Source organism: Dietzia sp. B32, from assembly GCF_024732245.1.
Classification (GTDB): Bacteria; Actinomycetota; Actinomycetes; order Mycobacteriales; family Mycobacteriaceae; genus Dietzia.
In genome coordinates, this window is sequence record NZ_CP093845.1 from 3,408,087 (window position 1) to 3,465,757 (window position 57,671).

At 71.4% G+C, this 57,671-nt stretch carries 51 protein-coding genes and 1 riboswitch (1 of these 52 only partly in view); of the genes, 36 read left to right on the plus strand and 15 right to left on the minus strand.

The window, feature by feature from the left end; all coding sequences use genetic code 11:
- Positions 1 to 252: 252 nt before the first annotated feature.
- Positions 253 to 825: a DUF6512 family protein gene (locus L8M95_RS16075; RefSeq protein WP_260487083.1), complete on the plus strand. Its 573-nt coding sequence runs from the start codon at positions 253 to 255 to the stop codon at positions 823 to 825.
- Between the two features lie 82 nt (positions 826 to 907).
- Here L8M95_RS16075 and L8M95_RS16080 read toward each other — a convergent pair whose 3' ends face one another.
- Positions 908 to 2,065, minus strand: a complete 1,158-nt coding sequence (locus tag L8M95_RS16080) for an acyl-CoA dehydrogenase family protein (RefSeq protein WP_260487084.1) — start codon at positions 2,063 to 2,065, stop codon at positions 908 to 910.
- A gap of 149 nt (positions 2,066 to 2,214) precedes the next feature.
- Complete coding sequence (locus L8M95_RS16085; protein WP_260487085.1) at positions 2,215 to 2,739, minus strand: DUF3253 domain-containing protein; 525 nt, start codon at positions 2,737 to 2,739, stop codon at positions 2,215 to 2,217.
- A 134-nt stretch (positions 2,740 to 2,873) separates the two neighbouring features.
- On the opposite strand from L8M95_RS16085, the gene L8M95_RS16090 reads away from it, so the two are divergent.
- A complete protein-coding gene (locus tag L8M95_RS16090; protein WP_260487086.1) occupies positions 2,874 to 4,442 on the plus strand; it encodes an FAD-binding protein in 1,569 nt (522 codons plus the stop codon).
- Between the two features lie 43 nt (positions 4,443 to 4,485).
- Here the strand turns inward: L8M95_RS16090 and L8M95_RS16095 are convergent, their stop codons facing one another.
- The 5 genes from L8M95_RS16095 to L8M95_RS16115 all read right to left on the minus strand — a co-directional run bounded on the left by L8M95_RS16095 (position 4,486) and on the right by L8M95_RS16115 (position 11,386).
- Complete coding sequence (locus tag L8M95_RS16095; RefSeq protein WP_260487087.1) at positions 4,486 to 6,918, minus strand: AAA family ATPase; 2,433 nt, start codon at positions 6,916 to 6,918, stop codon at positions 4,486 to 4,488.
- Between the two features lie 110 nt (positions 6,919 to 7,028).
- A complete protein-coding gene (locus L8M95_RS16100; RefSeq protein ID WP_260487088.1) occupies positions 7,029 to 8,651 on the minus strand; it encodes a cytochrome bc complex cytochrome b subunit in 1,623 nt (540 codons plus the stop codon).
- Positions 8,648 to 9,838, minus strand: coding sequence for a ubiquinol-cytochrome c reductase iron-sulfur subunit (locus tag L8M95_RS16105; protein ID WP_260487089.1), 1,191 nt, complete (start codon positions 9,836 to 9,838; stop codon positions 8,648 to 8,650). Before L8M95_RS16105 ends, L8M95_RS16100 begins: the two co-directional genes overlap by 4 nt.
- Entirely contained in the window at positions 9,835 to 10,719 is an 885-nt protein-coding gene (locus tag L8M95_RS16110) for a c-type cytochrome (protein WP_260487090.1), read from the minus strand. The genes L8M95_RS16105 and L8M95_RS16110 overlap by 4 nt, the downstream gene beginning before the upstream one ends.
- Before the next feature lie 55 nt (positions 10,720 to 10,774).
- A complete protein-coding gene (locus tag L8M95_RS16115; protein ID WP_120285797.1) occupies positions 10,775 to 11,386 on the minus strand; it encodes a heme-copper oxidase subunit III in 612 nt (203 codons plus the stop codon).
- A 290-nt stretch (positions 11,387 to 11,676) separates the two neighbouring features.
- Between L8M95_RS16115 and trpD the strand changes: the two genes are divergently transcribed.
- A complete protein-coding gene (gene trpD / locus L8M95_RS16120) occupies positions 11,677 to 12,735 on the plus strand; it encodes an anthranilate phosphoribosyltransferase (protein ID WP_260487091.1) in 1,059 nt (352 codons plus the stop codon).
- Here trpD and L8M95_RS16125 read toward each other — a convergent pair.
- Complete coding sequence (locus L8M95_RS16125) at positions 12,722 to 14,353, minus strand: DEDD exonuclease domain-containing protein (protein ID WP_260487092.1); 1,632 nt, start codon at positions 14,351 to 14,353, stop codon at positions 12,722 to 12,724. The two genes, trpD and L8M95_RS16125, sit on opposite strands and share 14 nt — an antisense overlap.
- A gap of 155 nt (positions 14,354 to 14,508) precedes the next feature.
- On the opposite strand from L8M95_RS16125, the gene L8M95_RS16130 reads away from it, so the two are divergent.
- From L8M95_RS16130 to L8M95_RS16145, 4 genes are all read left to right on the plus strand, one after another.
- The gene (locus L8M95_RS16130) at positions 14,509 to 14,727 is read left to right on the plus strand and encodes a hypothetical protein (RefSeq protein ID WP_260487093.1); all 219 of its coding nucleotides are present in this window, start codon (positions 14,509 to 14,511) and stop codon (positions 14,725 to 14,727) included.
- Between the two features lie 79 nt (positions 14,728 to 14,806).
- A riboswitch (cyclic di-AMP (ydaO/yuaA leader) is annotated at positions 14,807 to 14,956 on the plus strand.
- 12 nt (positions 14,957 to 14,968) lie between these two features.
- Positions 14,969 to 15,574 carry a C40 family peptidase gene (locus L8M95_RS16135; protein ID WP_260487094.1) on the plus strand — a complete coding sequence of 202 codons (606 nt, stop codon included), beginning with the start codon at positions 14,969 to 14,971 and terminating at the stop codon, positions 15,572 to 15,574.
- Positions 15,575 to 15,747: 173 nt separating this feature from the next.
- Positions 15,748 to 16,893, plus strand: a complete 1,146-nt coding sequence (locus L8M95_RS16140; RefSeq protein ID WP_260487095.1) for an NlpC/P60 family protein — start codon at positions 15,748 to 15,750, stop codon at positions 16,891 to 16,893.
- Positions 16,894 to 16,988: 95 nt separating this feature from the next.
- A complete protein-coding gene (locus L8M95_RS16145; protein ID WP_260487096.1) occupies positions 16,989 to 18,122 on the plus strand; it encodes a glycosyltransferase family 4 protein in 1,134 nt (377 codons plus the stop codon).
- Positions 18,123 to 18,156: 34 nt separating this feature from the next.
- Here the strand turns inward: L8M95_RS16145 and L8M95_RS16150 are convergent, their stop codons facing one another.
- The gene (locus tag L8M95_RS16150; RefSeq protein WP_260487097.1) at positions 18,157 to 19,956 is read right to left on the minus strand and encodes a long-chain fatty acid--CoA ligase; all 1,800 of its coding nucleotides are present in this window, start codon (positions 19,954 to 19,956) and stop codon (positions 18,157 to 18,159) included.
- A 139-nt stretch (positions 19,957 to 20,095) separates the two neighbouring features.
- Between L8M95_RS16150 and L8M95_RS16155 the strand changes: the two genes are divergently transcribed.
- From L8M95_RS16155 to L8M95_RS16175, 5 genes are read left to right on the plus strand one after another with little or no spacing between them, the layout of a single operon-like run.
- On the plus strand, positions 20,096 to 20,557 hold the full coding sequence (locus L8M95_RS16155; protein ID WP_260487098.1) for an SRPBCC family protein: 462 nt from the start codon (positions 20,096 to 20,098) through the stop codon (positions 20,555 to 20,557).
- On the plus strand, positions 20,554 to 21,441 hold the full coding sequence (locus tag L8M95_RS16160) for a hypothetical protein (protein ID WP_260487099.1): 888 nt from the start codon (positions 20,554 to 20,556) through the stop codon (positions 21,439 to 21,441). The genes L8M95_RS16155 and L8M95_RS16160 overlap by 4 nt, the downstream gene beginning before the upstream one ends.
- A 44-nt stretch (positions 21,442 to 21,485) precedes the next feature.
- Entirely contained in the window at positions 21,486 to 22,226 is a 741-nt protein-coding gene (locus L8M95_RS16165) for a 1-acyl-sn-glycerol-3-phosphate acyltransferase (RefSeq protein ID WP_260487100.1), read from the plus strand.
- Between the two features lie 6 nt (positions 22,227 to 22,232).
- Positions 22,233 to 22,730 (plus strand): polyadenylate-specific 3'-exoribonuclease AS, encoded by a 498-nt coding sequence (locus tag L8M95_RS16170; protein ID WP_260487101.1) that lies wholly within the window; start codon positions 22,233 to 22,235, stop codon positions 22,728 to 22,730.
- 36 nt (positions 22,731 to 22,766) lie between these two features.
- Complete coding sequence (locus L8M95_RS16175) at positions 22,767 to 24,173, plus strand: class II 3-deoxy-7-phosphoheptulonate synthase (protein ID WP_260487102.1); 1,407 nt, start codon at positions 22,767 to 22,769, stop codon at positions 24,171 to 24,173.
- Between the two features lie 4 nt (positions 24,174 to 24,177).
- Here L8M95_RS16175 and pknB read toward each other — a convergent pair whose 3' ends face one another.
- Positions 24,178 to 26,409 (minus strand): Stk1 family PASTA domain-containing Ser/Thr kinase, encoded by a 2,232-nt coding sequence (gene pknB, locus L8M95_RS16180; RefSeq protein ID WP_396119068.1) that lies wholly within the window; start codon positions 26,407 to 26,409, stop codon positions 24,178 to 24,180.
- Between the two features lie 134 nt (positions 26,410 to 26,543).
- Here pknB and L8M95_RS16185 point away from each other — a divergent pair, with 134 nt between their 5' ends.
- Complete coding sequence (locus tag L8M95_RS16185; RefSeq protein WP_260487104.1) at positions 26,544 to 26,909, plus strand: Rv2175c family DNA-binding protein; 366 nt, start codon at positions 26,544 to 26,546, stop codon at positions 26,907 to 26,909.
- On the opposite strand, the gene mptB is transcribed toward L8M95_RS16185, so the two are convergent.
- Both mptB and L8M95_RS16195 read right to left on the minus strand, forming a co-directional pair.
- Positions 26,878 to 28,485, minus strand: a complete 1,608-nt coding sequence (mptB, locus tag L8M95_RS16190; RefSeq protein ID WP_260487105.1) for a polyprenol phosphomannose-dependent alpha 1,6 mannosyltransferase MptB — start codon at positions 28,483 to 28,485, stop codon at positions 26,878 to 26,880. The two genes, L8M95_RS16185 and mptB, sit on opposite strands and share 32 nt — an antisense overlap.
- A gap of 3 nt (positions 28,486 to 28,488) precedes the next feature.
- Entirely contained in the window at positions 28,489 to 29,568 is a 1,080-nt protein-coding gene (locus tag L8M95_RS16195) for a polyprenyl synthetase family protein (protein WP_260487106.1), read from the minus strand.
- A 95-nt stretch (positions 29,569 to 29,663) separates the two neighbouring features.
- Here L8M95_RS16195 and metF point away from each other — a divergent pair, with 95 nt between their 5' ends.
- Positions 29,664 to 30,641, plus strand: a complete 978-nt coding sequence (gene metF / locus L8M95_RS16200; protein WP_260487107.1) for a methylenetetrahydrofolate reductase [NAD(P)H] — start codon at positions 29,664 to 29,666, stop codon at positions 30,639 to 30,641.
- A 49-nt stretch (positions 30,642 to 30,690) separates the two neighbouring features.
- Here metF and L8M95_RS16205 read toward each other — a convergent pair whose 3' ends face one another.
- The 3 genes from L8M95_RS16205 to L8M95_RS16215 are packed head-to-tail and all read right to left on the minus strand — an operon-like array spanning position 30,691 to position 33,586.
- Positions 30,691 to 31,419, minus strand: coding sequence for a DUF3153 domain-containing protein (locus L8M95_RS16205; RefSeq protein WP_260487108.1), 729 nt, complete (start codon positions 31,417 to 31,419; stop codon positions 30,691 to 30,693).
- Complete coding sequence (locus L8M95_RS16210; protein WP_260487109.1) at positions 31,416 to 33,002, minus strand: NAD(P)/FAD-dependent oxidoreductase; 1,587 nt, start codon at positions 33,000 to 33,002, stop codon at positions 31,416 to 31,418. The genes L8M95_RS16205 and L8M95_RS16210 overlap by 4 nt, the downstream gene beginning before the upstream one ends.
- Positions 32,999 to 33,586 (minus strand): N-acetyltransferase, encoded by a 588-nt coding sequence (locus L8M95_RS16215; protein ID WP_260487110.1) that lies wholly within the window; start codon positions 33,584 to 33,586, stop codon positions 32,999 to 33,001. The genes L8M95_RS16210 and L8M95_RS16215 overlap by 4 nt, the downstream gene beginning before the upstream one ends.
- Positions 33,587 to 33,678: 92 nt before the next feature.
- Between L8M95_RS16215 and L8M95_RS16220 the strand changes: the two genes are divergently transcribed.
- The 22 genes from L8M95_RS16220 to ileS all read left to right on the plus strand — a co-directional run.
- On the plus strand, positions 33,679 to 34,083 hold the full coding sequence (locus L8M95_RS16220) for an SAV_6107 family HEPN domain-containing protein (RefSeq protein ID WP_260487111.1): 405 nt from the start codon (positions 33,679 to 33,681) through the stop codon (positions 34,081 to 34,083).
- Positions 34,084 to 34,259: 176 nt separating this feature from the next.
- Positions 34,260 to 34,676, plus strand: coding sequence for a DUF3040 domain-containing protein (locus L8M95_RS16225; RefSeq protein ID WP_260487112.1), 417 nt, complete (start codon positions 34,260 to 34,262; stop codon positions 34,674 to 34,676).
- A 456-nt stretch (positions 34,677 to 35,132) separates the two neighbouring features.
- The gene (mraZ, locus tag L8M95_RS16230; protein WP_260487113.1) at positions 35,133 to 35,609 is read left to right on the plus strand and encodes a division/cell wall cluster transcriptional repressor MraZ; all 477 of its coding nucleotides are present in this window, start codon (positions 35,133 to 35,135) and stop codon (positions 35,607 to 35,609) included.
- 170 nt (positions 35,610 to 35,779) lie between these two features.
- Complete coding sequence (gene rsmH / locus L8M95_RS16235; protein WP_260487114.1) at positions 35,780 to 36,802, plus strand: 16S rRNA (cytosine(1402)-N(4))-methyltransferase RsmH; 1,023 nt, start codon at positions 35,780 to 35,782, stop codon at positions 36,800 to 36,802.
- Positions 36,799 to 37,599: a hypothetical protein gene (locus L8M95_RS16240; protein WP_260487115.1), complete on the plus strand. Its 801-nt coding sequence runs from the start codon at positions 36,799 to 36,801 to the stop codon at positions 37,597 to 37,599. Before rsmH ends, L8M95_RS16240 begins: the two co-directional genes overlap by 4 nt.
- Before the next feature lie 30 nt (positions 37,600 to 37,629).
- Positions 37,630 to 39,528 (plus strand): penicillin-binding protein 2, encoded by a 1,899-nt coding sequence (locus L8M95_RS16245; RefSeq protein ID WP_260487116.1) that lies wholly within the window; start codon positions 37,630 to 37,632, stop codon positions 39,526 to 39,528.
- Between the two features lie 75 nt (positions 39,529 to 39,603).
- The gene (locus tag L8M95_RS16250) at positions 39,604 to 41,163 is read left to right on the plus strand and encodes a UDP-N-acetylmuramoyl-L-alanyl-D-glutamate--2,6-diaminopimelate ligase (protein ID WP_260487117.1); all 1,560 of its coding nucleotides are present in this window, start codon (positions 39,604 to 39,606) and stop codon (positions 41,161 to 41,163) included.
- A complete protein-coding gene (murF, locus tag L8M95_RS16255; RefSeq protein WP_260487118.1) occupies positions 41,160 to 42,662 on the plus strand; it encodes a UDP-N-acetylmuramoyl-tripeptide--D-alanyl-D-alanine ligase in 1,503 nt (500 codons plus the stop codon). Before L8M95_RS16250 ends, murF begins: the two co-directional genes overlap by 4 nt.
- Entirely contained in the window at positions 42,662 to 43,756 is a 1,095-nt protein-coding gene (mraY, locus tag L8M95_RS16260; RefSeq protein ID WP_260487119.1) for a phospho-N-acetylmuramoyl-pentapeptide-transferase, read from the plus strand. Before murF ends, mraY begins: the two co-directional genes overlap by 1 nt.
- A 5-nt stretch (positions 43,757 to 43,761) precedes the next feature.
- Positions 43,762 to 45,318: a UDP-N-acetylmuramoyl-L-alanine--D-glutamate ligase gene (gene murD / locus L8M95_RS16265; protein ID WP_260487120.1), complete on the plus strand. Its 1,557-nt coding sequence runs from the start codon at positions 43,762 to 43,764 to the stop codon at positions 45,316 to 45,318.
- Between the two features lie 4 nt (positions 45,319 to 45,322).
- A complete protein-coding gene (ftsW, locus tag L8M95_RS17550) occupies positions 45,323 to 46,978 on the plus strand; it encodes a putative lipid II flippase FtsW (RefSeq protein WP_312027424.1) in 1,656 nt (551 codons plus the stop codon).
- Complete coding sequence (gene murG / locus L8M95_RS16275) at positions 46,975 to 48,117, plus strand: undecaprenyldiphospho-muramoylpentapeptide beta-N-acetylglucosaminyltransferase (protein WP_260487121.1); 1,143 nt, start codon at positions 46,975 to 46,977, stop codon at positions 48,115 to 48,117. Before ftsW ends, murG begins: the two co-directional genes overlap by 4 nt.
- A gap of 83 nt (positions 48,118 to 48,200) precedes the next feature.
- Positions 48,201 to 49,667, plus strand: a complete 1,467-nt coding sequence (murC, locus tag L8M95_RS16280; protein ID WP_260489289.1) for a UDP-N-acetylmuramate--L-alanine ligase — start codon at positions 48,201 to 48,203, stop codon at positions 49,665 to 49,667.
- Positions 49,668 to 49,680: 13 nt separating this feature from the next.
- Positions 49,681 to 50,595 carry a cell division protein FtsQ/DivIB gene (locus L8M95_RS16285; protein ID WP_260487122.1) on the plus strand — a complete coding sequence of 305 codons (915 nt, stop codon included), beginning with the start codon at positions 49,681 to 49,683 and terminating at the stop codon, positions 50,593 to 50,595.
- A gap of 229 nt (positions 50,596 to 50,824) precedes the next feature.
- Positions 50,825 to 52,036: a cell division protein FtsZ gene (gene ftsZ, locus L8M95_RS16290; protein ID WP_260487123.1), complete on the plus strand. Its 1,212-nt coding sequence runs from the start codon at positions 50,825 to 50,827 to the stop codon at positions 52,034 to 52,036.
- Positions 52,037 to 52,047: 11 nt separating this feature from the next.
- Positions 52,048 to 52,770, plus strand: coding sequence for a peptidoglycan editing factor PgeF (pgeF, locus tag L8M95_RS16295; protein ID WP_260487124.1), 723 nt, complete (start codon positions 52,048 to 52,050; stop codon positions 52,768 to 52,770).
- A 57-nt stretch (positions 52,771 to 52,827) separates the two neighbouring features.
- The gene (locus tag L8M95_RS16300) at positions 52,828 to 53,556 is read left to right on the plus strand and encodes a YggS family pyridoxal phosphate-dependent enzyme (RefSeq protein WP_260487125.1); all 729 of its coding nucleotides are present in this window, start codon (positions 52,828 to 52,830) and stop codon (positions 53,554 to 53,556) included.
- 77 nt (positions 53,557 to 53,633) lie between these two features.
- On the plus strand, positions 53,634 to 54,329 hold the full coding sequence (locus L8M95_RS16305; protein ID WP_260487126.1) for a cell division protein SepF: 696 nt from the start codon (positions 53,634 to 53,636) through the stop codon (positions 54,327 to 54,329).
- 72 nt (positions 54,330 to 54,401) lie between these two features.
- Positions 54,402 to 54,701, plus strand: a complete 300-nt coding sequence (locus L8M95_RS16310; RefSeq protein WP_260487127.1) for a YggT family protein — start codon at positions 54,402 to 54,404, stop codon at positions 54,699 to 54,701.
- Positions 54,702 to 54,833: 132 nt separating this feature from the next.
- Positions 54,834 to 55,817: a DivIVA domain-containing protein gene (locus L8M95_RS16315; protein WP_260487128.1), complete on the plus strand. Its 984-nt coding sequence runs from the start codon at positions 54,834 to 54,836 to the stop codon at positions 55,815 to 55,817.
- Between the two features lie 194 nt (positions 55,818 to 56,011).
- The gene (locus L8M95_RS16320; protein WP_260487129.1) at positions 56,012 to 56,224 is read left to right on the plus strand and encodes a hypothetical protein; all 213 of its coding nucleotides are present in this window, start codon (positions 56,012 to 56,014) and stop codon (positions 56,222 to 56,224) included.
- A gap of 282 nt (positions 56,225 to 56,506) precedes the next feature.
- On the plus strand, positions 56,507 to 57,671 hold the start of the coding sequence (ileS, locus tag L8M95_RS16325) for an isoleucine--tRNA ligase (RefSeq protein WP_260487130.1). The gene runs 2,045 nt beyond the window's last position; the window shows 1,165 of its 3,210 coding nt (coding positions 1-1,165); its start codon is at positions 56,507 to 56,509; its stop codon lies beyond the right edge, outside the window.

The window sequence follows — 57,671 nt, forward strand, 5'->3', positions numbered from 1 at the left end:
GCGGTGACGGAGGGGCTGGCAGCCACGGCGCCGGGATTATCGGAGCCGGGATCATCGACGCCGGGATCATCGCCGCGGTCGGCGGCACTGCCGTCGTCGGTAGTTACCTCCCGCATGTGAACCCCCTTCGGCGAGCCGGGCCGCCTGCTATCGCTCGTGTGTTCGATGGGAAAACACTAGCAACCGGATACGACAAACGGCCCTGAGCAGGGAAAACCTGCCACCGACGCCGATCGGTGGGAGGATGGGAGCGTGTTGGACACGGATACCGTCGTCTCGGTGAGTTGGTGGGCGGTCATCCCGCTGATCGCCGTCGGCTCGGTGCTCCACTTCGCCTACGACTGGAGCGGGCACAACCGGGTCGTGGCCGTGTTCGCCGCGGTCAACGAAAGCTACTGGGAGCACATCAAGATCGCCGCTTGGCCGACCATGGTGCTGTACGCGGCCCTCTTCGTGCTCGGGGGCGCCTCGCAGCCTTCCTTCGTGCCCGCAGCCACTGTCGCTCTCTATTCGATCCCGGTGACGATGATCGGGGTGGTCTTCGCCTACAAGGCGGTCGCAGGTCGCAATGTGCTGTGGGTGGACATCGCCGTGTTCGGCCTGTGCATCGCGCTCGCGCAGGCGATCTTCGTGAGTCTGCTCAACGGTCTGGAGGCGGACGTCCTCGTCGTCGTCCTCTCGGTCTTCTACCTGGTCGGCATCATCGCCGCCTACCTGGTCTTCACCCTGAGGCCCCCCGCCGAACCCGACGTCTTCATCGACCCCATCACCAACAGATACGGGGTCGAGGGGCACGCCGACTACGAGGCCGCGCCCGGGGACTGACGGGCAGGCGGAGCCCGTCGGACGCCTCGGGCCCCGTCTGCGGGAAGCAGACGGGGCCCTGGGGCGATCGAGGGCGTGGGTTCTACAGACCCATGTCCTTGGCGATGATCGACTTCATGACCTCGTTGGTACCGCCGTAGATGCGGTTCACGCGGTTGTCCGAGTAGAGCCGCGCGATCGGGTACTCGTTCATGAAACCGTAGCCGCCGTGCAGCTGGAGGCAGCGGTCGATGACCTCGCCCGCCACCTCGGTGCAGAACAGCTTGGCGGAGGCCGCCTCGGCGGCGGTCAGCTCGCCGTCGTCCAATGCCTCCAGGGCGCGGTCCGCGACGGCCTGGGCCGCGTCGACCTTGGCCTGGCAGGCGGCCAGCTCGAACTTGGTGTTCTGGAACGAGGAGACCTGCTTGCCGAACACGGTCCGCTGCTGGGTGTACTCCTTGGCGAAGCGCACGGCGGCCGCGGCCTGGGCGTACGCGCCGTAGGCGATGCCCCAGCGCTCGGACGGGAGGTTCTGCCCGAGGTAGTAGAAGCCGCGGTTCTCCTCGCCGAGGAGGTCCTCTACCGGCACCTTGACGTCGGTGAAGGACAGCTCCGCGGTGTCGGAGGTCTTGAGGCCGACCTTGTCGAGCTTGCGACCCACCGAGTAACCCTCGAGCTTGGTGTCGACCGCCAGCAGCGAGATGCCGAAGCGACGATCGTCCTCGCGCGGGGGAGCGGTGCGGCAGGCCACGATCACGCGGTCGGCGTGGACGCCACCCGTGATGAAGGTCTTGGCGCCGTTGAGGACGTAGTGCGTGCCGTCCTCGGAGAGCTTGGCTGTGCTCTTCATGCCGGCCAGGTCCGACCCGGTGCCGGGCTCGGTCATCGCGAGCGCCCACATCTCCTCGCCGGAGACGAACTTGGGCAGGTAACGCTGCTTCTGCTCGTCCGTGGCCAGCGCCTTGATGTACGGGAGCCCGAGCAGCACGTGGACACCCGAGCCGCCGAAGTTCACGCCGGCACGGGCGGTCTCCTCGGACTGGATGGCCTCGAACTTGTGGGAGTTGATCCCCGCGCCGCCGTACTCCTCGTCGACGTTGATGCCGAACAGGCCCAGGTCGGCCAGCTTGTAGTAGAACTCGCGCGGGACGATGCCTTCCTCGAACCACTCCTGGAAGTGAGGGGTCACCTCGGACTCGATGAAGTCGCGGAGGGTCTGGCGGAAGGCCTCGTGGTCTTCGTTGAACACAGTGCGGCGCAAGTGCGTGCCTTTCCGTTGGACGGTCGGCTCCGATGGATGGGCCACCGTGGAGGGGAGCGGAGCGTCAGATGGGTGTTTTCCTACTGGTGAGTAGCGTACAAGAATCCCGCATCTCCCACCCGTCCACCGACCGATCCGAGGGCGAGGAATCACCCCGTTGGCGGCGTGAACTCCAGACCGTCGTCGGCGATCAGCCTGATCGGCCCGGCCACCTCGCGACCGGAGACCCGACGGCCGCGCTGGGTCACTGCCACCACGCCCTCCTCACGGAGCTCGAAAGCGACCTCCCGCGCGGTGGACATGAGGTCGCGCCAGTGATCTCCACCGGCAACGCGGGCGGCGTCCGAGGGGCAGATCGAGCCCTCGCCACGCGAACGCAGGAGTGTCCTGATCGTCGCGGCCAGGCGGTCGCGTTTCCCGTCCTCGGTGGGCTCCCACCACGGGTCGCCGCGCTCGCCGAGTGCGACCTTGGCGTCGTGCACCATCACCCGCGCGGCGTTCCCCTCGGTCTTGACCAGCCGCCGGCCGGTCATGAGCGCGCTGACGAGCTCGGCGCGGAGCTTCTCCGGGATCGACGGGTCCGTGGCCCGCCATCGCCGGCCCCTGACCACGATGTAGCGTCCGTCCTCCGTGCGTTCCACGGTGCCGCCGGTGTCCTCGTCACGATCGGTCACGTCCACGATCCTGCCCCGCGCGCCCCCCGCTGCCCACCGGTCCGGAACGGCCGTGCCATGCGGAGGGCCGGTGTTAAGGTCACCGAAGGAACTGGAACGTGTTCCACCGTGACCGAGAGAAGACGAGGGCTGCCGTGACGGCGCAGGACAACACATTCGACGCGGAATTCGACGTGGTGGTCGTGGGGTCGGGGGTGGCCGCTCTCTTCGGCGCCGCGACCGCCGCTTCTCGCGGGCTGTCGACCTGCCTCATCGAGAAGACCGACCGCTTCGGCGGCACCTCCGCATACTCCGGCGGAGCAGTGTGGCTTCCCGGCAACCCGGTCCTGGCCCACGACGGGGTCGAGGACTCTGTCGAGCGTGGCCGCACCTACTTCCGCGCCGTGGTGGGCGATCGCACGGCCGCCGACGTCCAGGACGCGTTCCTCAACACCGGGCCGCGGGTCGTCGAGTTCCTCCGGGACGAGCTGGGCATCCCCACCCGGTTCCAGGCCTTCCCCGACTACTTCGACGCCCCCGGACGCCAGGAGCTGGGGCGCAGCATCTACCCCAAGCCCATCAAGGGCGAGGAGGTCGGAGCCCGGGCGGCCGACATCCGGCCGCCGGTGCCCGCCGACCAGTTCGGCGCGGATGAGGACACCACCAAGCTCGAGGGCGGGAGGGCCTGGGTGGCCCGGCTCGTGCTCTCACTGGATGCCATGGACACCGCCGAGACCCGGCTGAACACGGCCGCCGAGGAACTGGTCCGCGACGGCGACGGACGAGTCGTCGGGGTGGTCGTGCAGGGCGAGTCCGGCCGTCAGATCCTGGGCGCCCGCCGCGGTGTGCTGGTCGCCGCCGGCGGCTTCGAACGGTCGGCCGACCTGCGTCAGCGCTGGCAGAACATGCCCACCGCCGACTGGTCCTCGTCGCACCCCGCCACCGGATCAGGCGACGCGGTCCGCATGTTCGAGCAGGTCGGCGCCCGTCTGGATCTGCTCGACCAGTCCTGGTGGTGCCCGGCCACGCTGTTCCCCAACGGGCACGCCGCGTTCACCCTGGGCTTCCGCTCCGGGATCATCGTCGACGGCACCGGACGCCGTTTCGCCAACGAACTGCTGCCGTACGACCAGATGGGGCGGAAGATGCACGCCCGTATGGCCGACGGTGCCGGTGACGACTTCTGGTTGGTGTTCGACGACGCCGAGGCCGGCGGCTACCCGGCGATCTGCATCCCGGCCCCCGAGCCCGACGCGTTGCGGGAGGCAGGCCTGTGGCACACCGCGGGATCCGTCGAGGAGCTGGCCGGGGCCACCGGGCTCGATCCCGCGTCGCTGCGCGAGAGCATCGACCGCTTCAACGGCTTCGCCGAGCAGGGCCGCGACGCGGACTTCGCCCGTGGCGAGGATCCGTACGGGCGGTTCTTCCTCGGTGCCTCGACGCCCGAGCAGTGCCTGCGGCCGGTGGGCGGGGAGCGGTTCCACGCCGTCCGTCTCGTGCTGGGTGACCTCGGCACGAAGGGGGGCGCGGTGATCGACGCGAACGGCGCCGCTCTCGACGCCGACGGGAGCCCCATCCCCGGCCTCTACGCCGCGGGTAACTCGTCGGCGTCCGTGTCCGGGGAGGCCTACCCGGGACCGGGTGTGCCGCTCGGGTCCGGGATGACGATGGCGTACCGCGCGGTCGCCGACATGGCCGGACAGGCGTTGCCGATCGCTCCCTGAGCGACGCCGGGTCACCCGCCCGCCTGGCCACCGGCCCGCCCGGTCACCGGCTCGACCAGTCGAGGAAGTCGACGGCCGCGATGACCGGCGTGCCCCACTTGTGGGCCGCCCGCGCCTTGGACGACTGGCTCCCCGGCTCCGCGACGACCAGGGCGTCGCAGCGGCTCTTCGTCACCGAATCCACGGGCACGAGACCGTGACGGAGCGCCAGCGTCTCCATCTCCTCCCGTGACACGGGAGCCCCGTCGCGGCCCAGGGCGCTGCCGGAGAAACACACCCGGGTCCCGGGCTGCAGCACGTCCGCCGCGCCGGCCGCCGGCGGGGCCTCGAGTCCCCGGGTCAGATCCGCGCCCACCACCCCGGAGGCCAGCCGCAGTCGGTCGAGTACATCGGCGGTCATCGGAACGCGCTGTGCGGCGCGTCTGATCTGCTCGGCGACGAGCGCGCGCGCCCCGGCGAGGACATCGCGGTCCCCGGGGGTGACGACCACCTCGTCGTCGCCCCCGGGACCCGGGCGCCCCCCACGGCGCGGACGTCCCAACAAGGCAGCACCCACTTCGGCGCTCACACCCAGCAGCGCCGACAACTGGGGGAGCACCTCGGAGGTCGGGGGACGGACGTCGGTGTCCCGGCTGAGGAGGTAGCTCACCGCGGCCTCGGCGACGAGATCGGCATCGAAGGTACCGGCCGCCGTGTCGTCGAGGTGCACGCGGTCGTGGGCCTCGAGCGCGACCCAGGCCCGGGCGAGGGCGGAACCGGCGCGGCTCCGGGCCCGTTCGCCCGGGGTGAGGACCTCGGTCGGGATGTCCACCCCGAGGGGCATCGCCACCGCGCCGCCCAGCCGCGCGAACTCCGCTTCGAGGAGGCCGAGCGTGACGTCGAGGTCCACACCGACCGGGGTGTGACCGTCCACGAGCGGGGCGAGCACGGACCACGCCTCGAGGAGTGTGGGGGCGAGCAGGACGTCGGAGACGGTGATCCCGTACTCCGTCCGCGCCCGGGCCAGGTCGCGCTGCGGGTTGACCAGGGTGGTCACCGCGGTGCCGTCCGGGAAGGCGACCGCGAGCTCCACCGGCCGGGGCAGCGGCCGCGGCCCGTCCTCGCCCACGGTCACCACCGCGACGGCGCAGTACCGGCGGGTGGTGGGACCACCGAGTGGCGATCGGAGGAACCGGATGATCCGCCGGTCGGTCTTGAGGTCCGCCGGGAGCACCGGGCGCGTGAGCACGAGGCCCTCGAGAGATCGGCAACGGCTCAGCGCCACGTAGAGCTGGCCCGCCACGAACGTGCCACCGCCGAGGTCGACCACGACCCTGTCCAGCGTCTGACCCTGGCTCTTGTGGATGGTCACGGCCCAGGCGAGGGTGAACGGGAACTGGGTGAAGGACCCGACCACCTCGTGCCGCATCCCTCCGCCGGAGGTATCCGGACGGGTGACGTCCCAGGTGTGGAGCGCGACGTCGGCGACCTCGCCGCCGGTGAATCCGACGACGACGACGGGCCCGCGTTCGCCGCGGTCCCCCCGTCGCCCGAGGGTCACGTCGAGCACCCGTCCGATGGAACCGTTGACCCAGCGGTCGGCGGGGTCGTTGGTGAGCATCATGATCTGGGCGCCGATCTTGAAGCCCAGCACCTCCCGGGTGGGCAGTTCGAACCCCGTGAGGTCGCCACTGAGCGTCGCCTCCATCGCCAGTTCGGAACCGGGCAGGCGTTCGAGGCGCCGCTGGTTGTGGCTCGCGGCCCTGCGGTTGGTGGTGGTGAGCGTCAGCCAGAACTCGTCGTCCGGCGGCTCGAAGCCGGGGTCGGTACGCGAGTTGAGCCGCTCGCGCGCCGGGCCGACGAGTGCGCCCTCGCGGATCGAGTTGAGGATCGCGGTGAGTTCCGGATCGCCGGACTGCCGGAACACATGCGTGAGATCGACGGTGGGGAAGTGCTCGGGGTGGAAGCGCTCGGCGGAGAAGAAGTACGGCGTCGCGTACGTCGCCTCGAAGGAGGGATTCTCGGTCGCGGTGACGACGGGAGGCAGCTGGAAGAGGTCCCCGACGAGGACGAGTCGGACACCCCCGAACGGCAGCGTGGGGTCGGGGCCGAACCGCTCGAGGGCGATCGCGATCATGTCGAAGACGTCGGCGCGGAGCGTCGACACCTCGTCGAGGACGAGGGTGTGCGCACCGGAGAGGGCCTGCGCGAACCTCCCCGGACGGTAGGAGTTGCTCCGCACATGGTCCACCGTGTGGTCGGGGTGGAAGCCGAACAGCCGGTGGATGGTGTAGCCGCCGACGTTGAGGGCGGCGATCCCGGTGGGCGCCGCGACGAGGGCGGGCTGATCGGTCTCGGCGAGGAACCGGCGGATGAGGGTCGACTTCCCGGTGCCGGCCCTACCGGTCAGGAAGAGGTCGTGCCCCGAGTGCAGGAGGTCGAGGGCGCGGTCGAACTCTGCTGTGGGCACGAGTCCGCGTTCGGCGTGCACGCTCATGCGGTCCTCCTCATGTGCGCCTCTCGCAGGTCACGGCGGCCGGGGTGCCGACGACCGCGGGCCGGATCTCCAGGTGGAGATCCGGCCCGCGGTCGGGTGCTGCCGGTGAATCAGTGATCGTCGTGGCGACGGCCCCGGTTCTCCTCCTGCAGCGTGGTGAGCATGGAGTGCTCGCGGTGGTGCTTGTCGTGCTCGGCGTCCTCGAGCAGGCGGGCCTCCTCGATCGGGTCGGCCTTGAGCGCACCCCGCGGGGGACGGCCGGCCACGCCGAGCTGGTTCATCTTGGTCGGCACCTTGGAGCCGGCGTAGGCGAGCGGTACGGCGTGGCCGTGCTCGTCCATCGCGCCGAGCGGCTGGTGGACCTCGATGAACTCGCCCTGCGGCATCCGCATGATGATGCCGGTCTCGATACCGTGCTCCAGCACCTCGCGGTCCGCGCGCTGGAGACCCAGGCACAGGCGGTAGGTGAAGAAGTACACCAGCGGCGGCAGGATGATCAGACCGATGCGGCCAGCCCACGTCGTCGCGTTGAGCGAGATGGAGAAGTGATACGCGATGAGGTCGTTGGCGCCCATCAGCACGAGGATCACGTAGAACGTGATCGCCATCATTCCGGCAGCGGTGCGGACCGGCACGTCGCGCGGACGCTGCAGCAGGTTGTGATGACCCTTGTCGCCGGTGAGCTTCGACTCGATCGCCGGGTACGCGAACATCAGCGCCACCATTGCTCCGAGCATGACCGCCACCCAGGTGGTCGCGGTCACGGTGTACGGGCCGAGGTAGAGCTCCCAGGCCGGCATCACACGGGCGCCGCCCTCCGTCCACAGCATGTACCAGTCAGGCTGCGAGCCCGCCGAGATGTGTGACGGGTTGTAGGGCCCGAGGTTCCATATCGCGTTGATGGTGAACAGGCCGGAGAAGAGCATGAGCATGCCGATGGTGATGGCACCGAAGGCGATCGACTTGACGGCGAAGACCGGCAGGATCCGGACGCCGACGACGTTGTTCTCCGTGCGGCCGGGCCCGGGGAACTGCGTGTGCTTCTGGTACCAGACCAGCGCCAGGTGAGCGGCGATCAGCGCGAGGATGATCGCGGGGATGATCAGCACGTGCAGCACGTAGAAGCGGGGGATCATCAGCTCGCCGGGGAAGTCCCCGCCGAAGATCATCCAGTGCATCCAGGTGCCGATGACGGGCAGGCCGACGATGATGCTCGAGGTGATCCGGAGGCCGGTGCCCGAGAGGACGTCGTCCGGCAGGCCGTAACCGAGGAAGCCCTCGACGATGCCCAGGAGGAGCAGCACGCAGCCGATGACCCAGTTGGCCTCACGCGGACGACGGAACGCGCCGGTGAAGAAGATGCGGATCATGTGCACGACCATCGAGGCGACGAACAGCAGTGCCGCCCAGTGGTGGATCTGGCGCACGAAGAGACCGCCGCGGACCTCGAACGAGATGTTCAACGCCGTCTCGTAGGCACGGGAGATCTCGATGCCGTTGAGCGGGGCGTACGCACCCTGGTAGATCACCTTCGACATGGAGGGATCGAAGAACAGGGTGAGGTAGACACCCGAGATCAACAGGATGATGAAGCTGTACAGGGCGATCTCACCCAGGAGGAACGACCAGTGCGTCGGGAAGACCTTGTTGATCTGCCGGCGCAGGCCCTTGGACATGGTGTACCGCGAGTCCAGGCCGTCGCCCAGTGCCGCGAGTCTCGTGTTGTTGCTCATGAACGACGCTCCCAGTAGGCAGGTCCGACCGGCTCGATGAAGTCACCGTTGGCGACGAGGTAACCCTCGCTGTCGACGGCGATGGGCAGCTGCGGCAGCGCGCGGGCGGCGGGGCCGAAGATCGGCTTCGCGTACTCGAGCGCATCGAACTGCGACTGGTGGCACGGGCAGAGGAATCGATGGGTCTGCTGCTCGTACAGCGACGTGGGACACCCGAGGTGGGTGCAGATCTTCGAGTAGGCGTACAGGTCGCCGTAGTTGAAGTTCTCCTGGCCCTTGCGCTTGGTCACCCGTGCCGCGTCCTCGGGACGGAAGCGGATGAGCATGACCGAGTTGCGCGAGCCGTGGATCGAGTGCATGTGCTCCTCGAAGTTGCCCAGGGCGGTCGCGGGGAGCGGGAAGACGGACTCGAGACCACCGGCGGCGAGATCGTCCACACGGATGCGCTCGAGGCGGCCCTCACCGGCGGGCGGGTGCCCGTCGGGGTAGACCTTGCCGGTGTCGCGGCCGAGGTACACCTTCTCCGGCGGGAGCCCGTCGGGACGGTTGTCGGACGCCAGGGTCCACCCGGTGGTGTGCAGGGTGCCGTCGCCGGCGACCGTCATCTCGCCGCGCTTCCACGGGTTCTTGATCATGCCGCCGAGCGGCAGGATCGCCGAGAGTCCGATGAGTCCCACGCCCGCACCCAGGAAGCCGCCCATGACCTTGCGTCGGCCGAGGGTGGAGGTCTTCCACGAGTCGTTGAGCTCGGCGACGAACGTGCGCCGGTCGAGGTCGTCCGAGGCGCCGTCGTGGCGGGTCTGGACCGCGATCTCCTCGGGGACGAACTTCTTTGTGAACTGGACCGCGCCGAAGCCGAGGAACAGGATCGACAGGCCGATCGTGAGTCCGAGGAGCGGCGTGTAGGCCATGTACAGCCAGAAGCCGTCCTCACCCTCGCCGCGGTACTCCCACGGCCAGAAGATGTAGACGACGGCGAATGCGAGGCCGAACAGGGCCGACAGTGCGAACCAGATCGTGACGGTCAGGGCCGCCCGCTTCTCCGAGCGCGTGGTGACGCCCTCGGGCCAGCGGTTCTCGCGGTGCCGGACGTCGACCTCGTCGAGTTCGGTGCCCAGTCGCACCAGCTCGGCATCGCTCATCCGGTCCAGGTCCGCCGGGGACGGGTTCTTCGGGGTCTCACTCATGAACGGGATCCGATCCACAGGGTCGCACCGATGAGGGCGACGATGCCGACAAGCCACATGGCCACGCCTTCGGTCACGGGACCGAGGCCACCGAGGCCGTAGCCTCCGGGCGAGACCTTGCTGTCTGTGTCCTTGATGAAGGCGATGATGTCCTTCTTCTCGTCAGGCGTGAGCTGACGGTCCGAGAACTTGGGCATGTTCTGCGGGCCGGTGAGCATCGCCTGGTAGATCTCCTGCTCGTTGGCAGGGTCGAGAACCGGGGCGAACTTGCCCCCGGAGAGCGCGCCACCGCGGCCGGTGAAGTTGTGGCAGGACGCGCAGTTGAGCCGGAAGAGCTCCGAGCCGCGCGCGATCTCCTCCGCGCGGTTCTCGCCGGAGGCGCCGCGCAGCGACTCCTGGGCGATCGTGCCGTCCGCGTTGGTGATGATGCCGGGCCCGCCACCGTGCACGTCGACGTACGCGGCGAGTGCCATGATCTGGTGCTCGCTGTAGCGGGGCTTCTTGCGCTCCGCCTGGGCCTCGTTGTCCGCGGCCGGCATGCGACCGGAGTGGACCTGGAAGTAGGTCGACCCCGCGCCGACGCCCACGAGCGAGGGCCCGCGGTCCTCGACACCCTGCAGGTTCTGCCCGTGGCAGGTGATGCACGCGACGTCGTAGATCGACTTGCCCTCGGCGATCAGCGCCGCCTGGTCCTGCTGGGCCGTAGCCACCTGCGGCTCGGGCACGACTGCCGTGGCGATGGCTCCCGCGCCGAGGAGGCCGGCAGCGATGACGAGCGCGCCGGTCGCCTTGCGGCGCCGCTTGGTGGAGGCCGGACGCGCAGGGGTCGTCGCCGGGTCCGGCGACGGCGTGTCCGCAGCGGGTGGGTGAGGTGAGTTCATTGTGAGTTCCCTTTGGTGTTGGGACCTGCTGGACACAGCGTCCTGCGGCCAGCTGCTACTGGATGAAGTAGATGGTGACGAAGAGGCCGATCCAGACCACGTCGACGAAGTGCCAGTAGTACGACACCACGATGGCGGCAGTGGCCTGCGCCGGCGTGAACCGCGACATCGTCGTCCGCATGACGAGGACGACGAAGGCCAGGACACCCGCCGCGACGTGGAGGCCGTGGAAGCCGGTGGTGATGAAGAAGACGGATCCGTACACGCTGGAGGAGATGGTGGTGCCCTCGAGGACCAGCATCACGTACTCGTACGTCTGCCCGATGAGGAAGACCGTTCCCATCACCGCGGAGATGACGTACCAGCGGCGGAGGCCGAAGACGTCTCCCTGCTCGGCGGCGAACACGCCCATCTGGCAGGTGAACGACGACGCCACGAGGATGACGGTGATCGTCAGGGCGAACGGCACGTTGAGGTGCACCGGGTAGGAGGGCCAGTCACCTCCCGAGTTCGCCTTGGAGACGAAGTACATCGCGAACAGCCCCGCGAAGAACATCAGCTCCTGGGACAGCCAGACAATGGTGCCCACACTGACCATGTTCGGCCGATTCAGCGAATGAACACGCTGGGCCATGGCCGATCCTGAGTTATCTACTGCGCTCGTCACGTGGCCAAGTATGACCCCTCAGGAGGCACCGGTCTGCACGGACCCCCGAAATCGGCGTGTCCCCTCAGCATTTCCGCAGGTCGTTCTGAAAACCGCACGAACAGGGGCCGGAATCGGGCCCCTTTCAGGGGCTATCAGGGCCCTCTCAGGCGGCCCCGCCTAAGGTGCCCCACCAGTGTGTAAAGGGAGTCCGCGCGCGGGTCGGGGCGGACCAGTGGCACGATTGATCGCGTGCGGGCGGCGCCCCCGGGGTGCGCTCGCTTCCATGACACCAGAGGAGGTCGGGACACGTGGGCAGTTCGGCAGCGTTCGACGGGGGCCGGTCGTGGCCCGGGGTCCTCGGCACCCTCACCGCGGGCGAGGATCTCGATCCGGTCCACGCCGGGTGGGCGATGTCCCGGATCATGGAGGGTGTGGCCACCGATGCGCAGATCGCCGCGTTCGGCGTCGCGTTGAAGATGAAGGGCGTCACCGGGCCCGAGCTCGACGCACTCGCCTCCACGATGCTCGACTATTCGCGTCGGGTGCCCACCGACCGCGCTTGCGTCGACATCGTGGGTACCGGAGGTGATCGGCAGGGCACCGTCAACATCTCGACCATGTCCTCCCTCGTCGTCAGTGCCTGCGGCGTGCCGGTGGTCAAGCACGGCAACCGGGCCGCGTCGTCGAAGAGTGGCGGGGCCGATGTGCTGGAGGCCCTCGGTGTGGCGATCGACCTCGGTCCCGAGGAGGTCGGACGGTGCCTCGACGAGGTCGGCGTGGCCTTCTGCTTCGCGCCCGTGTTCCATCCGGCGCTGCGTTTCGCCGCGACCCCGCGGCGTGAGATCGGGATCCCCACCGTCTTCAACATCCTCGGTCCGCTGACGAACCCCGCCGCGCCCGCGGCGAACCTCATCGGATGCGCCTTCGAGAGCCTGATGACGGTCATGGCCGAGGTGTTCGCACTGCGTGGGAAGTCGGCGCTCGTCGTTCGGGGGTCGGACGGCCTCGACGAGATCACCATGACAGGCCCCACCCGGGTGCTGCGGGTGGCCGACGGGCAGGTGGACGAGGACCGGATCGAACCCGCGGACTTCGGTATGGACACCTGCTCGATCGAGGAGCTGCGCGGTGGCGACGGTACCCACAACGCAGGGGTCGCGCGCGATCTCCTGGCGGGCGTGCGGGGCCCGGTCCGCGATGCCGTTCTGCTCAACTCCGCGGCCGCGTTGGTGGCCTTCGACGGTCTCGGGCGTGGTGACGACCTCGTGCCCGCCATGCGGGCTGCGGTGGTCCGGGCGTCGGCGGCGATCGACGACGGCGAGGCGGCGCGACTGCTCGAGAGATGGGCCGGTTTCAGCGCGAGCTGACGAGTCCCGTCCCGCGGTGCTGGGCGGCGGCGTTCTCCGCCCGATCCGCCCAGCCGGTCAGGGTGTGTGCCCCGTCCAGAGGGAACGCCCAGCACCCCTCGACCGAGACGATGCGGGTCCGGGCGGAGTCTATCCACCGGTGGACGTTCCGTATCTGGGCAGCGGTGGCCCCGGCGAACGGCCCCGGTCCGGGCTGGACGGTGGTCGCGGCGGCGCACAGGCCCCGGATGACCGGCATCGGCGCCGCACCGGTCGGTACGATCCCGGACCCGGCGAGGCGACCGTGACGCACCACCGCGACGGCCCATGTCCGACGCGGCGCCGGCTGGACGAGCACGAGTTCTGGCAGGGCGGCCGTCGCGGCGAGTTCCTGCCCCCGGGAGAGCACGCGGACGAGAGTGGCGGTCCTGTCCCTGAGCCGGGCCGCGCGTTCGAACGCTCCCTCGGCGGCGAGGACCTCAACCCGGTCGACGAGGGCACGGAGCGGACCGGAGTCCCGTCCCGCCGCCAGCGCCGCCCAGCGATCGGGCCCCGGGACCGTGCCGAACACGGTGAGGAGGTCCTCCCATGCGGCCCGGGCGTCCTCGGCTCGTCGGAAAGGCCCGACGGCAGCGGGATCGTCCGGTGACCTGACGACCTTCGGTCGGGTGGCGCGGCCGGTGGGCGGGGTGAGCCACCAGCCGCGGCGAGGACGGCGCGACCGCGTGTTGAACGGTGGTTGCAGGGAGTCGATGAGCTGCTCCTCGACGGTCCAGGCCTCGAGGAGGTGGGCGCACGCGACCGAGTCGACGGAGGCGGCCAGTCCGACCATGGTCCGCATCCGTCCACGTGAGTCCCCGCCGGAGAAGTAGGAACGGGCCCGTCTGCGGACCGCTCCGGATGAGCCGACGTACAAGGCGCCACCGGATTCGTCCCGGAACACATAGACCCCCGCTCCGTCGGTCAGTGACTCGGTCATGGCGGACCGCCGCCTGACCTCGGGGGAGAGGCGGCCGTCGTAGGCGCGCAGATCCGAGAGCGTCGAGACCCCGCAGTCGCCCACCCGCGAGATCAGTGCGTGGAGTACGTCCACCGTGGCACGGGCGTCCTGCAGGGCGCGGTGGTTGGGTTCGACCGTCGCCCCCAGGTGTGCGGCGAGAACCCCCAGCCGGTGGCCCCGCGTCTCCCCGCGGTCCAACACCCGCCTCGCGAGGGCCAGGGTGCACAGCGACGGGGGATCAGGCCACGGGTGTCCGGTCGTCATGGCTGCGGCCCGCAGGAATCCGAGGTCGAACCTGGCGTTGTGCGCCACCAGGACGGCACCGCGGGAGAACTCGAGGAAGGTCGACATCACCTCGCCGAGAGCGGGCGCGCCGACGAGATCCCCCGGGGCGATCCCGGTGAGTCTGCTGATGTGGCCGGGCAGGGTCCCGTCGATCGAGACGAACGTCGACAGCTCCGCCTGCACCTCACCGCCGCGGACGCGCACCGCACCGATCTCGGTGATCTCGTCGCTCCCGGGCCGGGTACCCGTCGTCTCCAGGTCCACCACGACGAAGGTGACGTCGGAGAGCAGTGGCTCGAGCTCGTCGAAGGCGGCCTGCACCCCGGACGGGACGAGGGAGGGGGATCGGGACATGCCGGAGACGGTAGCCCTGCGGTCCGACATCACCCTCGCGCGGCTGTCCGTGTCGTACCCGGTTCCTAGTGTTCGCCGCGGAACGACCGCACGGGCCCGGATCGCGGCCCGATAACGAACGGGCAACACGCCCAGGACGGAGTGTGAGGTAGATCATGTTCACGATGGACTGCGAGCGCTGCCCAGCTCGACCCGGCGCCTGTGACGGGTGCATCATCACCGTTCTCGAATCGGCGGAACCGCAGGTGAACGGGCTTTCGGCGGAGTCGTGCGGCTATGTTCTCGACCCCGAGGTGCGTGAGGCGATCGAAGTGCTGCGTGAGGTGGGGATGGTCTCCACGGTCCGGATCGTGGGGGCCGAAGCCGCCGCGTGAGCGATGAACTGGACTTCGACGAGATGGTTTCGTAACCTTTTCGAGACCTCGGAAGTCATCGCCCGCCCGCCGGCGGGGAGCCGGGGTCACACCTAAGCGCCGCAGGGCGCGCCGGGGAACCAAGATCCACTGGGGTGAATCGCTCGAGGGCCTACAGGTCGGAGAGTGTAGGACAGACTTCCGTGTCCGAACCCGTCAGCTAACCCGGTCGGTGCCGCAGGAAGAAAGAGGAACAGTCTTCGTGGGAGCCCACAGCATCAAGACCAGCTCGACCGGCCGCCGTGTCGCCGCCGCCGGCCTGCTCGCAGCCGGAGCCGCTGTCGCCGGTTCCGGACCCGCCGCCGCCGCGCCCGTGACCGTGGACGTGCCCGTCGAGCTGCAGCTGCCCGGCGTGCCGAACCAGGTCAGCTTCGACCTCCCGGAGGGCATCGAGCTGCCGGCCGGTCTGGCACAGGCCCAGGCCGCCCCCGTCGAGTTCGCCGCGCCCGCCCCGGTGGTCTCGACCGGCCAGCGCATCCTCGACGCGGCCACCACCCGCGTCGGCTCGCCCTACGTCTGGGGCGCGACCGGCCCCAACTCGTTCGACTGCTCCGGTCTGACCTCGTGGGCCTACAAGGAGGCGGGCATCTCCATCCCGCGTACCAGCCAGGCCCAGATCGGCGGCGGGACCCAGATCTCCAAGGCCGACCTGCAGCCGGGTGACATCGTCGCCTTCTACAGTGGCGCCAGCCACGTGGGGATCTACGCCGGTAACGGCCAGGTCGTCCACGCTCCCTACTCGGGCACCTCGGTGAGCTACGCGCCGCTGGACTCGATGCCGTTCTACGGCGCAACCCGCTACTACTGAGTCGGTCGCACACACCGAACTCCCGCAGACCCCGTCGGTACCCGGTCACGAACCGGTCACCGGCGGGGTCTGGCGTCTGTAACATGCGCTCTCAGGTCCCCGATTCCACCGTAGGCGTCGGTGCGACGCCCACGCCCCGCGTGACCCCGGATCCGAGAGTTCGACGACACCAGATGACCCGCAGCCTCCGCGCGGTCGCGATCGCAGCGGCCACGGCCACCTCGTTGACGCTGGGTCTCGCCGTGGCCGGCGCACAGACCACCGAGCCGGCTGCCGAATCCATTCCTACGGTGCCGTCGTCATCCCCGCCCGACGCCACCGCCCCTGTGCCCTCGGCGCCCGTCAACTCGGCGCCTCTGACCACCTTGTCGTCGCCCTCCCTGGTGTCCGACGGGGTGGACGAGGACCTCGTAGAGCTGGCACGGCTGTCCGAGGAGGCCGGAGCCCTGGGGGAGGAGCTGCACCTGGCACGTGAGGAACTGGACCGGGCCACTCGCGAACGCGACCGCCTGGAACGTGCGGCCGGGGTGGCGGCGAGCCGGTCCGCCCTCGCGGACGGAGTCGCGCAACGGGATCAGTCCACCGTCGACCAGCTCGCGACCATGCGATACCGGGGCGGGGACACCGGCGCAACCCGGGCGGCGGTACTCGCCGAGAGTCCCCGGGACCTCGTCCACAGGCTCGACGCCCTCCGTCGACTGTCCGGCGCCACCACCATCGCCCTCGACGTGTCCAGGGCGGCGTCGCGGGAAGCCGTGCGGCTCAGGGAGGACGCCACCCGGTCCGCTTCAGTGGCCCGTGACGCGGCCCGCGATGCACAGGAACGGACCGACGACCTCGCCCGGCGCTCCGAGGAGATGCGGGGACGGATGGACGAGGTACGTCGACGGGTCGATGCGCTGTCGGACGCCCAACGAGCCCGGTGGGCCGGCGGACCGGTGATGCCGGAGGGGTATGTCGCCCCGCCCGTGGACGACGTCAATTCGGCCGCGCTGCGCGTGGCGCTGTCCCGGCTCGGCGCGCCGTACTCGTGGGGGGCGACGGGCCCGTCCGAGTTCGACTGCTCGGGCCTCATGGTCTGGGCGTATGCCCGGGAGGGCAAGACGCTTCCCCGGTCGAGTCAGGCGCAGGCGGTCGCCGGCGCCCCGGTGGCGATGGCCGACATCCGGCCGGGTGACCTCGTCATCTACTTCCCCGGGGCCACCCATGTCGGTATGTACGCCGGCGACGGGCTGGTCCTGCACGCCCCGACCTACGGCGTCCCGGTCCGGCTCGAGAGGGCCGACGCGATGCCGATCCACGGAATCCGCCGCTACTGACCGCGGCGGGCCCGTCGACCACCCTCCGGCCGTGGGGTGCCGGGTGCGCCGGTCGGGGCGATGCCGGCGGGGGCTCTGTGGCAGGCTCGGAGCCGATGACCAAGACGCTGCTGATCACCAACGACTACCCGCCGCGCCCGGGCGGGATCCAGTCGTATCTGGAGACGTATCTGAGCCACCTGGACCCGACCGAGGTCGCGGTCCTCGCCTCGACGTTCCGTGGCGTGGAGTCGCAGGAGTACGACGCCTCGAGGCCCTACCTGGTGGAGAGGGTGCCCACCGAGATGCTGCTCCCGACGCCCGACCTCGCGTCGCGCGCACGGAGGCTCGCCTCGGACTTCGGCGCGACCACGATCTGGTTCGGGGCGGCCGCCCCCCTCGCGGCGATGGCGCCGGTACTGCGAGAGGGGTCGGTGGACCGCATCATCGCGAGCACCCACGGTCACGAGGTGGGGTGGTCCATGCTCCCGGGTTCGCGCCAGGTGCTCCGATTGATCGGGGAGTCCACCGACGCGGTGACCTACGTCAGCGACTACACGCGCAGGCGGTTCGCGGCCGCGTTCGGTCCCCGTGCTCGTCTGGTGCACCAACCGGGCGGGGTGGACACGGAGAAGTTCCGACCGGATCCGGCCCGGCGCAGGGCGATCCGCGATCGCTACGGGCTCGCGGACCGCGAGGTGATCGTGTGTCTGTCGCGCCTCGTGCCGAGGAAGGGACAGGACATGCTCATCCGTGCGATGCCGGAGATCGCCAGGCGGGTGCCCGGGGCGGTCCTCGTCGTCGTCGGCGGGGGACCCTACCGGCGCACGCTGGAGGGACTTGCGCGCCGCCTCGGCGTGACCGATCGGGTCATCTTCACCGGGCGCGTCCCGGCTGACGAGATCGTCGACCACCACCGGATGGCAGACGTCTTCGCCATGCCGTGCAGAACCCGCGGGGGCGGGTTGGACGTCGAGGGACTGGGAATCGTCTACCTGGAGGCGTCCGCGTGCGGGGTGCCGGTCGTGGCCGGCCGGAGCGGGGGCGCGCCGGAGACGGTCTGCGATGGTCGGACCGGACTCGTGGTGGACGGGACCTCGCAGGGCGAGGTCGCCGACGCGGTCGCCGGGCTGCTCGAGGACCGGCCCAGGTCGTCGGCCATGGGCGTGCGCGGCCGGACCTGGGTCCTGGAGAACTGGCGCTGGGAGGACTTGGCGGAAGACATGGAACGCGTGCTCTCGGGGGAGTGACCCGCGAGAGCACGCGTTCCGCGGCGCCGTCGGATCAGGCGTAGAGCGACTCGATCTGCTGGGCGTACTTCTGGTGCACCACGTTGCGCTTGACCTTCAGCGAGGCGGTGAGCTCACCGGTCTCCTCGGTGAACTGGTCCGGCAGCACGTGGTACTTCTTGATCGACTCGGAGTGCGAGACGCTCCGGTTGGCGCGCGCCAGGGCCTGGTCGAGGTGCTCGATCATGTCGGCGTCCTTCAGCAGCTCGTACAGCGAGCCGGACTTGTCGTGGTGGGTCTTCCACCGGTCGACCGCCTCCGGGTCGAGGGTCAGCAGCGCCGCGATGAACGGCTTGCCGTCGCCTACGCACACCGCCTCGGCCACGAGGGGGTCCGCGCGCAGCGCGTCCTCGAGTTGGTTGGGTGCCACGTTCTTGCCGCCGGCCGTGACGATGATCTCCTTCTTCCGGCCGGTGATCGACAGGTAGCCGTCCTCGTCCAGCGAACCGAGGTCGCCGGTGCGGAACCACCCGTCGGTGAAGGACTCGGAGGTCGCCTTCTCGTTCTGCCAGTAGCCGGAGGCCACGACGGGTCCGCTGACCTCGACCTCGCCGTCCTGTGCGATGCGGACCGCGCAGCCGGGCAGCGGCTGACCGACGCTGCCGATCCGCATCCGACCCGGGGTGTTGACCGTGATGGCGGCACAGGTCTCGGTCAGGCCGTAGCCCTCGAAGATGTTGACCCCGATGCCGTCGAAGAAGTGGGTCAGACGCTCACCCAGGGCCGCTCCGCCGGAGATCGCGACCTCACAGCGCCCACCGAGGGCGTTGACGAGCTTGGCGTAGACGAGCTTCGAGAAGATGGCGTGGCGCAGCTTGAGGAGCGGGCCCACACGGCCCTCGCTCCGATTGGCCTTGGAGTACGCGACGGCCGTGTCGGCGGCCTTGTCGAACATCCATGCCTTGACCGCGCCGCCGTCCTGAGCCGTGGCCTGGGCCTTGTTGAAGACCTTCTGGAAGACGCGGGGCACGGCCAGGATGTAGTGCGGCTTCATCTCGCCGAACGTCTCGACCAGATTGGTCAGGTCGGCGGAGTGCGCGATGGTCACACCGGCGTGGAAGCCGGCGTACGTGATGGCGCGGGCCAGCACGTGGGCCAGGGGCAGGAACATCACCGAGGTGGCGTCGTCGCGGAGGATCCCCCTGAATGGCGTCTCGAGGACGGCCAGCGTCTCGGACATGAAGTTGCGGTGGCTGAGCATGACGCCCTTGGGACGTCCCGTGGTGCCCGAGGTGTAGATCAACGTCGCGGGCGAGTCGGCACGCACCGAGGCGCGGCGGGCGTCGAGCACCGAGGCGTCGACCGACGACCCCGCGGACGCGAGGGCCTCCAGGGCCGGGGTGTCACCCTCGATCACCAGGACGTCGGCGACCTCGAGGCCCTCCACGCCCTCCCGGGCGGTGGCCGCGTGGGTGTCGTTCTCGACGATGATCAACCGCGCCGCGGAATCCTCCATGATCCAGCGGATCTGGTCGGCGCTCGAGCTGTCGTACACCGGGACCGTGACCGCGCCGACCGCCCAGATCGCGAAGTCGATGACGTTCCACTCGTACCGGGTCGAGCTCAGCAGGGCGACCCGGTCGCCCGCCTCGACACCGCGCGCCACCAGGCCGCGGGCGATCGTGCGGACCTCCTCGGCGAACTCGAGGTTGGTGACGTCCGTCCACCGACCGTCGACCGGCTTCTGGAAAGCCACGTTCTCCGGGGTCCGTTCTGCCCGGTCGTATGCCGACTGAACGCAGGACCAGTCATCAGGGACGGTGAAGTTGGCGGGTACCGCGACGTATTCGCGCAAAGGGTCCTCCCGGTAAAGCCGTTCAGTGTATGTCGGTGACCACACACTATCGCCGGTGTCGACCGTCGGTCACGTCGCCTGCCCTCCGGGCACGGAGGGTGGGGCGCATCGCGGGGCCCGATGTGTGAAGCTTGGGGGTATGAGCGAGCACGATGGCGCCCCCGAGGTCTGGCCGACCAGAGACTCCACAGTGGTCGACGCGCCGGTTGAGGACGTCATGACCGTGATCTCCGACTTCGCGGCGTACCCCGAATGGTCCGCGTCGATCCGGGCCGCCGAGGTGCTGTCGTCCGGTCAGGACGGTCGCCCGGACCGGGTGCGGTTCCAGCTCGAGGCGGGCGCGATCACCGACGAGTACGTCCTCGTCTACTCGTGGTCGGCGGACGACAGGGGACTGGAGTGGCGCCTGGAGAGCTCGGCGCTGCAGAAGGCCCAGCGGGGTTGCTACCGCCTCGAACCCGTCGAGGGCGGCACACGGGTGGACTACGAGCTCGAGATCGAGCTCACGGTCCCGGTGATCGGGAGCCTGCGCAGCCGTGCCCAGCGGCGGATCCTCGGCGATGCGTTGAGTGAACTCAAGCGCCGGGCGGAATCGCTGTGAGCAGGACCAGGGTCGTCGTCGTGCTCGGGGGTGACCCCGGGGACCGCGCGCGCGTCACCGCCGATGAGCTCGCGGACGGGGAACTCACGGCGCTGGTCCTGACCGGCCATCCCGACGCCGTCGATCCCCGTCTCGACGTCTCGGAGGCCGGGTCCGTCGAGGTGCGGGTCGACGACCCGACCGCCAGGCTCGAGGCCTACCGGTCGGGGGCCGCCGACCCGGATGACGACGTCCTCGCCGCGCTCGCCGCGGGCGGGGACACCCCGCTGGCCGCGGTGCTCGGATGGGAGTACGCGCGGCGCGCCGCCGTGTCCGACTACTGGGACGTCGTCGTGGTCGAGCTCGACGGTGACCTGACCGCGGTACGTCGGATCGCAGCAGCCGGAGAACTGGCCGCCTTCGTGGAGTCGCGGTGGCCCGCCAACGTGCGCTTCGCCTCCATGGCGGCGGGAGGACGCGCCGACGTGCGGGTCCGCGAGGCACACCGCCTCGCATTGCTCGCCGGTGACGTGGCCGACTTCCTGGCCGGGTCGATCGAGATCCGGGTGGCGGGAGCCCCGGCGGGAGGGACCGCCGAGATGGCGGCCCTGGCCCGCGGCGCCGTCACCCCGGTGGTGGCCCCCGACGGTCAGGGCGGATACCGGGTCGAGTACCCCGCCCCGATGCGGCCGTCCGCGCCGGTGTCGGTCGAGGGGGACCGGCTCCGCCTGGAATTCGACGGGTTCCGGGCCGTCATGTCGATGCCGGCATTGCTGTCCCGGTGTGTGCTCACCGACTCGGTGTTCGAGCCCGACACGGGCCGGGTGGTGGTCCGCTTCCTGCCCGACCCGGACCTGTGGCCCCCGAACCTCGTACCGTCCGGATCCGCGGACCGTGCCGGGTAGTATCCGCATTCGTCGACAGCCATCACAAGAGGACCGGTGACCCGTTGCTGTACTACTTGTTCAAATACGTGCTCATCGGCCCGTTCCTGCGGCTGACGAGCCGTCGGGTCGTCACCGGCCGCGAGCATTTCCCCGAGCGCGGCGGTGCGCTGCTGGTGGGGAACCACCAGTCGGTCGCGGACTGGTTGTTCACCCCGTTGCTCCTGCCCCGGAGGGTCACCTTCCTGGCCAAGAGTGACTACTTCACCGGCACGGGCATCCGCGGGATGCTCAGCCGGTGGTTCTTCGCGGGCTCGGGGCAGCACCCGATCGACCGCACCAATGCGGACGCCGCCCAGGCCGCCCTCGACGCGGGACTCGAGGTCCTCTCCTCCGGGGAGATCCTGTGCATCTACCCGGAGGGGACCCGCTCGCCGGACGGTCGCCTGTACCGCGGGAAGACCGGACCGGCCCGCCTCGCGCTCCGCGCCGGGGTGCCCATCATCCCGGTGGGCGTGACCGGGACCTCGGAGTACGTCCGCCGGATCTCCCGGTTCCGCCCCGGACGACGCACCGAGATCCGCGTGATGCTCGGCGAGCCGCTCGACCTGTCGCCGTGGGCCGGACGCGAAGGGGACCGGGACGCGGAGCGTGAGATCACCGACGAGCTCATGCGCCGGATCCAGGCGCTGACCGGTCAGGAGTACGTCCACCACACGTACGGCGCGGAGATGAAGAAGCGCTACGAGGCGGTGCGCAAGGCCGGGCGGAACCTGCTCGACCACCCCGTCGAGGGACAGCGCTGACCGCCGGTGCGCTACTTCTACGACTGCGAGTTCATCGAGGACGGCACCACCATCGAGCTGGTCTCCGTGGGGATCGTCGCCGAGGACGGCCGTGAGTTCTACGCCGTCTCCACCGAGTTCGACGCCTCCGCGGCGGGGCCGTGGGTGCGGCGCAACGTCCTTCCCAAGCTGCCCAACCCGTCGTCGTCCGCATGGATGTCGCGGACACGGATCCGGGACGAGCTCTACGACTTCGTCACCGCCCCACCCACCGGCGGGGTCGAGATGTGGGCGTGGATCGGCGCCTACGACCATGTGGCCGTGTGCCAACTGTGGGGCGACATGACGGCGCTGCCGGCCGCCATGCCCCGGTTCACCCGGGATGTCCGTCAGCTCTGGGAGACCGCGGGCAGACCCGAACTGCCCCAGCACCCCGGCGGGGAGCACGACGCACTCGCCGACGCCCGTCACGCGGCGATGCGCTTCCGCGCCATCGCCGCGAAAGCGCCCCACCTGGGTCTCTGAGCCCCGGTCGGCCGGGGGTGGCGTATCGTCGCCGAGGTGAGCAACTGGACAGTCGACGTCGACATCGCGCAACTCCCCGACCTGCCGCCGCTCTCCGCGGACCTCGATCGCCAGCTGGCGGACGCCCTCTCGCGGCCCGCCCTGCAGCAGCCGTCGTGGGATCCCGGGCACGCCGCGGCGATGCGCAAGGTGCTCGAGAGCGTGCCGCCCATCTGCGTGGCCTCCGAGGTCGAGCACCTCTCCGACCGCCTCGCCGACGTCGCACACGGACGCGCGTTCCTTCTCCAGGGCGGCGACTGCGCCGAGACGTTCGAAGCGAACACGGAGCCGCACATCAAGGGCGTCCTGCGCACCCTGTTGCAGATGTCGGTCGTGCTGACCTACGGCGCGTCGATGCCCGTGGTCAAGGTCGGTCGGATCGCCGGCCAGTACGCCAAGCCCCGCTCCGCGGACCGGGACGGCACCGGGCTGCTGTCCTACCGCGGCGACATGGTCAACGGCCTCGAGCCGGACGAGGCCGCCCGCGGACACGATGCGTCGCGACTGGTCCGCGCGTACGCCAACGCGGCCGCGGCGATGAACCTGGTCCGCTCCCTGACGGCGTCCGGCACCGCCGACCTGCATCGCGTCCACGAGTGGAACATGGAGTTCGTCGCCGGGTCGCCCGCGGGTGCCCGCTACGAGGCCCTGGCCGCGGAGGTGGATCGCGGACTGCGCTTCATGGACGCCTGCGGGGTGTCGGACGCGAATCTGCGCTCGGCCGACATCTTCTCCTCCCATGAGGCCCTGGTGCTGGACTACGAGCGGGCCATGCTGCGGCTGGCCGATGACGGCACCGGACTGACCGGCGACGCCGAGCAGGGGTTGTACGACCTGTCCGCGCACTTCCTGTGGATCGGGGAGCGCACCCGTGGCATCGACGACGCCCACGTCGCGTTCGCCTCACTGATCCAGAACCCGATCGGTCTGAAGATCGGCCCCACCACCACTCCGGAGCTGGCGGTCGAGTACGTGAAGAAGCTCGACCCCCACAACCGGCCGGGTCGGCTGACCCTCGTCTCGCGCATGGGCAACGACAAGGTCCGCGAGGCCCTGCCCCCGATCGTCCAGGCGGTCGAGGCGACGGGCCACAAGGTCATCTGGCAGTGCGACCCCATGCACGGCAACACCCACTCGACGTCCAACGGCTACAAGACCCGCCACTTCGACCGGATCATCGACGAGGTGCAGGGATTCTTCGAGGTCCACCACTCGCTCGGTTCGCACCCGGGCGGCATCCACATCGAGCTCACCGGCGAGGACGTCACGGAGTGCCTCGGTGGCGCCCAGGACATCTCGGACCTCGACCTGGCGGGCCGCTACGAGACCGCCTGCGACCCGCGGCTCAACACCCAGCAGTCGCTGGAGTTGGCGTACCTCGTGGCGGAGATGCTGCGCGGCTGAGCCGTCAGCCCAGCGCGTCGATCTCGACCTCGCTGCCCCGGGCCACCACGCGGCCGGGCAGCGGGTTCTGCCCGTAGACGATGCCCCGGGCGGTGCCCGAGTCGATGGTGGCCCTGAGGCCGGCGTCCTGCAGCGTCCGACGCGCGTCGGAGGCCCGCGCCCCCAACAACACCGGGACGGTCACCGCGTCGGAGGGAACGATCCGCAGGACCGCGTTCGCCGGGTCGACCCGGGTGCCGGCCGGGGGGTCGGTGCGGACCACACGCCCGTCGGCGATCTGTCGATCGGTCACGGGCGCCTCGCGGACGATGGTGAACCCGGCCTCGTCGAGGACATCCGCCGCCTCGTCGAGGGGGACGTCCCGGATGTCCGGCACGGTCAGCGCGTTGGAGACGAGCAGGGTGACGCCGTCACCGCGGGACACGTCGGTTCCGGGATCCGGGTCGGTGCCCACGGCCAGGCCGCCGTCCACCTCGTCGTCGTAGACCCTCCTGACCTGTGACACCGTCAGGCCCGCGCCCTCGAGGGCCGCGCGAGCCTGATCCTCCTCCAGCCCCACCACCTCGGGGACCGCGACGGGGGCGGGCCCGGAACTCGTGACCATGGCGACGCGCGTGCCCACGTCGACGGTCGTCCCCGCGCTCGGCTGCACCGAGACCACCTGACCGACGGGCACCGAGTCCGAGTGTTCGCTCCCGCCGCGGACCGGTTCCAGTGAGTTCTCCCGCAGTGCCGCCGACACGGCGTCGACCGACCGGTCGGCGCCCACCTCGGGAACCACGGGACGACCGACGGACACCAGTACCGCCACCGTGTCCCCGCGGGGGACCTTCTCACCCGCCGCGGGGTCGGTACCCACCAGGGCGGACGGGGGGACGTCGTTGCTGAAGGCGTCCCGGGTGGCGGCGGTGAGTCCGACGGCGTTGACCGCCTCTGTCGCCTGCCCCACGGACATGCCCTGGACCGCCGGTACCTCGACGAACCGTCCGGACCCCAGCCACCAGCCGGCCACTGCCAGGCCGATCGCGGCCGCGAGCACCACGATGAGCCACAGCATCCCGCGCCGGGGACGCGGACGGATGACGTCCCGGTCGGGGGCGGTGTCGAGGTCACCGGGGGGATAGTGACCCGAGCCCGCGCCGTGCCAGTGCGCGGGGGCGGCGCCCGCTCCCGCAGCCGCTCCCGCGTCCGTCGGCACCGGAACGGCTCTGGTCTCGACCCTGGTCGGCGTCGGCCCGTCGCCCCGTCGCAGCGTCTCGCCGCTCTCACGGTCGGCGGCGTCGAACTCGGACTCCCCGCCCGGGGTCGCGCGCGCGGCGTTCGCCCGCGCCCTGGACCACGAGGACTGCCTCGGTGCCGGGACGACGTAGTCGGGGAACCGGCCGATCCTGGCGGCCTGGTCGAGGTCCCGGAGCATCTCCCCGGCGTCGGCGTAGCGGTCCTCGCGGCTGCGTCGGGTGGCGTGCAGGATGAGGTGGTCCAGGTCCTCGGCCACGGTGTCGGACTGGTCGGACGGGGCGGGCACGTCGGTGTCGAGGCGACGGTAGGCCACGGCGATGTTGTTGTCGCCGCTGAACGGTGGCTCCCCGGTGAGCATCTCGTAGGCGAGCACGCCCAGCGAGTAGAGATCGGACCGGGCGTCGGTGTCGGCGCCGGAGATCTGCTCGGGGGAGAGGTAGGCGGCCGTCCCCATCACCACGCTGCTGGAGGTGGCACGGGACTCGGCCACGGCGCGGACGAGGCCGAAGTCCGCGAGCTTGACCGCGCCGTTGGTGGAGATCAGCACGTTCTCCGGCTTGATGTCGCGGTGCACCAACCCGGCCTGGTGGGCCTCGCGCAGGGCGCCGAGCAGCGGACGCAGGACGGCGGCCGCGGCGTACGGGGGCATCGGACCGCGCTCGTCGAGTAGCTCCCGCAGTGTCCCGCCGGGCACGAGCTCCATCACCAGGAACGCGGTGTCGCCCTCGACGCCCTGGTCGAAGACCTGGACGATCCCGGGATCGGACAGGCGGGCCGCCGACCTGGCCTCGAGGGTGAAGCGGTCGACGAACGCGCGGTCACCGGCGAGGGTCGGATCGAGCAGCTTGACGGCGACGTGGCGGTCCAGCCGCTCGTCGGTGGCCAGGTGGACGGTGGACATCCCGCCGCGGGCGATCACGGCGTCGAGCCGGTATCGACCGTCGAGCAGGGTGCCTGGTCCGGGGGGCTTCCCGTCGTAAGTGCTCATGGCGTCCATTCTGCCCCTCCCGTCCCGTCGGCGGTATGTCCCGAGCCGACGGGGTCCGCAACCCCGCGGCGCCGGTCCCGCGGGTGGGAGCCGGTCGTGCGCCGGTGGGACCCGGGCGCACCCGTGGGACTAACCTGGGAGGGGTGAGTACCGTTCCGCACGCCGACGACGTCCTTCCCGCCGACGTTGAGACCATCAACCTGCCCGAGGTGTCCGAACGTCTGGGCATCCCCGTGACCCGCGTGCACGATCTGCTGCGCGACGGGACCCTGCTCGCCGTCCGGCGGGCGGGCATCGTGATGGTGCCGGCACTGTTCCTCGACGACGACGAAGTCGTGCGTTTCCTGCCCGGGCTGGTCGCGGTCCTGCGGGATGGCGGCTACCGGGACGAGGAGATCCTGCGCTGGCTGTTCGAGGAGGACGAGTCCCTACCCGGCCGGCCGGCCGACGCTCTGCACGGTCACGGCGCGCGCGAGGTCATGCGTCGCGCCCAGGCGATGGCGTTCTGATCCCGGCGGTCGCCCGCCACCACCATCCGACTGCGGCGAGGGCCGCCGCGACGGCCGCCGCGACGAGTCCGGGACTGTAGAGGCTGGTCGACCCGTTGGGGCCGATCGCCATCACGAGGAAGACGGTCACCGCCACGGCGACCGTGGTCGCGCGCCGGCCGGGTCGGGCGGCCACCCAGAACGCCGCGACCCATACGTGGTACCAGGGCCAGGCCAGCGAGTTGAGGACGACGAAGGCGAGCAGCGCCACCATGACGCCGCGCAGCGTCGACCGGGTATCGCGCCGGTGGAGCCACCACACCAGCACCAGTGTCGCGCCCAGGACGACCCGTCCGACGCGGCGCGTGACGGCCAGGACGTCCTCGAAACCGGGGGTGTCGAACGCGGCGTGGACGACGTGCGCCACCGCGGTGGGCGCGCTGAGGTAGTTGATGACCCGGTCGGAGACGGAGATCGCGTCCACCCAGCCGAAGCCGGTGCCCGCGACGAGGGTCGCCAGGACGAACGCGACGACGGCGGTGCCCGCCGCGACGCCCGTGTCGACGACAGCCCCGGTCAGTGGGCGCCTCGCCCCGCGGGAGGTCCGCCGTCGGTCCAGTGCGATCCAGAACAGGAACGGCGCGACGATCACTGCGGTGGCCTTGAACGCCACGGCGATCCCGATCGCCGCGCCGGCCCACGCGTAGCGCCGGTCCAGGGTGAGAACGACGGCGCCGACACACGCGACCAGCGGGAAGATCTCGTTGTGCAGCCCGCCCGCGAGGTGGATGACGGTCAGGGGCGAGGCGCCGGCCATCCACACCGCCGCCGCCGCGTCCACCCCGGCGCGGCGGGACAGGGCGACGACGAGGGCGACGAGCGCGGCCAGCGCGACGAGCACCACCACCCTGAGGATGATGATCCCCACCGCCGGGTGCCCGCCGGACAGGGCCACGATGACACGCATGAGCAGGAGGTGTAACGGGCCGTAGGGGGTGGCGGTGGACTGCCAGTCCGGGCTGACCTCGTCGGTGAACGGACCGGGGTTGACCTCCGGGCCGTGGTGGTACGGGTCGGCTCCTGCGGCGCTCATGGCGCCCTGTGCCAGGTAGGACCACGCATCGCGACTGAACAGGGGGACCGCGGGCAGCATCGGTGCCGACCACAGGGTGGTCGCCCAGACGGCGTCGCGGGTGTGGAGCCGGCCCGAGACCGCGCGGGGGCCGAGCGCGAGCCACGAGGTGACCAGGAGTGCGACGCCGGCCCAGCACAGGATGAGGGCGAGGATCTCGCCGTGCCCGAATGTGAAGCCGGGCAGGCCCACCGCGACCGCCACACCACCGTCCACGGGCAGGGCGCCCGCCCCGAAGCCGGAGAGCGTGAGCAGGACCGACCCGAGGACGCCGCGCCACAGGGCGGGTCCGGAGGGGCCGGTCAGGGCGGCCCGGGCCGAGGCCGCGGTGACGGTGCTCGCCGCTCGGATCCGTCCCGGCGACGACGGGGATGACGCGGGAGATGTCGACGGCGAGGATGACGACGGCGAGGATGACGACGGCGAGGTGACCGCCTCCGGCCGGGGTTCAGTCGCTCCGGGCACGGATCAGGCCCGCCGGCGGGTCGCGGCCTCCGCGAGTGCCCGCAGCGTGTCCCGCCCGTGGTCGCTGACCGCGTCGGAGGCGATGGCGTCCAGGGCCCGGGTGGTCAACTCGCCGATCTCGGCCTCCACCGAGGCCACGGCGCCGGAGTCCACGAGGACGCCACGGGCGCGGTCGAGAGTGGCCGCGTCGAGTTCCGTCCCGAGCACGCCGAGGAGGAAGTCCGCGTCCCGACGGGGGGCGAGGGCGGTCGCGCGGGCGAGAAGCAGGGTGCGCTTGCCCTCGCGCAGGTCGTCCCCGGAGGGCTTGCCGGTCACCTCCGGGTCGCCGAACACCCCCAGCATGTCGTCGCGCAGTTGGAACGCCTGCCCCACGGCCACCCCGAACTCCCGCAGGGCGGAGACGGTGTCCGTCCCGGCACCGGCCAGCTCGGCGCCGATGTGCAGCGGCCGCTCGACCGTGTAGGCGGCGGTCTTGTAGCGGTTCACGCGGGCCGGGGTGAGTTCGTCGGTGGCGCCGGAGGCCTCGGCGAGGATGTCGAGCATCTGGCCGGACAGGACCTCGGTCTTCATCGCGTACCAGGGGCCCAGCGCGCGGGCCAGGGCCTCGGGTGCGACGCCGGAGGACACGAACATCTCATCAGCCCACGTCAGTGCGAGGTCACCCACGAGGATGGCCTGGGAGACGCCGTACCGTGCCGATTCACCGTCCCACCTCTCGTCACGGTGCGCGGCCTCGATCGTGCGGTGGACGGTGGGGCGGCCGCGTCGGGTGTCGGAGGCGTCCACGATGTCGTCGTGGACGAGGGCGCACGCCTGGATCAACTCGAGGGCGGCGCAGGCGGCCACGACCTCGTCCGGGGCGGGCTCGTCGGTCTCGCTCGCCGCCGCCCAACCGGCCAGGGCGAACCGGGGCCGCATGCGTTTGCCGCCGTCGAGCACGAAGTCGGAGAGAAGGCCGGCCAGGCGATCGACCCGTTCGTCGACCCCCGCCACGACCACACGCCGTCCCTCGATGTGTCGGCGGAGCGCGTCGAGGACGCGTTCTCCGTCGTCCGGGCGAGTCGCCGTGACCACGGGCACCATCCCTTCCGGGCGCCCGGTCCGGCCGCCCTCGTCGCCGACGATCCTAGTCGTCGGGCGGCGGCCGGACCGGACGCGCGTCGGGCTACCCTGGTCGGGTGACCCAGCTACCCGACTCCGCCCCGACGGACGGCGGCCGGCACCCGAGCATCGTGGAGCGGATCGCGACGTCGACCACCCCGAGGGTTCCGTTCTCCGTCGAGTTCTACCCGCCTCGTGACGAGGCCGCCGAAGACCGCCTCTGGCGCGCCGCCACCGTGTTCTCCGACCTCGGTGCGGCGTTCGTCTCGGTCACCTACGGGGCCGGTGGATCCACGCGGGACCGCACGGTCCGGGTCGTCGAGCGGCTGGTGCGAGAGACGAACCTGCTGCCCATCGCGCACCTGACGGCGGTCGACCACACGGTCGCCGAACTGAGCGACATGATCCGCATGTACGGCGAGGTGGGGGTGTCCAACATCCTCGCCCTGCGCGGCGACCCGCCCGGCGACCCGCTGGGGGAGTGGACGGCACACCCCGAGGGCCTGCACTACGCCGAGGAACTCGTCCGGTTGATCCACGAGGTGGGCGACTTCCACGTGGGGGTGGCGTCCTTTCCGGAGGGGCACTACCGGGCGCGCGATCTCGAGCACGACTCCGAGATCCTCGTCAACAAACTCCGGGCCGGTGCGGAGTACTCGATCACCCAGATGTTCTGGGACGTGGAGCACTACCTGCGCCTGCGGGACCGCGCCGTCAGAGCCGATCAGGAGCAGGGCGCCAAACCCATCATTCCCGGACTCATGCCGGTCACGAGCCTGCGCCAGGTCACGCGGATGGTCGAGCTCTCGGGCTGCGCGCTTCCCGACGACCTGTCCGAGCGACTCCAGACCGCGGCGGGGGACGGGCCCGAGGAGAACCGGGCGGCGGTCCGCGAGGTGGGGATCGAACTCACCACCCGCATGTGCGAGCGGCTGATCGCCGAAGGTGCGCCGTGCCTGCACTTCAACACGCTGAACTTCTCTAAGGCCACCCACGAGGTCCTCTCGAACCTGTCGATGGTTCCCGCGTCCGGGGTGGCGGCCGGCCGGATCTGATCCGTGCCGGGCGGTCCCGGCCCGGGTGGGTACCGCGCAGTTCGGTCGGTCAGCGAAGCAGGCGGTCGGCGCGGGCCCTGGACGTCCGTGCGGCCAGGATCGTCCCGATGGACACCAGCAGCGCGGCGCCGATGCCGACGATCATCCACACGGCGAAGCCGCGTGCTGCCGGGTCCGGGTATGACGACGAGGCCTGCATCCGGGTGATGGAACCCGGGGCGGGGGACCAGCTGACGGAGTTCCCGGCCCCGATGGTGCCGTTCGTCTCACTGATGCGGTTGGGGAAGGTCAGGTCGACGCGGGTGCTCGCCGAGTCGGCCCGGTCGGCGGGCAACACGGACAGGTCGACCGATCCGCTGAACGACACCGTGTCGCCGCTGCGTCGGAAGCCCAGGGTGTACGGCCGTGCGCCTTCGATGTCGATCGCCAGGGTGAGTGCGTCGACCTCAGCGAACGTCAGCTGCGTGAAGTAGATCTCGCGGCCGGTGAAACCGTCTGCCGAGTAGGGCGTGATGCGGACCTTCTGTTCGAGTCCGGACGGGGTGGTGATCCGGTCGAGCGCAGCCGCCTGCGCGGGCTGATCGCCGGCAACCAGGATCCGTCCGGAGACCGTGTCGTCCTTGCGGACGCTCATCTGGGCGTTGAGCTGGAGGCACCCGGTCAGGAGCACCAGGAGGGCGGCCAGGGCCGTGAGACCCGCCAGCCGCCGGGGCAGTCGGGAGCGGCCACTGCTCACGGGGGCGTTCGTTGACGGGTGGGGCGAGGTCACGGCCGTCATTGTGCCCGGGGTCCCCGTCGCCGACGCGCCGACCTGCCGAGTCGGCGGGTCACGAGCCGTGCCACCGTCCTGCCGCTGGTCCCGATCACCCCGCCTCCGGGGTGGGTCGAGGCCCCCGCCAGGTACACGCCGTCGGCACCCGGTACCGCGTGGCCGCGCAGATCGGGGTGCGGACGCATCGGCAACATCTGGTCCAGCGACATCTCCACGTGCATGACGTTCCCGCCGATCAGCCCCAGTTCCGTCTCCAGGTCCTCCGGGGTCTGGACGTGTCGGTGGACGATCGACGCGGCGAGCCCCGGGGCGAAGCGGTCCGCGACCTCGATGATCCGGTCCGCCTCCGTATCGCCCTCGTCGGACCACGTCCGGCCGTCGGCCAGATGGCGGGGGTGCCACTGTGACCACAGGGTCAGTTCGTGGCGCCCCTCCGGGGCGAGGGAGGGGTCGAGCGAGCTGAAGCTCATCGCCAGGACGGCGGGGTCGGCGTCGACGCCCCCTGCCGCGGCGATCCCGTAGCGGCGGTCGAGGTCCCGTCTGTCGGTGACGAGCAGCTGCAGGCCGTGGGCGCTGGTACTCGTGGGCACTCCCGGGTATGTGGGCAGTGCAGTGGTCCCGAGCCGGACGGCCATCCCCAGTCCGAAACCGGGTCGGATCCGCCGCTTCCACCCGTCCAGGGTCGCGGCCGGGAGTTCGCCTGCGAGGAGGTCCAGGGTGGTGTGGACGTGGCAGGCGGCGACCACGGCAGAGCAGTACAGGGAACGCCCACCCTCGGTGTCCACGCGCCATCCCGAACCGGAGCGGCGGATCGACGTGGCCCCGGCGCCGGCGGTGACCGACCCCCCGTGTGCCCGGACGGCGGATGTCAGGGCCTCGGCGAGCGCGCCCGACCCGCCGATCGCGCGCCCCGGCGGGGTCCGGTGCATCAGGGCGGCGAATCCGATCATGGGGGCGGTGGCCGGGTGGGACATCGGCGGTCCCGACTGCGCTCCGAACCACGAGAGTGCGGCCTTGAGCCGCTCGGAGCTGAACATCGAGTCCAGGAGCGCGTCTCCGGAGGACAGGAAGGTCTGGACGGCGCCGAACGGATCTCGCAGGTCGTCAGCCCCGAGGAACGCCGAACCGAGGCCGGGGGCGGTGGGACGGACCGCGAACCCCTTCATCATCCGTCCCGCCAGCACATCCCACCGGCGGACGAACCCGCGGTAGGCGAGAGCATCGGCGTCACCACAGGCCTCGGCGATGCTGGAGCACGTGGCGTCGAGATCACGATGGAAGACGATCGGCGGTGAGTCCGATCCCGGTGGGGCGGGTGCGAACCCCCACGGGTCGCAGTCGACGTAGCGCAGCCCGTGGGTCTCCAGTTCGAGTTCCTCGGGGATGCCGGTGTGCCGGATCATCAGGTGTGCCGAGGACCCCCGGTCGGTGCGGTGCCCCGGGTACCGCTCGACCGTCGACGTCGCTCCGCCGATCACCGTGTCCCTCTCGACCACGTGCACGTCCAGCCCGGAACGCGCGAGGTAGGCGGCGCAGACCAGCCCGTTGTGGCCGGAGCCGATCACGACCACATCGTGCCGAGGGTTCACGCGCGCTCTCCTCTATCGGTGAGGGGTAGGGGACGGGACAGGACGGCGAAGGGTCTGGCGTCGCCCTGGAACCGGTACGACCGCAGGACGTCGGTGAACCCCAGCGACCGGTACAGGCGCCAGGCGCCGTTGTCCTCGCCCTCGACCTCCGGGGTCGACAGCAGTACCGTGCCCTCCGGTCGATCGGCCAGGAAGGTGCGGAGGAGGGTCGCGCCGATACCGCGTCCCTGGAGGGCGGGCGACACGTGCAACTCCGTCAGTTCCACATAGTCGGGCGGGAGTTCACGGTCACGGTTCCGCAGTCCCCGGGAGACCTGGTCGTACCACCACTGCCCGGGAGCGCCGTGATAGCCGTAGCAGATGGCGACGAGTCGACCCCGCGACTGTCCGAGCAGGCGCCTGCGAGGCGCCTCGAACGCGGCCACCCCGGACCACCCGTCCCGGTAGCTGTGCTCCATCCAGGCCGCGGCCCGGGAGCGGATCACCTGCGGGGGGTAGCCCATGGCGTCGACGTAGACACCCAGAGCCTCGGGGAGTCGGTCTCGGAAGTCGGCGGCGTCGAGCCGGGTGATCACGGTGTCCATCCACCCCATTTCATCACGGGCGGGCATCCGGGACGTCCGGTTGTGTCGTACCCCGGCGATACCGTGCGCGCAGAAGGGGAGGTGCGGTGGAGATGGACACCAGGAACAGGATGCGGGTGGCGACCGGGGGAGCCGTGGGGACCCTCGGACGGGCAGGTCGTGCCGAGCTCCACAGGGGGCGTGCGATCGCCGCCGCTGTTCCCTCGGAGCGGTTCCTCGAGGCCTACCGTTCCGCCCGGTACGCCGCGGGCGCCCTCCTGACGCCGGGGCCGCGGCGCCGTGGGCCCGCGGACGTGTGGCACCGGCTCGCGGCCGAGGTGCCGGAGATGGGGCGGTGGGCGACCGCGTTCGGCGGGTACTCCGCGCTGGCGGCGGCGGTCGAGGACGGGCTCCCACGAACGGTCTCCGATCGCATGGCGGACGATTTCCTGTGGGCGGTGGGCAGGTTTCTCGACCTGGTGGACGAGCGGCTGGGGGTCCTGGGACCCGCAGCCTGAGAGACTCGGCCGCGAAGCGCGTGTTTCCTCAGCCCTCCGAGGGGAATCCCGGTGGTCCCGGCAGCGTCGCCCTCGTATGATGGTGGGAACCCTGACCGGCTGATCCCCATCCACGGTTGGTGCGAACCGACCGAGCCGGCCGCGCTCGTCATCACGAGCATCTGAAGGAGGTCGAAGTGCCCCTGTCCGAGCACGAGCAGCGCATGCTCAAGGAAATCGAGAGCGCGCTCTACGCCGACGACCCCAAGTTCGCGTCGTCTGTCCGAAAGACCGGCGCGACCGGTGCTCGTCGTCCCGCGGGCCTGGTGGTCGCGCTCGCGATCCTCGGGGTGGCGCTTCTGGTCGGCGGCCTCGCACTCGACTTCAAGCCCGGCGGCTTCCCTGTGTTGAGTCTCGTCGGGTTCCTCCTCATGTTCGCGGCGGGGGTGCTCGCCCTGCGGTCCACGCCGTCGAAGGGCGCAGTCGGGCCCAAGGGTCCCGGTGGCTCACGGGTCCCCGGCGCCGGGCGTGCGTCGGCCAAGCCCGCAGACGGCCGGAACTACTCGTCACGGATGGAAGACCGTTTCCGTCGGCGTTTCGACCAGGAGCCGTAGCCGACCGGTCCCACGACCTCCGGAGAAGGGGTGAGCGCACACGCGCTCACCCCTTCTCCCATTTGTCGGTCGACCGACACCACCGCAACCCGCCGCCGAGCCGGCACCCGCCGCGGCCGGGCCGACCGCCGAGGTGGCCTCTGGCTCGTCCTCCTCCCCACCACACTCCTCCCCACCACGCTCCACCCCGTGGCCCCACATCTCCCCACCGGACTCACCTCTCACGCCTCGTTCATTCATTTGAGTCACACAGGCCCCAGTGGGGCGGCTAGATCGGACGGGGTTCCGCCCTCGCCGCTGGCGTTCGGACTGCGGCGCCCCGGCCGACAATCGCGTTGAACTGCAGGGATACGAGAGTGTGGGGAGAAGTGGGGCGCAGGCCTTGTTTGTGGGGCGTTGTGGGGTAGAGTGGGGCACGCAAGGAGCTCGATGGGCCTGGACCCCAGGAGGTGGCGGGTGACCGACACCGATCTCGTCGACTCCGGACGTGAACGAGCCTTCGTCGGGTACGGGACACACCGTCCCAAGCTGGACGACAAGGGGCGGCTGACGATCCCCGCCAGATTCAGGCCAGGTCTGGCAGACGGGGTGGTGGTGTGTGGGTGGTTCACCAACACACTGTCGGTCTTCCCTGAAGACGAGTTCGACGCGCTGGTCAGAAAGGTCCGGCCGACCGCCAACCTCAGCGAGAGGCACATGGCGTTCTTCCGGCTCCTGGTGAGCGGCGCGGAGGTCCAACAACTGGATTCGCAGGGACGGATCTCCATCCCGGCGAGTCAGCGGAACTACGCGGGTCTGGACAAGGACTGCGTCGTCAACGGCCTCGGGGAACGCCTCGAGGTCTGGGACGCCGAGGCGTGGGACCGCTACAGCGCGGAGAACCTACCCGTGTTCTCCGAGATGGAGGGCACCTCTCTCGGGATCGAGTTCTGATCCGGGGAGAGACAGACGAGACGCAAGCGAGAGCACGACGGACGGAGCCCCCCGGCCCCTGCCCGGCACCACCCTGACGTACTTCCCCAACGCCAGGTGGGTACCGGACGGGGACCAGGGGGCTCCACCACAACCGGCGGGCCGACGACTTCCGAAGGCGAGGAGGCGAGATGGCAGGAGAAGCCGATGCAGACCGCGACTCCACGCGCGCCGGGCACATCCCCGTCTTCCTCGAGCGCACCATCGAACTCTTCCGGCCCGTCGTCGAGGCCGCCGCGCAGGAGGGCCGGGCCCCGGTCATCGTGGACGGCACCCTCGGACTAGGTGGGCATTCCTCCCATCTGTTGGCCGAGTTCGGACAGCTGCGCATCCTGGGCGTCGACCGCGACCCCGAGGCTCTCGAGATGGCGACCCGTCGCCTCACCGCCTACCGGGACCGCTTCACGCCGGTGCACGCCCGCTTCGACGACTTCGACCGCGTCGTGGCCGCGCTGCCCAACGAGTCCCGGGACGGGGCGGGTCCCGCGATCGACGGGATCCTGCTCGACTTCGGTGTCTCCTCCATGCAGCTCGACGTCGCCGAACGCGGTTTCGCGTACTCCGTGGACTCCCCGCTGGACATGAGGATGGACCCCACCACGGGCCCGACCGCGGCCGACATCCTGGCCGAGTACCCGCGGGACGACCTCGCCCGCGTCCTCCGGGTGTACGGCGAAGAGCGTTTCGCCCGCCAGATCGCCGCCGCGATCGTCCGCCGCAGGGACACCGATCCCGTCGTCACCAGCTCCCAGCTCGTCGAACTGCTCTACGACACGATCCCGCAGGGGGCCCGCCGAACCGGGGGGCACCCGGGCAAACGCGTTTTCCAGGCACTGCGGATCGAGGTCAACGCCGAGCTGGAGGCCGTCGAGAACGCGGTACCCGGATACCTCGACCTGCTCCGCCTCGGCGGCAGGGCGGTCTTCATGTCCTACCACTCCCTCGAGGACAAGATCGTCAAGCGCGAACTGGCCACGCGGACCGCATCGCGAACGCCGGCGGGCCTGCCGGTGGAGCTCCCCGGCCACGGCCCCGAGTTCGAGGCGGTCACCAGGGGAGCGGAGAAGGCGTCACAGGAGGAGATCGACCACAACCCGCGCTCGGCCTCGGTGCGGGTGCGATGTGTCCGGCGTATCGACGGGAGAACCCCATGACGAGCACGATCGACACGCCAGGCGCCGCCGGCGGGCTCGACACCCGCCCGGCGACGAGTCCGGGAGTCGACGCGCCCTCCCCTGCGGGACGGGCGGTCGGCCTCCGACGCAAACCGGTCACCCGCTCGGTGCGAGGTCGCCGGACCGTCGTCGTCCCGGCGGAACGCCTGAGTCCTGCCGAGCTCGCCGCGAGGGTTCCCTTCGTCGTCGTCCTGCTCCTCCTCATCGGTGCGGGGGTGGGTGGCACCCTGCTGCTGTCCGCCCAGACCACCCAGGACACCTACGACCTCAAGAACGCGCGCGATGCCAACGTGGAACTGGTGGAGCGGATGGAGGCACTTCAGGCATCCAACGAACGCGCCCGCTCGGCCGAGGTGTTGGCGCAGCGTGCGGAGAAGCTGGGCATGGTGGGCGTCGCCAGCGCGCCCATCCTGACCAGGGGATCGGACGGGGTCCTCGAGATCGTCGGCGAGCCCGAGGCCAAGCTCGGCGCGCCGATCAAGCCCCTGCAGCCCGCTCCGGTAGCGTCCGGGCCGTCGAGGTCGTCCGACCGGGACGGGTTCGACGCCCCGCCCGCCCAGGCGCCCCAGGACCGCACGCCCCGTGGGGTCGCTCCCGTTCCCTACCCGCCCCTCGCCGCCCCTCCGTCACCTGTCGCCCCTCCGGCCCCTGTGGCCGAGCCCGCCCCGCCGGCCGCGGACGTCCGGACGGAACCCGCGCCCGACCCCGTCCCGCCGCCGGCACCGCCCGGTGGGGACACCGCGACGCTCGCCCCGGTGCCCGGACAGCCCTTCTAGACCCCCGAACCCCCGAAAGGCCCGCTGGAGATGACCGAACGACGCAGCCCGGGAACGGGACCCCGGGTCCCCACGGGTGCCCCGCGCGGCTCCGCGCCGGGGGTCGGCCGGCCTCCGAACCGATTCGGTCGGGTCCTCACCGCCTCGGCGACCGAACGTCGGTTCACCTTCATGCGCTCGGCGTTCGCGCTGATCATGGTCATCGCGCTGGTCAAGCTGTTCTGGGTGCAGACCATCGGGGGGACCGAGCTCGCGGCCCGAGCCGAGAGCCAACGGCAGGTCCACGAGGTCCTCCCCGCCACCAGGGGGGCGATCGTCGACCTCAACGGCGACCCCATCGCCTTCACCCGCGAGGCCCGCGACCTGTCGATCCAACCGCTGGTCGAGCAGCGCAACGCCGAGGCCCGTCGGGAACTCGACAGCACCAAGCCGACCTGGGACGAGCTGGTCGAGGAGATCGCCGACGAGTTCGAGACCGTGATCGGTGACTCCGTCGACCGCGACGAGATCGAGGCCAAACTCTCCTCGGAGGGCGGCTTCACCTACCTCGTCCGCAACGTCGACGTCACCCTCGCCAACGCGATCACCCGCAAGTACCCCATGATCGGTGCCGAGCGGGTCGACATCCGCGAGTACCCGGGCGGGGCGCTCGCCGCCAACGTGGTGGGTGCGACGACGAAGAGCGACCAGGGCAAGCTGATCGGACTCCAGGGCATCGAGGCCCACTTCAACGACGAGCTCGACGGGGAGGACGGACGTCAGACGTTCGACCGCGCCCAGGACAACACCGTGATCCCGGGCACCCTCCGCAACGTGACCGAGCCCCGCGACGGCGACACCATCCGGCTCACCCTCGACGCCGACCTCCAGTGGCACGTACAGAAGGCCATCCAGTCCGCCAAGGACACCTCCGGGGCCGAGACGGCGTCCGCCGTCGTGCTCGACGCGCGCACCGGCGAGGTCAGGGCGATGGCCAACGACAACACGTTCAACCCGGCCGTCGGCGTCGGCGCCGAGCTCGAGCGTGGGGCGGACCTGGGGAACCCGGCGATCACCTCACCGTTCGAACCGGGCTCGGTGCAGAAGATCATCACCGCCGCCGCCGCGATCGAGGCGGGGCTGACCGACCCGAACGAGATCCACTCCGTGGACGGCAGCATCCGGATGGAAGGCGTCACGGTCTCCGACGCGTGGCAGCACGGCCCCACGCCGTACACCACCACCGGGATCTTCGGGAAGTCCTCCAACGTCGGCACGCTCATGCTCGCCCAGCGGGTGGGTAAGGAGTCGTTCTCCGAGTACCTGGAGAAGTTCGGGCTGGGCCAGCGCTCGGGCATCGAACTCGCCGGTGAATCCGAGGGGTTGGTGCCCGACCTGCAGAACTGGCAGGGCGGCACCTTCGCCAACCTCCCGATCGGTCAGGGTCTGTCGATGACCACCTTGCAGATGGCGGGCATCTACCAGACCATCGCGAACGACGGTGTCCGCGTGCCGCCGCGGATCGTCGCCGAGCGGGTCGGCCCCGACGGCCAGAGCACCGAGCCCGACCGTCCCGAGGGCGAGCGGGTGATCAGCACCGAGACCGCCCGCACGGTGCGGGACATGTTCCGGTCCGTCGTCCAGTCCGGGGGCACCGGCCCCCAGGCCGCGGTCGCCGGCTATCAGATCAGCGGCAAGACCGGCACCGCGCAGCAGATCGATCCCGGGTGCTCCTGCTACTCCAACTCGCGCTACTGGATCACCTTCGCCGGCATCCTGCCGGCCGACGACCCGCGCTACGTGATCGCGATCATGCTCGACGCCCCGTCCCGCGGAACGCTCGGCGCATCCGCCGCCCCGCTCTTCCACGACATCGCCTCGTGGCTGGTCAACCGGGACAACATCCCGCCGTCCGCTCCCGCGCCGGAACTGGTCCTGCAGGCGCAGTGACCGACGCCCGGCAGGGTAGCGTGTAGCGGGTTCACGGGAGGGTAGCGAGCGAGGAAGGCGGGGCGAGGACAGGCGATGACGACAGCGCGACAGCTGGCAGATGCGGTGCGGGCCACCCTTCTCGGCGATCGGACCGGGGGCGGCGAGGAGCTCACCGGCGCGACGATCCGGGCCCAGGACTGCGGCCCCGGGATCCTCTTCGCGGCACTTCCCGGCACCCGGGTCCACGGGGCCGCGTTCGGCGCGACCGCGGTGGAGGCCGGCGCCGGGGCGGTGCTCACCGATCCCGAGGGGCTCGAGTTGATGGCCGCCGTAGCCGACCGGCTCCCCGTGCTCGTGCACCCCGACCCCCGGTCCGTTCTCGGAGAGGTGTCCGCCGCGGTCACCGGGGACCCCTCCGCCGCGCTCGACGTCGTGGGGATCACCGGCACGTCCGGCAAGACCACGACCTCCTACCTCGTCGAGGCCGCCCTCAAGGGGTGCGGCCACGTGGCCGGCCTCATCGGCACCACCGGTAGTCGCGTCGACGGTCGGGCCCTGCCCAGCCGCCTCACCACCCCCGAGGCCCCCGAGTTCCAGGCCCTCCTGGCCAGGATGCGGGCCGAGGGGGCCCGCGCGGTGGCGGCCGAGGTCTCCAGCCACGCGCTGCGGCTCGGGCGGGTCGACGGCACCCGCTTCGTCGTCGGTGCCTTCCTCAACCTGTCCCAGGACCACCTGGACTTTCATCCGAGCATGGACGACTACTTCCGCGCGAAGTGCCGGCTGTTCGACGCCGGGGCGGACCCGGGGTCGGCGGTGCGACCGGCGGAACGCGCCGTGGTCGTGGTCGACGACGAATGGGGCCGCCGACTGGTCGGGATGCGCCCGGACGCGGTCACCGTCTCCGCCGAGGCCGGGACCGACGCCGACTGGACGGCGGGGGAGTCCACGACCACCGAACGCGGTACCCAGACGTTCACCGTGCACGGTCCCCGCGGGCTGACCGTCGACGTGGAACTGCCAACGCTCGGCCGGTTCAACGTCGCCAACTCCCTCGTGGCGCTGGCTGTCGTCGACGCGCTCGGCGGGGACGTTCCGTCCGCTGCCGCGGGCCTGTCGGACGTCCGGGTCCCCGGGAGGCTCGAGCCCGTCGTGCGGGGGCAGGACTTCAGGGTCCTCGTCGACTACGCGCACAAGCCCGGGGCCGTCGCGGCGGTGCTCCGGTCCGTCCGTGCGCAGACCGACGGACGCGTCGCCGTCGTCCTCGGCGCCGGTGGCGACCGCGACCCCGGCAAGCGGCCGCTCATGGGCGCCGCCGCCGCCGAGGTGGCGGACCTGGTCGTGGTGACCGACGACAACCCGCGCAGCGAGGACCCGGCGGCGATCCGGGCTGCGGTCCTCGCGGGCGCCGAGGAGGCCGCCCGCGAGGGCACCAGGATCGAGGAGGTGGGCGACCGCGGCGCCGCGATCGCCACCGCGATCGACTGGGCCCGGACCGGGGATGTGGTGGTGATCGCCGGCAAGGGCCACGAGACCGGTCAGGAGAGGAACGGGACGGTGTTCCCGTTCGACGATCGCACCCGAGCCGCGGAAGAACTCGTCAGACGACTCGGATACGCCGCCCCCACGGGCGAGACGGAGGACAGCGCACCATGATCGACCTCACCCTCGGCGAGATCGCCGGGATCGTCGGCGGTCGCCTGGTCGGTGGTGACCCCGCCTCGCCCGTCACCGGATCGGTGGAGTTCGACTCCCGCCGGACAGAGCCGGGAGGCTTGTTCCTGGCCCTGCCCGGAGAACGCGTCGACGGTCACGACTTCGTCGCCCGCGCCCTCGACGCCGGGGCAGCCGCGGCGCTCGTCGCCCACGAGGTGGACGGGGTGGACGGCCCCCAGATCGTCGTTCCCCCGGTCGACTGGAAGCAGACCAATGCGATGGCGCTGGCCGCCGACACCGACGGCTCCGGCGCGTCGGTGCTCGCCGCGCTCGGCGCCCTGGCCCGCGCGAGCGTCGACCGGCTCGTCGCCGACCACGGTCTCGTCGTCGTGGGGGTGACCGGGTCGTCCGGCAAGACCAGCACCAAGGATCTCATCGGCGCCGTGTTGTCCGCGGCCGGCACGGTCGTTGCGCCGCCCGGGTCGTTCAACAACGAGATCGGGCACCCCTGGACCGCGTTGCGGGCCGACGAGGACACCGATTTCCTCGTCCTGGAGCTCAGCGCCCGGGCACCCGGCAACATCCGTGAGCTCGCGGCGCTCGCGCCACCGCGCATCGGCGTCGTGCTGAACGTCGGGACCGCCCATCTCGGCGAGTTCGGTTCGCGTGAGGTGATCGCCGCCACCAAGGGCGAGCTCGTCGAGGCGCTGCCCGACGCCGCCCACGGCGGGGTCGCCGTCCTCAACGCGGACGACGAGCGGGTCTCGGCCATGGCCGCGCGCACCACCGCCGAGGTGGTCTCCGTCGGAGTGGGGGGATCCGCGGACGTCCGCGCGGAACAGGTCCGGCTCGACGACGAGGTACGCGCCTCCTTCCGGCTGGTCACCCCGCGGGGTGAGGCCGAGGTGGCGCTCCGTGTGCACGGGGAACACCAGGTGGGCAACGCACTGTCGGCGGCCGCGGTGGGGCTCGCGTGCGGGATGGGGGTCGAGCAGGTGGCCGCGGCGCTGGGCACGGCCGAGGCGGCCTCCGTCCGCCGGATGGACGTGCGGACGACCGCCGACGGCGTCACCGTCATAAACGACTCGTACAACGCCAACCCCGATTCGATGCGGGCGGCGCTCAAGTCTCTCGCCGTGATGGCCCGCTCCGGCGGTGGCCACCGTCGGACCTGGGCGGTGCTGGGGGAGATGGCCGAACTCGGCGAGGACTCGGTCACCGAACACGACCTGCTCGGTCGCTTCCTGGTCCGGTTGGACGTGTCCCAGCTGGTGGTCGTGGGCCTGGGCCGTCCCCAGCGCGCGATGTTCCAGGGCGCGATCCAGGAGGGTTCATGGGGTTCCGAGGCGGAGCACGTGGCCACCGCAGAGGAGGCCGTGGCGATCCTGGACGAGCGCGTCGAGCCGGGCGACATCGTCCTGGTCAAGGCCTCGGCCGCCGTCGGTTTGTGGAGCGTCGCGGAGCACCTGCTCGCGGCGCGTGGTGAGGAGAACCAGTAATGACCCAGATCATGATCGCAGGCATCGTCGCCTTCGTCGTGAGCATCTTCCTCACACCGCTGCTCATCATCTACTTCCGCCGTCGCGGTTACGGCCAGGAGATCCGGCTCGAGGGGCCGCAGTCCCACATGAGCAAGCGGGGCACGCCCAACATGGGCGGCCTGGCGATCCTCGCCGCCGTCTGGCTCGGGTACATCGTCGCCGGGATCGTCGGTCAGATCACCGTCGGCGGGGGCGGGTTCACCGCCTCGGTGCTGCTCGTGCTCGGCCTCGCCACGGCGCTCGCGGTGGTCGGGATGATCGATGACGGCCTCAAGGTCTTCAAACGCCACAACAAGGGTCTGGGCATCCTGTCCAAGACCGCGGGCCAGGTGCTCGCCGCCCTCGCGTTCGGCATCCTCGTGCTGCAGTTCCGCAACGTCGACGGGCTCACCCCGGCCAGCACGTCGTTGAGCTACGTGCGGGACTTCGTCGCGGTGACCTTCCCCGTCGTCGTCTTCCTGATCTTCATCGTCTTCCTCGTCTACGGCTGGTCCAACGCGGTCAACTTCACGGACGGGCTCGACGGCCTGGCCGCCGGGTCCATGGCGATGGTCATGGGCACCTACGTGGTGTTCACGTTCTGGCAGTTCCGATACTCCTGCTTCTCCACCGCGGAGGGCGTCGACCTGTCGGGCTGCTACCAGGTGCGCGACCCGCTCGACATCGCGGTGCTGTGTTCGGCCGCGCTCGGCGCGTGCCTGGGCTTCCTGTGGTGGAACGCCGCCCCGGCCAAGATCTTCATGGGCGACACCGGGTCGATGTTCCTCGGCGGCATCGTCGCGGGCGTGTCCGTGGTCTCGCGCACCGAGCTGCTCATGGTGGTGGTGGGCGCGGTGTTCGTCATCGAGTTCGTCTCCGTCCTCATCCAGGTGGCCGCGTTCCGCACCACCGGTCGCAGGCCGTTCCGCATGACCCCCATCCACCACCACTTCGAGAACGGCGGCTGGGCCGAGACCACCGTGACCATCCGTTTCTGGCTGCTCGTCGCGATCTCCTGCGGTCTGGCGATCGCCCTGTTCTACGCCGACTGGCTCGCGAGCTCGACGGGATGACCGAGATGACCGACACGACCCATTCCACGCGACCGACCGACACCGCAGCCGGGTCCGGGCCCGACGTGCGCGAGCTGTCCGGCGCGCGGGTGCTGGTCCTGGGCGCGGGCGTGTCCGGCCCGGGCGCGGTACGCATCCTCGACGCGCTGGGCGCAGACCCCGTCGTGGCGGATTCCCGGCCCGAGGCCATCGCCCGGCTGCGCGAGGCGCTGCCGGACGGCGTCGGGTGTGCGGGCGTGGACCTCGACCGCGCCGCCGAGCTCCTCGACTCCTCCGGCGGCCCCGGTCGCGTCGACCTCGTGATCACCAGCCCCGGCTGGCGGCCGGACTCACCGTTGCTGCGGGCTGCCGCCGACGCCGGGGTACCGGTGTGGGGGGATGTCGAGCTGGCCTGGCGGGCCGACGTCGCCGAGCTGTTCGGGCCGCGGCGGACCTGGCTCGCGGTGACCGGTACCAACGGCAAGACCACCACCACCTCGATGCTCGAGGCGATCTGCCTGGAGGCGGGGATGGCCGCACGGGCCTGCGGCAACATCGGGCTGCCCGTCACCGACGTGCTCCTGGCCGAACCCCGAGTCGACGTGCTGGCGGCCGAGTTGTCCAGCTTCCAGCTGCACTGGGCGCCGAGCTGCCGCCCGGACGTCGGGGTGGTGCTCAACGTCGCCGAGGACCACCTCGACTGGCACGGATCCATGGACGCCTACGCCGCCGCCAAGGCCCGGGTCCTCACCGGTCGGGTGGCCGTGGCCGGCGCCGACGACGAGATCGCCGCGCGGCTTCTCGCCGACGCTCCCGCCGCGACGCGCATCGGGGTGCGCCTCGGCGCGCCCGGTGCCGGGGAGTGCGGCGTGGTCGACGGTGTCCTCACCGCGCGGATCGGCGCGGAGGGCAGCGATCCGGATGGAGGCGGTCCGGATGGCAGCGGTCCTGAAGGCAGCGACGACGAGGTGGCGCTGCTGCCCGCCGCGGACGTCCGCCCGGCCGGGCCCGCGGGCGTCCTCGACGCCCTCGCCGCCTCGGCCGTCGCCCTCTCCGTGGGCGCGCGACCCGAGCACGTCGCCGCGGCCCTGCGCTCGTTCAAGGTGGGCGCGCATCGGGCGGAGCCGGTCGACACCGTCGACGGGGTCACCTACATCGACGACTCCAAGGCCACCAACCCGCACGCCGCCCGGACCTCGCTGCTCGCGGGCGGGAAGATGGTGTGGATCGCGGGCGGCCTGCTCAAGGGCGCCGACGTCGAGCCACTGGTCGCCGAGGTCGCCGACGTCCTGCGCGGGGTGGTCCTCATCGGACGCGACCGCGGGCGGATTGCCGAGGCATTGGCCCGACACGCGCCGGCGGTGCCCGTGGTCGAGCTGGCCTCGGGAGACGATGACGATGCCGCGGGTCCCGACGAGCCGCAGCAGACGATGGACCGGGCGGTCGCCGAGGCCGCACGGATGGCCACCGGTGGCGACACGGTGTTGCTCGCCCCCGCGGCCGCGTCGATGGACATGTTCACCGACTACGGCCACCGCGGGCGGAGCTTCGTCCTCGCCGTGGGCCGCGTGGCCGGGAGGTAGGGCGATGGCAACCGACGACACCACGAACGAGGCACGGCCGGACCTGCTCGGGCGCATCGCGGCGCCCCTGGCCGCCATCAGCCGCGCGCCCCTGACCTCGTACCACGTGGTGATGGTGGTCACCGCCCTGCTCACCGTCATCGGCCTGGGCATGGTGCTGTCCAGCTCCAACGTGCTCGCCTTCTCCGGCGGCGGCACGCCGTTCGACATCTTCCTGCGCCAGGCACTGTTCGTCCTCATCGGCGGGGTCGGCTTCGTCACGGCGCTGCGCATCCGGATCGAACTGGTCCGCGCCGCCGCGCTCCCGCTGCTGCTGGTCGCGATCGGACTGCTCGTGGCCGTGCTGATCCCCGGGGTCGGATCCGAGGTCAACGGGTCGAAGGGCTGGATCGACCTCGGCCTGTTCTCGATCCAGCCCGCCGAGATCGCCAAGTTCGCCTTCATCCTCTGGGCGTGCTCGGTGGTCGCCAAGCGCATCCGGACGGGGTACTGGCTCGATCTGCTCTTCCCGGCCGTGGTCGGCTATCTCGCCGTGGCGGTCCTCGTCGTCGTCGCCCCCGACCTGGGCATGGCCACCGCGGTGACCATCGCGTTCCTGTGCGTGCTGTGGTTCTCCGGGTACCCCACCCGGCACTTCGTGTGGGTGATCGCGGTCGGCGTCGTGGTGTTCGGTGTACTCGCCGTCGCGTTCGCCTACCGTTTCGAGCGGATCCGCACCTACCTCGACACCTTCCGGGGTGACTTCTCCAACCCCCAGGGCGCGGCCTACCAGTCCTACCAGGGCATGCTCTCCCTGGCAGACGGCGGATTGTTCGGCGTCGGACTGGGGCAGTCCAGCGCCAAGTGGTTCTACCTCCCCGAGGCCACCAACGACTTCATCTTCGCGATCATCGGCGAGGAACTCGGCTGGTTCGGTGCCGCCGTCGTGGTCTCGCTGTACCTCACCCTCGGGTGGGTCGGCATGCGGGTCGCACTGCGGTCGGTCGACCCGTACCGCCGCCTGCTCGCCGGGACCATCACCGCGACGATCGTCATCCAGGCCTTCATCAACATCGGCTACGTCGTGGGCCTGCTGCCGGTGACGGGTCTGCAGCTGCCGCTCATCTCCAACGGCGGCACCTCGGCCGTGGTCACCCTGACCTCGCTCGGGTTGCTCGCCAACTGCGCACGGCACGAGCCGGAGGCCATCTCCGCGATCCTCAGCTCCCCGGCGCGGCGGCGTCGCCGCTGGCTCTCACTGCCGGACCCGCGGCCCTACACGCCCGAGCGCCCGGTCCCGGCCTCCGCCACGCCCGGCCGGTCCAGCGCCGGCACCCGTCGGTACGGGGACCCGGTGACCCGGCCGCAGCCGACGCGCAGCGGCGGACCCGCGCCGCGGGACCGGTCCGCGGGCGGTCGCCGCACGGCCCAGCCCGCCCCCGTCCCGCGCCCGCCCCGGGGCGCCCCGCGGCCGCCGGCGTACGAGACGATGCCCATCCCCGCCGAGGCCGCCCGTGACCGGCGCCGCGGTGCCACCGCGATGACCGGGCGCACCGCCCGACCCGTGCGCGGACGCGAGGCCGAGCGTCGCCAGCCGCGTCGCCCCGCGCCCGACGCGGGCACCCGGCAGACGCCCGGTGTCTCCCGGCCCAGCCCGATCCACCGGGGGCGGGAGCGATGACCGCCCCACGGACCGGCGGACCGTCCGTCCTCGTGGTCGGCGGCGGCACCGCCGGGCACATCGAACCGGCCCTCGCCGTCGGTGAGGCGGTCACCGCCCTCGACCCGACCGCCCGGGTCACCGCGGTGGGCACACCCCGCGGCCTCGAGACCGAACTGGTCCCGCGGCGGGGTGTCCCGCTCGAACTGGTGGACCCCGTCCCGTTGCCGCGCACGATCGGCGGCGACCTGGTCCGGCTGCCCGCCAGGCTCGTCCGCGCGGTGCGGGGTGCCCGCGAGGTCCTGCGACGCACCGAGGCGGACGTCGTGGTGGGGTTCGGTGGCTACGCCTGCGTGCCGGTGTACCTCGCGGCGGCGGCACCGATCAGCCGCCCGGGATCCCGGGGGCGTCGCCGGATCCCGATCGTCGTCCACGAGGCCAACTCCCGCGCCGGCATCGCCAACAAGCTCGGCGCCCGCTTCGCCGTCGCCACTCTGGCCGCCGTGTCCGGCTCGGGCCTGGACGCCCGCGTCGTGGGCAACCCCGTCTCGCGTTCCGTGGCCACGCTCGACCGCGCCGCCCTGCGCGCCGAGGCCCGGGAGTTCTTCGGACTCGACCCCGCCGCGCCGACCCTGTTGGTGGTCGGGGGCTCCCAGGGCGCGCGCTCGCTCAACACCGCGATGGCGGGCGTCGCCGAGGAGTTCTCCCGGGCCGGGGTGGCCGTCCTGCACGCCGTGGGCCCCAAGAACGTCGCCGACGCCCCCCGGGTGCCCGGTGGCGGCGCCCCGTACGTGACCGTGCCCTACGTGGACCGGATGGACCTGGCCTACGCGGCCGCCGACCTCATCCTGTGCCGGTCGGGCGCCATCACCGTCGCCGAGGTCTCCGCCGTCGGACTGCCCGCGGTGTTCGTCCCGCTCCCGCACGGCAACGGCGAGCAGGCCCTCAACGCCCGCGACCTGGTCTCCGGCGGGGCCGCGCTCCTCGTGGAGGACGGCGCACTCACCCCCGACTACCTGCGGACCGAGGTCCTGCCGCTCCTACTGGACCGCGGCCGCCTGTCCTCGATGTCCACCGCCGCCGTCAGCGGCGGCTCCCGAGACGCGGCGGAGGTCGTGGCGCGGATCGCGCTCGACGCCGCCGGAAAGGCCCCTCGTTGACCGATCACACCCCGCCGACCCCGTCCGTCCCGCCGACCACGGCGTCCGTCGATGACGTCCCCTCCACTCTCACCCGCGTCCACATGATCGGGATCGGCGGCGCCGGCATGTCCGGAGTCGCCCGGATCCTGCTCGACCACGGCGTCGCGGTCTCTGGCAGTGACGCCCGTGACTCGGCGGACCTCCGGGCGCTGGCCGACCGGGGGGCGATCGTGCGGGTGGGGCACAGTGCCGAGAATCTCGAGGCCCTCGGCGCACCGCCGGAGATCGTCGTGATCTCCAAGGCCGCCATCCCCGCCGACAACCCCGAGCTGGCGGCGGCCGGGGCGGCGGGGATCCCCGTCGTCACACGCTCGCAGGTACTGGGGCACCTGGCACGGTCTGGCCGCTCGGTCATGGTCTGCGGGACACACGGCAAGACCTCGACGACCTCGATGCTCATCGCCGGCATGCTCGCCGCCGGGTCCGACCCGTCGTTCGCGGTGGGCGGCACCGTCCTGCAGTTCGGCACCAACGCCCGGGGCGGGAACGACCCGGTGTTCGTCGCCGAGGCCGACGAGTCCGACGGTTCGCTCGTCCACTACGAGCCCGACGTGGTGATCCTCACCAACGCCGAGCCCGATCACCTCGACCACTTCGGCACCGCCGAGGCCTACTACGAGGTGTTCGACACCTTCCTGGCCCGCATCCCCGCGACCGGGGCGCTGGTGGTGTGCCTGGACGACCGGGGCGCCGCCGAACGCGCCCGGCGGGCCGCGGCGGCCGGCGTGCGCGTGCTGGGGTACCGGACCGCGAACGGACCGGCCACGGACCTGCCCGTGGCGGGCGAACTCGCGGACATCATCGTCGACTCCGCCGGCACCCGCGCCGACCTCACGCTCGACGGCGTCCCCCACGGCGAACTCCACGTCGGGACCCCCGGCGAGCACATGGCCCTCAACGCGGTGGCCGCCCTGCTCGCCGCGCGCGAGGTGACCGCCACCGGCGGGATCGCCGCGAGCGGGATCGGAGCCTCCGGGTTCGACTCCGGGGTGTTCGATGTCGACGGGTTCCTCGCGGGCCTGTCCGGGTTCGGGGGAGTGGGACGCCGCTTCGAGCCCAAGGGCGAGGCCGTCGTCGACGGGGGACGGGCCCGGGTGTTCGACGACTACGCACACCACCCGACCGAGGTCGCGGCGGTGCTCGGCGCGGCGCGGGAGATCGTCGAGACGGACGGTGGTCGTCTGGTCGCCGTGTTCCAACCCCACCTGTATTCACGGACGCGCATCTTCGCCGAGGAGTTCGGCCGGGCGCTCTCCCTGGCGGACCGGGTCGTGGTGCTCGACGTCTACGGTGCCCGCGAACAGCCCGAACCCGGCATCGACGGCGGGTCCGTCGCGCGGCACGTGACGGTCCCCGTGCAGCACGTGCCCGACCTGGACGCCGCGCTGGCGGCGGTGCTCGACCTCCTCGAGCCCGAGGACGTGGTGTTCACGCTCGGGGCCGGGGACATCACCACCCTCGGCCCGCGGATCGTCGCCGAGAGCGGTCCGTGGGGCCGGGGTTCGTGAGGAGGGCCGCGCGGTGACCGATCACCCCGGGCAGCGACCGGACGACGCGCCCGTCGACGGGCCGGAGGACGAGCCGCTCGACGAGCCGGATCTCCGGCCCACCCACGGCGGACCGGGGGACCCGGCGATCGACGGGGGTCCGGAGGCCGCGTTCACCGATGACCCCGACCGCCGGCTCGCCGCGGCCACGGTCCGCGGATCCGACGAGCGGGTCCGGCACTCCGACCCGGCGGTCCGCGCGCGGTTGCGCAGGCGTCGGCGGCGGACCAACCGCATCTACGCCGGCCTCGGGGTGGCGCTGGTGGTACTGCTCATCGGGTACATCGCCCTGTACTTCCTACCGGTGTTCTCGGTTCGGGGGATCAGTGTGGTGGGCACACGGACCATCGCGTCGGAGGTCGTGACCGAGCGCGCGGCCGTCGCGCCCGGGACCCCTCTGCTCCAGGTGGACACCCACGCCGTCGCGCGGCGGGTGGCAGGGCTGCCCCGGGTCGACCAGGTGACCGTCAAGCGTGACTACCCGTCGGCGCTGCGGATCGAGTTGGTTGAGCGCACCGCCCTGGTGGTCGTGGAGGTCGACGGTGCCCAGCACCTGGTGGACGCCCAGGGCATCGACTTCGGGCCCGGCGAGGCCCCTCCCGGCACGCCCCTGCTCACCGTGGGCGAGGCGGCGGGGTCCGACCTGCCCTCGATCGTCCGCGACCTGGCGACCGTGTTCACCGAGGTGCGCGACACGGCGGGTCAGGAGATCGGTTCGGTCGAGGTGGAAACACCCGCGTCGATCGTCCTCACGCTCGCCGACGGTCGGATCGTCGAGTGGGGCGCGGCGGGACGCGACCACGAGAAGGCCGTCGCGTTGCGGATGGTGTTGGAGCAGCCCGGGCAGACCTGGAACGTGTCCAACCCCGCCCTGCCGGCCTCGCGGTAGAGCCGCCGGGCCCGGGGATACCGGGCCACGGACATCTGTTGGGCACGACACGCCCGCGAGCCTCGTGGACGCGCGGCGCCGCTGGCCCTACCGTGTGTGCAGACGGCGGAAAAGGCCTCTGACCAGCAAGTTTAACCCTCAACTAGAGGGTGAGACTTTAGGCTCGCGGAACTTTCGTCGAGACAGCATGCAACCGAGCACGACACCCCCATAGGAAGGCCGGGCCTCGATGAGCTCACCGCACAACTACCTCGCAGTCATCAAGGTCGTCGGGATCGGCGGCGGCGGCGTCAACGCCGTCAACCGGATGATCGACGAGGGCCTGAAGGGCGTCGAGTTCATCGCCGTGAACACCGACGCGCAGGCCCTCCTCATGTCGGACGCCGACGTCAAACTCGACGTGGGTCGCGAGCTCACCCGCGGGCTGGGCGCCGGCGCGGACCCGGAGGTCGGTCGCAAGGCCGCCGAGGACCACAAGGACGAGATCGAGGAGGTCCTCAAGGGGGCCGACATGGTCTTCGTCACCGCCGGCGAGGGTGGCGGCACCGGCACCGGCGGCGCGCCCGTCGTGGCCGCGATCGCCCGCAAGCTCGGTGCCCTGACCGTCGGCGTGGTCACCCGCCCCTTCTCGTTCGAGGGCAAGCGCCGCGGAGGACAGGCCGACACCGGCATCGACCAGCTGCGCGAGGCCTGCGACACGCTCATCGTGATCCCCAACGACCGCCTGCTCCAGCTCGGCGACGCGGGCGTGTCGATGATGGAGGCGTTCAAGACCGCCGACGAGGTCCTCCTCAACGGTGTCCAGGGCATCACCGACCTCATCACCACGCCCGGCGTCATCAACGTCGACTTCGCCGACGTCAAGGGCGTGATGTCGGGTGCGGGCAGCGCTCTCATGGGCATCGGCTCCTCCCGCGGCGAGGGGCGCGCCTTCAAGGCCGCCGAGGCCGCCATCAACTCCCCGCTTCTCGAGACCACGATGGAGGGCGCCAAGGGCGTGCTCATGTCCATCGCCGGCGGCAGCGACCTGGGCCTGTTCGAGATCAACGAGGCCGCGTCGCTCGTCCAGGAGGAGGCGCACCCGGACGCCAACATCATCTTCGGCACCGTCGTGGACGATTCCCTCGGCGACGAGGTCCGCGTGACCGTCATCGCCGCCGGGTTCGACGGCGGGTCGCGCCCGGTCACCGCCGGAGCCGGCCAGCCGCGCCGCGGCCGCCACCACCTCGACGACGACGAGTCGGTCCCCGGCGCCTCCGGCGACACCGGTGGTGCCTCGGAGCTCGGATCGACCCCCCTCGACGGTCGCCGCCGCGAGGAGTCGGCCTACCCGGGTCCCGCCTCCTCGGCCGGCACGTCGTCGTCCTCCGCGGGATCATCCTCCTCCCGCCGCCGGGACGACGATGACGACATCGACGTCCCGCCGTTCATGCGGCACTGACGGCCCGACCCGTGACCGCCGACGGTACGGGGCGCGTCCGCCGGGTGGTCACCGACCGCCGCGGCGGCGCGTCGACCGGAGACTTCGACTCGTTCAACCTCGGTGACCACGTCGGGGACTCCCCGGCGGCGGTCGCCGCCAACAGGGCGCGCCTGGCCCGCCGGCTCGGCCTGCCCGCGGCCAACGTCGTGTGGATGGACCAGGTCCACGGCACCCGGATCGCCCGCGTCACCCGGCCCACGGGCGGGCCGGTCCCGGCCACCGACGGCCTGGTGACCGACCGGCCGGGCCTGGCGCTGGCGGTGCTCACCGCCGACTGCGTGCCGGTCCTGGCCGCGGACTCCGAGGCCGGGGTGATCGGGGCCGTGCACGCGGGCCGGGTCGGCGCGGTCGGCGGGATCGTCCCCGCGCTCATCGGCGCCATGACCTCGCTGGGCGCCCGCGCGGAACGCATCACCGTGCTCCTCGGGCCGGCCGCGGCGGGGGAGCACTACGAGCTGCCCCCGGAGATGGTGGGCGAGGTCGAGGCCGCCCTCCCCGGCAGTCGCGCCCGGACCCTCGCCGGCACCGCCGGGGTGGACCTGCGCAGGGGCCTCACCCGCCAGCTCGCCGGGCTCGGCGTCACCCGCGTCGATTCCGACCCGCGATGCACGATCGCCGAGGACTCCCTGTTCTCCTATCGTCGACAGGGACGGACCGGGCGCCAGGCCAGCGTGATCTGGCGGCAGGGGTAACGGGACCGCAGGAGGCCGCCGGGCGGACCCGCCGGCCCGGAGGAGGAAGAGGGGGACATGACCGATCCCAGGGCCGAGGAACTCGCCACCCGACTGGCCGAGACCCGGCAGCGTCTGGACGCGGCCCGGGCGGCCGCGGGACGGACCGACGAGGTCGACCTCGTCGTCGTCACCAAATACCACCCGGTCACCGACGTCCTCCGGCTCGCCCGCCTCGGGGTGCGCGACGTCGGTGAGAACCGCGTCCAGGAGGCCGCCGCGAAGGTCGCCGACCTGGCCGCCGCCGACGCCGCGCTGGCCGCGGCCGTGCGCTGGAACATGGTCGGGCACATCCAGTCCAACAAGGCCGCCGCGGTGGCCGGGTGGGCCGACCGGGTGCACTCCGTGGACTCGGTCAAGGTCGCGAACGGCCTCCAGAAGGGCCGGGCCCGCGCGGCCGGCGAGCGCGAGGGCGTCACGCCCCTGCCCGTCCTGCTCCAGCTGAGCCTGGACGGTGACACCTCGCGCGGCGGGGTGACCCGTGAGGATCTGCCCGCCCTCGCCGACCACGTGGCGGGGTTGGACCACCTGCGCCTCGCCGGGCTCATGGTGGTCCCCCCGCTCGAGGGCGACGCGGGCGCCCATTTCGCCGATGCCGCCGCGGTGGCGGAAGCCCTGCGCCGGGAGCATCCTGGGGCGGCGGAGTTCTCCGCCGGGATGTCGGGGGACATCGAGGAGGCGATCGCGGCGGGTTCCACCTGCGTGCGTGTCGGAACGGCCATCCTCGGCCCCCGGCCAGTAGTTTGAGATCCAGCCTCGCGGGGACACCCGCCCGCGAAGAACACACGCCCGCGACGACCCCGTTACCAGGAAGGGCCCGGAAGATGAGCGCAATCGCCCGGTTCAAGGAGTACTTCGGAATGGCGCCCGTCGCGGCGTACGACGACGAGTACCTCGACGACTACGACCGACCCGTCCACCACGACGTGCGTGCCCCCCGGGGCATCCACGAGACGGACGACCTCGGCCCGGTCGTCCGCGACCGCCGCGACGACTACGGCTACGCCGTGGACCGGTACCCGGAGGAGCCCGCCCCCCGCGGTCGCCTCGCCGATCTGGGCCCGGCCGACGAGCGCCCCGCGGCACCGCGACGCGCCGACGTCGACGAGCCCGCCCCCCGCCCGCGCCGCTACCACGCCGCCGAGGCCGGAGCGCGCGCCACCCTGCGCGGCGTGCCCGCCACCCGCGGCGCCGTCGCGCTCGCGCCCGAGGAGGACTTCGTGGAGGACGGCCTGGTGACCGTGCCCGAGACCGTCGTCGAGCGCCCCCGTGGCTTCGGTGACGGCAAGAGTCTCGGCGAGCACTTCCGCGCCGGTCGCGCCGTCGTCCTGGATCTGTCGACCATGGCCTCCGGCGACGCGCGTCGCATGGTGGACTTCGCGGCCGGCCTCGTGTTCGGCCTCGACGGCCGCATGGAGAAGGTCGCCGACCGCGAGCGCACCTTCCTCCTGCAGCCGGCCGGCATGGACCTCACCGAGGCCGAGGTCCGCGACGCCGTCAACGGCGCCTTCCGGCGCTGACGCCCACCATCTTGACCGGAGCCGACAGCATGCCCGTGACGGCGCGACGCCGCGGGCCAGTAGGGTTGAGCCGTGCGTGAAACCCTGCTGGTCCTCTACATCATCACCCAGGTCTTCTGGTACATGCTCCTCGCCAGGATCGTGGTCGAGATGATCGCGTCGTTCTCCCGCGGGTGGACCCCGCGCGGCATCCTCGCCGTGGTGCTGGAGTGGCTGTTCACCGTCACGGACCCGCCGGTCAAGGCGCTCCGCAAGGTGATCAAGCCCGTGCGTCTGGGGCAGATCTCCCTGGACCTGTCCGTGCTGGTGCTGTTCGTCATCATCATCGTCATCCAGGTGATCCTGCGCGGGCTGATGATGAGCGTGGCGTGAGGCCGAGCCGCGGCCGCTGGTGACGCGCGGGCCGATTGTGACTAGATTGGCCACCGTTAAGGTAGTAATGAAGTCGTGGGTCCGGTGCGAAATCGCCGGGCCGGCACCCGAGACGACCACGAGGGGTATCCCATGCCGTTGACACCAGCCGATGTGCACAACGTCGCGTTCTCCAAGCCGCCGATCGGCAAGCGGGGCTACAACGAGGACGAGGTCGACCAGTTCCTCGACCTGGTCGAGACGGAGCTCGCGGAACTCGTCTCGGACAACGAGGACCTGCGCCAGCGGGTGGAGGAGCTGACCCGCGACCTCGAGAAGGCGCGTAAGGCCGCCGACGAGGCCGGCAAGTCCTCCGGTGGCTCCGGTGCCGCGCAGCAGCCGGCCGCCGCGGCGCCCGCGCCCACCCCGGCTCCGGCCCCGGCTCCCACCACCCCGGCCCCTGCCACCCCGACTCCCGCCGCGGCGACCCCGTCGCTGGGCCGCAGCGAGGACGACGGCGCCGCCAACAACGAGACCCACCTGCGCGCCGCCCGCGTCCTGGCCATGGCCCAGGAGATGGCGGACCGGCTCACCGGAGAGGCCAAGAAGGAGTCCGACGGACTCATGGCCAAGGCCCGCAGCGAGTCCGACCGCCTGGTGGGCGACGCCCGGACCCGGTCGGAGAAGCTGGTCGGTGACGCCAAGTCGCAGTCCGACAAGATGGTCGGCGACGCCCGCAAGGAGGCCGACAAGCTCCTCGCCGAGGCCAAGAGCAAGTCCGACGGGATCGTCAAGGACGCCCAGGCCCGCTCCGAGCAGCAGGTCAGGGAGGCGCAGGCCAAGGCCGACGCCCTGCAGGCCGACGCCGAGCGCAAGCACACCGAGATCATGGCCACGATCAACCAGCAGCGTGGCGTGCTCGAGAGCCGGATCGACCAGCTGCGCACGTTCGAGAAGGACTACCGCAGCCGTCTCACCAGCTACCTGGAGAACCAGCTGTCCGAGCTGGGCAAGACCGGATCGGCGGCCCCGGCCGCCTCGTCCGCGTCCACCCCGTCCGCCGGCGGCGACGTCCCGGGTGCCCCCGGTTCGTCGGACCAGGCGGCCAAGAAGGACGGCGGCCACCGCGCCGAGTGATCTACCCCTTGTGATCCACCCCGTGTGACACGAACGGTCCCCGCCCCTGCCCGAGGGTGCGGGGACCGACGTATATTCGGGGGAGGACGGGGTCGCCGCCGACGGTGCGCGTTCCCGACCCGCACCGCACAGCACCACGATTCGCACAGCACCACGATTCAGCACCACGGATTCGCACGCACCAGGAGGCACGGATGCTCGTCGCCGCTCTCGGACTGACGATCCTCGGCTTCGGCTTCCTCGTGGCGGCCGTCGCGACCGGTCAGATCGGGTGGGCGTGGGCGTGCATCGTCGTCGGGGCCCTGGGGCTCGTCCTGCTTGTGGTCGACCTGGTCCGTGGTCGGGCGGACCGCGGCCACGAGCCGCCGGTGACCGCGGAAGAGGCGGACGCCCGCACCGACGGGTAATATCGGATCCTGTCCGGCCGAGAGCCGGATGCGCTGTGATCCGGCCATCACCGGGGAGCGCTCGGAAGAACGGCGGGCCCCGCGTATCGGGCCCGCTCAGTAGAACCGAACGGGGGAGCCCGTCACAGCCCGACCCACGAGTGGGCGTCGCACGTCGTCGCCAAACGGGGTGGTACCGCGGACGGAACGCGCCAGACGCGTTCCGGATCGTCCCCGAGCGCAGGCCTGACGGCCCCACGGATGCGAACTCGTGCGGGCCCCGTACGCGAGGAGTCCGCCCAGATGAGCACCGAACCCGTAGCGACCGAGCGCGCCGACGGCGAGCCCGCTGCCACCGGCAGCGCGTACCCCGTGCTCGACCTCGCCGGGGGCACCACGTCCCAGACGCCGTCGTTCCCCGCCCTCGAGGAGACGGTCCTCCAGCGCTGGGACGAACGCGACACGTTCCGCCGGTCCATCCGCAACCGCGCAGACGCGCAGGAGTACGTCTTCTACGACGGGCCCCCGTTCGCCAACGGCCTGCCCCACTACGGCCACCTGCTCACCGGGTACGTCAAGGACGTCGTCCCGCGCTACCGCACGATGCGTGGCTACAAGGTGGAGCGCCGCTTCGGCTGGGACTGCCACGGACTGCCCGCCGAGCTCGAGGCCGAGAAGCAGCTCGGCATCACCGAGAAGTCCCAGATCCTCGACATGGGTCTGGCGGAGTTCAACAACGCCTGCGAGAAGTCGGTTCTGCAGTACACCGACGAGTGGGAGAAGTACGTCCACCGTCAGGCCCGCTGGGTGGACTTCGAGAACGACTACAAGACGCTCGACATCGACTTCACCGAGTCCGTGTTGTGGGCCTTCAAGCGGTTGTACGACAAGGGCCTGATCTACAAGGGCTTCCGCGTGCTCCCGTACTCGTGGTACGAGCAGACCCCGCTGTCCAACCAGGAGACCCGCCTGGACGACGCCTACAAGATGCGGCAGGACCCGGCCGTCACCGTGGGGCTGCCGCTGGAGGCCCCGCAGGACAGCCCGTTCCACGGCGCCGAGGCGCTGGTGTGGACCACCACGCCCTGGACCCTCCCGTCCAACCTCGCCGCCGCCGTGCATCCCGAGATCGACTACTCGGTGGTCCGGGTCAACTCCGGAGAGTTCGCCGGCCGACTGTTCGTCCTGGCCGAGGCCCGCCGCGGCGTGTACGCCGCCGAGTTCGGCGACGACGCGGAGGTCGTGACCACCGTCAAGGGCTCCGAGCTGGTGGGACTGCGCTACACCCCGCCGTTCGACTTCTTCGCCGGGCACGCCGGCGCCCACGTGGTGCTCTCGGCCGACTACGTCACCACCGAGTCGGGTACCGGCGTCGTGCACCTCGCACCCGCCTTCGGTGAGGAGGACAAGGACGCCTGCGACGCCGCCGGGATCGAGCTCGTCATCCCCGTGGGCCCGGACGGCAAGT

What these genes read in the sequence shown, in the direction of transcription:
- ftsZ (WP_260487123.1), top strand. Translation starts at nt 50,825, where the DNA reads ATGAGCTCACCGCACAACTACCTCGCAGTCATCAAGGTCGTCGGGATC.
- L8M95_RS16145 (WP_260487096.1), top strand. Translation starts at nt 16,989, where the DNA reads ATGACCAAGACGCTGCTGATCACCAACGACTACCCGCCGCGCCCGGGC.
- L8M95_RS16250 (WP_260487117.1), top strand. Translation starts at nt 39,604, where the DNA reads ATGACGACAGCGCGACAGCTGGCAGATGCGGTGCGGGCCACCCTTCTC.
- murF (WP_260487118.1), top strand. Translation starts at nt 41,160, where the DNA reads ATGATCGACCTCACCCTCGGCGAGATCGCCGGGATCGTCGGCGGTCGC.
- mraY (WP_260487119.1), top strand. Translation starts at nt 42,662, where the DNA reads ATGACCCAGATCATGATCGCAGGCATCGTCGCCTTCGTCGTGAGCATC.
- L8M95_RS16205 (WP_260487108.1), bottom strand. Translation starts at nt 31,419, where the DNA reads ATGACGGCCGTGACCTCGCCCCACCCGTCAACGAACGCCCCCGTGAGC.
- murG (WP_260487121.1), top strand. Translation starts at nt 46,975, where the DNA reads ATGACCGCCCCACGGACCGGCGGACCGTCCGTCCTCGTGGTCGGCGGC.
- L8M95_RS16105 (WP_260487089.1), bottom strand. Translation starts at nt 9,838, where the DNA reads ATGAGTGAGACCCCGAAGAACCCGTCCCCGGCGGACCTGGACCGGATG.
- L8M95_RS16220 (WP_260487111.1), top strand. Translation starts at nt 33,679, where the DNA reads ATGGACACCAGGAACAGGATGCGGGTGGCGACCGGGGGAGCCGTGGGG.
- L8M95_RS16130 (WP_260487093.1), top strand. Translation starts at nt 14,509, where the DNA reads ATGTTCACGATGGACTGCGAGCGCTGCCCAGCTCGACCCGGCGCCTGT.
- L8M95_RS16240 (WP_260487115.1), top strand. Translation starts at nt 36,799, where the DNA reads ATGACGAGCACGATCGACACGCCAGGCGCCGCCGGCGGGCTCGACACC.
- ftsW (WP_312027424.1), top strand. Translation starts at nt 45,323, where the DNA reads ATGGCAACCGACGACACCACGAACGAGGCACGGCCGGACCTGCTCGGG.
- L8M95_RS16315 (WP_260487128.1), top strand. Translation starts at nt 54,834, where the DNA reads ATGCCGTTGACACCAGCCGATGTGCACAACGTCGCGTTCTCCAAGCCG.
- L8M95_RS16125 (WP_260487092.1), bottom strand. Translation starts at nt 14,353, where the DNA reads ATGTCCCGATCCCCCTCCCTCGTCCCGTCCGGGGTGCAGGCCGCCTTC.
- L8M95_RS16140 (WP_260487095.1), top strand. Translation starts at nt 15,748, where the DNA reads ATGACCCGCAGCCTCCGCGCGGTCGCGATCGCAGCGGCCACGGCCACC.
- L8M95_RS16215 (WP_260487110.1), bottom strand. Translation starts at nt 33,586, where the DNA reads ATGGACACCGTGATCACCCGGCTCGACGCCGCCGACTTCCGAGACCGA.
- L8M95_RS16245 (WP_260487116.1), top strand. Translation starts at nt 37,630, where the DNA reads ATGACCGAACGACGCAGCCCGGGAACGGGACCCCGGGTCCCCACGGGT.
- murD (WP_260487120.1), top strand. Translation starts at nt 43,762, where the DNA reads ATGACCGACACGACCCATTCCACGCGACCGACCGACACCGCAGCCGGG.
- L8M95_RS16155 (WP_260487098.1), top strand. Translation starts at nt 20,096, where the DNA reads ATGAGCGAGCACGATGGCGCCCCCGAGGTCTGGCCGACCAGAGACTCC.
- pknB (WP_396119068.1), bottom strand. Translation starts at nt 26,409, where the DNA reads ATGGACGCCATGAGCACTTACGACGGGAAGCCCCCCGGACCAGGCACC.
- L8M95_RS16095 (WP_260487087.1), bottom strand. Translation starts at nt 6,918, where the DNA reads ATGAGCGTGCACGCCGAACGCGGACTCGTGCCCACAGCAGAGTTCGAC.
- L8M95_RS16195 (WP_260487106.1), bottom strand. Translation starts at nt 29,568, where the DNA reads ATGGTGCCCGTGGTCACGGCGACTCGCCCGGACGACGGAGAACGCGTC.
- L8M95_RS16100 (WP_260487088.1), bottom strand. Translation starts at nt 8,651, where the DNA reads ATGAGCAACAACACGAGACTCGCGGCACTGGGCGACGGCCTGGACTCG.
- L8M95_RS16320 (WP_260487129.1), top strand. Translation starts at nt 56,012, where the DNA reads ATGCTCGTCGCCGCTCTCGGACTGACGATCCTCGGCTTCGGCTTCCTC.
- L8M95_RS16110 (WP_260487090.1), bottom strand. Translation starts at nt 10,719, where the DNA reads ATGAACTCACCTCACCCACCCGCTGCGGACACGCCGTCGCCGGACCCG.
- L8M95_RS16300 (WP_260487125.1), top strand. Translation starts at nt 52,828, where the DNA reads ATGACCGATCCCAGGGCCGAGGAACTCGCCACCCGACTGGCCGAGACC.
- murC (WP_260489289.1), top strand. Translation starts at nt 48,201, where the DNA reads ATGATCGGGATCGGCGGCGCCGGCATGTCCGGAGTCGCCCGGATCCTG.
- L8M95_RS16305 (WP_260487126.1), top strand. Translation starts at nt 53,634, where the DNA reads ATGAGCGCAATCGCCCGGTTCAAGGAGTACTTCGGAATGGCGCCCGTC.
- rsmH (WP_260487114.1), top strand. Translation starts at nt 35,780, where the DNA reads ATGGCAGGAGAAGCCGATGCAGACCGCGACTCCACGCGCGCCGGGCAC.